This window comes from Scleromatobacter humisilvae, from assembly GCF_023231945.1.
GTDB classification, from domain to species: domain Bacteria; phylum Pseudomonadota; class Gammaproteobacteria; order Burkholderiales; family Burkholderiaceae_C; genus Scleromatobacter; species Scleromatobacter humisilvae.
In genome coordinates this window covers 677,497-734,872 of sequence record NZ_JAJLJH010000002.1, presented here as the reverse complement: position 1 = coordinate 734,872, position 57,376 = coordinate 677,497, and the positions used below count along the sequence as shown (strand labels likewise).

The following is a 57,376-nucleotide window of genomic DNA, read 5'->3' as shown; positions in this document are numbered from 1 at the left end:
TCGTAGGCCTCCTTGGCCTCCTTGAACTTCTCCTCGGACGCCTTTGCGCCGTCACCCTGGTTGCGGTCCGGGTGGTGCTTCATCGCGAGCTTGCGATAGGCCTTCTTGATGTCGTCGTCGGACGCACCCTTCTTCAGGCCGAGGACTTCGTAGTAATCGCGTTTGCTCATGGGGCAATTATCTTTTCAGGGCGCGGATAAACCGGGCAGGGCGTGCGCCGGAAGCGTGGAGGAACGCATCCGGATCGCGCTTATCTAGCGAGAAAGGCCGGCGGCCTGGCCGTGTCGAACACGGACAAGTCACCGGCCAGTTGGCGAAGCGGAGCTTCAGCCCTTCTTGACTTCCTTGAAGTCGGCGTCGACCACGTTGTCGTCGGCCGCGTGGGCCGCCTGCGGTTCGGCCTGGGCGTGCTCGCCCGCGCCGGCCGCCGCACCCGCTGCCGCCTGTTGCGCGGCCTGCTGGTCGGCGTAGACCTTCTCGCCCAGCTTCTGGCTGGCGGTCATCAGCGCCTCGGTCTTGGCCTCGATCGCGGCCTTGTCGTCGCCCTTGATCGCTTCCTCGACATCCTTCAGCGCGGACTCGATGGCTTCCTTCTCGGACGCTTCCAGCTTCTCGCCGTGCTCGGACAGGCTCTTGCGCACCGAGTGCACCATCGCGTCGCCCTGGTTGCGCGCCGACACGAGCTCGACCTTCTTCGAATCCTCGGCGGCGTTGACCTCGGCGTCGCGCACCATCTTCTGGATTTCGTCCTCGGTCAGGCCCGAGTTCGCCTTGATGGTGATCTTGTTTTCCTTGCCGGTGGCCTTGTCCTTGGCGCCGACGTGCAGGATGCCGTTGGCGTCGATGTCGAAGGTCACCTCGATCTGCGGCGTGCCGCGCGCGGCCGGCGGGATGCCCTCGAGGTTGAACTCGCCCAGGCTCTTGTTGCCCGTGGCCAGCTCGCGCTCGCCCTGGTAGACCTTGATCGTGACGGCCGGCTGATTGTCGTCGGCGGTCGAGAACACCTGGCTGAACTTGGTCGGGATCGTGGTGTTCTTCTTGATCATCTTGGTCATCACGCCGCCGAGGGTCTCGATGCCGAGCGACAGCGGGGTGACGTCCAGCAGCAGCACGTCCTTGCGGTCGCCCGAGAGCACCTGGCCCTGGATGGCGGCGCCGACGGCCACGGCCTCGTCAGGATTGACGTCCTTGCGCGGCTCCTTGCCGAACACTTCCTTGACCTTGTCCTGCACCTTGGGCATGCGGGTCATGCCGCCCACGAGGATGACGTCGTTGATGTCGGAGATCTTGACGCCGGCGTCCTTGATGGCCGTCTGGCAGGGCGCGATCGTGCGTTCGATCAGCTCCTCGACCAGCGACTCGAGCTTGGCGCGCGTCAGCTTGACGTTCAGGTGCTTCGGGCCCGACGCGTCGGCCGTGATGTAGGGCAGGTTGACGTCGGTCTGGGTCTGGCTGGACAGCTCGATCTTGGCCTTTTCCGCGGCTTCCTTCAGGCGTTGCAGCGCGAGGACGTCCTTGGTCAGGTCGACGCCCTGGTCCTTCTTGAACTCGGCGACGATGTAATCGATGATGCGCTGGTCGAAGTCCTCGCCGCCCAGGAACGTGTCGCCGTTGGTGGACAGCACTTCGAACTGCATCTCGCCGTCGACGTCGGCGATCTCGATGATCGAGATGTCGAACGTGCCGCCGCCCAGGTCATAGACGGCGATCTTGCGGTCGCCCTTGCCGTGCTTGTCGAGGCCGAACGCGAGCGCCGCGGCCGTCGGTTCGTTGATGATGCGCTTGACGTCCAGGCCCGCGATGCGGCCGGCGTCCTTGGTGGCCTGGCGCTGGCTGTCGTTGAAGTAGGCCGGCACCGTGATGACGGCCTCGGTCACTTCCTCGCCGAGATAGTCCTCGGCGGTCTTCTTCATCTTGCGCAGGACCTCGGCGCTGACCTGCTGCGGCGCGAGCTTCTTGCCGCGCACGCCCACCCAGGCGTCGCCGTTGTCGGCGGCCAGGATCTGGTAGGGCATCAGGTTGATGTCCTTCTGCACTTCCTTCTCGGTGAACTTGCGACCGATCAGGCGCTTGACCGCGTACAGGGTGTTCTTCGGATTGGTGACGGCCTGGCGCTTGGCGGACGCGCCGACCAGCACCTCGCCGTCTTCCTGGTAGGCGATGATCGACGGCGTGGTGCGCGCACCTTCCGAGTTCTCGATCACCTTGGTGGTGTTGCCTTCCATGATGGACACGCACGAGTTCGTGGTGCCCAGGTCAATACCGATGATTCGTCCCATTTGGTTTCTCCTGCGAAGCTTGTTGAAGCTGAATTTGGTGTTGTGATCGAGATGCGGCTGGCGCTGTCTTATTCAAGGCCGAAACGCGTTTTTTGCCGCGTTTCGTCCACGATTGAAGGCGTCGCGAGCCGCTTTTCGGCTTACTTCGGCGCCGAGACCGTGACGAGCGCCGGACGCAGCACGCGGTCGGCGATCAGGTAGCCCTTCTGCAGGACGGTCACCACGGTGTTGGCTTCCTGGTCGGCCGGCACCATCGAGATCGCCTGGTGCTGGTGCGGGTCGAACCTGGTGCCCGACTGCGGGTTGATCTGGCTGACCTTGTTGCGCTCCAGCGCGGCGACGAGCTGGCGCAGCGTGGCGTGAACGCCCTCGAGCACCTGTTCCACGGCGGCGCCCGGGGTGGCGATCGCGGCCTCGAGGCTGTCCTTGACGGGCAGCAGGCTCTCGGCGAAGCCTTCGACGGCGTACTTGCGGGCCTTGGCGACTTCCTCGTCCGCGCGGCGGCGCGCGTTCTCGACCTCGGCCTTGGCGCGCAGGTGCGCATCGGTCAGCTCGGCGACCTTGGCCTCGAGTTCGGCGATGCGGCCGGCGTCGCCGCCGGGATTGGCCTCGGGGGCGGCGGCGCCGTTCTCGACCGGCGATTGCAGCGGAGCTTGCGGGGTTTGTTCTTCCGGATTCATGGTCTTGTAGAGGTTAAACGGTCGCGTTGCGCGGGGACGTGGAGGCGGCACTCCGCATTTCAAGAGGCCACACGAAACTTTTTTTGCCGGCGCGACTCTCCGGCGCCGGCCAGGACTACTCGTCGTCGACCGATGCGCTCCAGCGCTGCCAATCGACCAGGTCGCGGCGGTCGCGCTTGGTCGGCCGGCCGAGTTCCTGCGCATTGGCCGGTTCGACGCCGAACTTGCGCGCCTCCGCGGCCTGCTGCTGGGCCCGGATGCTGGCTTCGGTCTCCTGGTACAGCGTTCGGGCCACCGTCGCCGGCCCCCGCATCGCGCCCAGGCCGAGGACCAGCAATTCCCGGACCGAGCCGGCCTGGCGGATCTCGATCCTGTCGTTGACACGCACCGAGCGCGCCGGCTTGGCGGCCTGGCCGTTGACGTGCACGCGGCCCTTGTCGATCTCCTCGGCCGCCAAGCCCCGCGTCTTGAAGAAGCGGGCGACCCACAGCCACTTGTCGAGCCGCATGTCGGCGGCGGCGGCGGGAGCAGCTGAGGCTTGGGCGTGACGGGTCATCGTTGCTCGGGGGCGCCGTGCGCGACGGCGCGGGCCTGGCGTTGCTGGAGGGCTTCCCTGGACATGGGGGTGGTGTCCCAGCCCTGCAAGTGCCGCAGCGCGACCCCGGTCATCGCCTTCATGCCTTCGGGGCTGTTGTTGAGGCAGGCGATGTAGTGGAAGGCCTTGCCGCCGGCCGACAGGAAGGCCGCGCGAGCCTCGATGGCGATCTCCTCGAGCGTCTCGAGGCAGTCGGCGGCGAAGCCCGGGCAGATGACGTCCACGCCCTCGACGCCGCCGCGGGCCATCGCCTTGAGCGTCGGCTCGGTGTAGGGCTGCAGCCACTCGGCACGGCCGAAGCGGCTCTGGAAGGTGACGCGCCAGTCGCCGTCCTCCAACTGCAGCTTCTCGGCCAGCAGGCGGCCGGTCTTCAGGCATTCGCAGTGGTACGGATCGCCCAGCAGCAGCGTGCGCTTGGGCATGCCGTGGAAGCTCATCACCAGCTTGCGGCCGCGGCCCTCGCGCGCCCAGTGCTTGCGCACCTGGGCGGCCAGTGCCTCGATGTAGCCGGGATCGTCGTGGTAGTGGTTGACGAAGCGCAGCTCGGGCACGCGGCGCGTGCGTTTCGCCCAGTCCGCGACGTCGTCGATCACGCTGGCGGTGGTCGCCGCCGAATACTGCGGATAGGCCGGGAACACGAGGATGCGCGTGGCGCCCTCGGCGCACAGCGCGTCGAGCGCGGTGGCGATCGCGGGCTGGCCGTAGCGCATCGCCCAGCGCACCTCGACCAGCGGCCCGCGCTCGCCGACGTAGCTGCGCAGCATGTTGGCCTGCCGCGCCGTCCACACGGCCAGCGGCGAGCCTTCGCGCAGCCAGACCTTCTTGTATTTGCGCGCCGATTGCGCCGGCCGAAGTCGCAGGATCACGCCATGCAGGATCAGCCACCACAGCGCGCGCGGGATCTCGACGACGCGCGGATCCGACAGGAACTGCGCGAGATAGCGCCGCAGCGCCGGCGTGGTCGGCGCGTCGGGCGTGCCCAGGTTGACGAGCAGCACGCCGACCTTCTCGGCGCGGTCGTGCGCGTGGTCGCGCGGAGCGTCGGTCATCAGGAACCCTTCGTGCTTCGCACTTCGGGGCGAGCGCCTTCGGGCGGCCGGGCGTCGCTCATCGCCGCGACGGAAGCGGGGCGGGATTCAGCAGGTCGTACTCGTCGTCGCGCCGGATGGGCGCGTGCAGCACCTCGAACTGCATCGCTGCGACGCCCGGATCCTCCGGCGACCCGCTGAGGCCGACCTCGCCGCTGCCGTGCAGCGTGCAGCTGCCGCGGCGCAGGCTCACGACCTCGTCCTCGCTGGAGAAGCGCACGAACGTGCCGTTGATGCTGAGGTCGGACAGCTGGAACGTGGCGCCGATCCAGTCGATGCGGCAGTGCGCGCGCGACACGCGCGCGTCGTCGACCTGCATGTCGGACGCGGCCGCGCGGCCGATCACCACCGGCATGTTGAACGCCGTGAAGCGCTTGACCTTGTTGCCCCACGTGAGGACGACGGACTCGGGACCGATGAGGCCCATGCCGGGACCGCCGCCCACGAGCGTGGGCGCGGTGTCCATGCCGCGGCGCGACAGCAGGTGCACCTCGACCGGCTCGACGCGCCCGCGCAGGCGCACGAGGTCGAGGCTGCGGAACATGTCGCGCGAATCGAGGGGCAGGGCGCGCAGCACCTCGACCGTGACCAGCGTCTCGTTGTCGCCCGCGTGGTCGAGCAGCCGCGCGGCGACGTTGACGGCGTCGCCGAAGTAGTCGCCGCTGACCTCCACCGTCTCGCCCAGCGCGATGCAGACCTGCAGTTGGAGACGCGCCTCCGTGAAGCCGGTCAGCGCGTCGCGCCGCCGCATCACGATGTCGATCTCCTCGTGCATCTGGTCGGCTGCCTCGACCGCCTGCGCGGCGGTCGGGAAGACGGCCATCAGGCCGTCGCCCAGCGTCTTGACGACCAGGCCGCCGGTGGCCGGCACGCGCCGCGAGATCGCGTCCACCGTCTCGGTGACGATCTGGGACGCGTCGGTGTTGCCGAGCAGTTCGTACAGCGCGGTGCTGCCACGAAGGTCGGCGAAGACGACGGCACGACGCTGGATGGCGGACATGCGGGCGGCGCCTTTACCGAACGATTAGAGATTGTCCAGGTAGGTGCGCAGCTTGTCCGACCGGCTCGGGTGCTTGAGCTTGCGGATCGCCTTCGCCTCGATCTGGCGGATGCGCTCGCGCGTGACGTCGAACTGCTTGCCCACTTCTTCCAGCGTGTGGTCGGTGGACATCTCGATGCCGAAGCGCATGCGCAGCACCTTGGCCTCGCGCGGCGTCAGGCTGTCGAGGATGTCCTTGACCACGTCGCGCAGGCCGGCGTGCATCGCGGCCTCCACCGGCGCGAGGTTGTTGGTGTCCTCGATGAAGTCGCCCAGGTGGGAGTCGTCGTCGTCCCCGATCGGCGTTTCCATGGAGATCGGCTCTTTCGCGATCTTCATGATCTTGCGGATCTTGTCTTCCGGCATCTCCATCTTCTCGGCGAGCGTCGGCGCGTCCGGCTCGAAGCCGAACTCCTGCAGATGCTGGCGCGAGATGCGGTTCATCTTGTTGATCGTCTCGATCATGTGGACCGGGATGCGGATCGTGCGGGCCTGGTCGGCGATCGAGCGCGTGATGGCCTGGCGGATCCACCACGTCGCGTACGTCGAGAACTTGTAGCCGCGACGATATTCGAACTTGTCGACCGCCTTCATCAGGCCGATGTTGCCTTCCTGGATCAGGTCGAGGAACTGCAGGCCGCGGTTGGTGTACTTCTTGGCGATGGAGATCACGAGGCGCAGGTTGGCCTCGATCATTTCCTTCTTCGCATCGCGCGAGGCCTTCTCGCCCTCGTTCATCTTGCGGTTGATTTCCTTCAGGTGCTCGATCGGCACCACGGCGCGCGCCTGCAGGTCGATCAGCTTCTGCTGCAGCTCCTGGATCGCGGGCAGGTTGCGTCCCATCACCACGCTGTAGCCGCGGTTGCCGGCGATTTCCTTCTCGGCCCAGTGCAGGTTGAGCGAGTTCGTCGGGAACGTCTTGATGAAGTGGTCCTGCGGCATGCCGCACTTGTCGACGACGATCTTGCGGATCTCGCGCTCGTAGCGGCGCACGTCGTCCACCTGGCCGCGCAGGATCTGGCACAGGCGCTCGATGGTCTTGACCGTGAAGCGGATCTTCATCAGGTCGTCGGTGAGCGCGGCCTGGGCCTTGTCGTACGAGGGCGAGCGGTAGCCGTCCTTCTCGAACGCCTTGCGCATCTTGTCGAAGTGCGTGCTGAGCTCGCCGAACTTGACCAGGGCCTGCGCCTTCAGCTCCTCGAGCTTCTTGGTCAGCGCCTTGGAGCCGCCGGCGCCGTCGTCGTCGTCTTCCTCGTCGAACTCGTCGAAGTCTTCTTCGGCGACGTAGTCGTCCGCCTCATTGGTGGACACGAAGCCGTCGACGGCCTCGGAGATCTGCATCTCGCCCTTCTGGATGCGGTCGGCCACGGCCAGGATCTCGGCGATCGTGGTGGGCGAGGCCGAGATGGCCTGCATCATCGACTGCAGGCCGCCTTCGATGCGCTTGGCGATCTCGATCTCGCCTTCGCGCGTCAGCAGCTCGACCGAGCCCATCTCGCGCATGTACATGCGCACGGGGTCGGTGGTGCGGCCGAACTCGGAGTCGACCGTCGACAGCGCGGCCTCGGCCGCTTCCTCGGCTTCCTCTTCCGTCGCGCCGGACTGGGTCTGGCCCGAGATCAGCAGCGTGGCGGCGTCGGGCGCCTGCTCGTACACGGCGATGCCCATGTCGTTGAGCATCGACACGATGGCTTCGAGGATTTCGTTGTCGACCAGCTTCTCGGGCAAGTGGTCGTTGATTTCCTGGTGCGTCAGGAAGCCGCGCGTCTTGCCCATCTTGATGAGCGTCTTCAGCTCATGGCGGCGCTTGGCGACTTCCTCTTCGGTCAGCTGCGTCTCGTCCAGGCCGAACTCGCGCATCAGCGCGCGTTCCTTGGCCCGCGACACCTTCATGCGCAGCGGCTTGACCTTGGCCTTGACCTCGCCGACTTCCTCGACGGCTTCTTCGACGCCCTCGGCCTCGACTTCGCCCTCGAGATCGGCCTCGACGTCCGCGTCTTCCTCGAACGCCGGCGCCTTCGCGACTTCTTCCTTCTTGCCCTTCTTGCCCTTGGCCTCGGGCGCGGCGGTCTTGGCGGCGGTCTTCGTCGCGGCCTTGGCCGGCGTCTTCACGGCAGCGGAAGCCTTCTCGGCGGTCTTCGCCGCAGGCGCCTTCGCGGCAACCTTGGTCGCAGCAGCGGACACCGCCTTCTTCTCGACGACGGGCTTGTCGGCGGCCGTCTTCGCGGCGGCGGTCGTCGTCTTGGCAGTATCAGCGCTCTTCTTGGCAGTCATGCGTTTCCTTGAATGAATGTCGACCCAGGTCGCCCGGCATATCAGCCCGCGTCAATCTCGACTCGCCCCGGGAATATGCGGGCCAGCATCGAAAAAGAAAGTCAGGCAATGAATTTCCCCTCGCGTTTCGACGCGAAGGACACCGGCAGGCAAGTTGGCGTGAACGTGGTTTGAATGAGCAGCTCTTGCGGGAGAAGGTGGCCGGTGGTGATGCCCTTGACGAGGGTGGCCGGGGCCCGGAGTTAGCTGCTCTCACTGCACGTCACAAGTTGCCGCTGAGTGGGATATCGGATTATACCTCATTCTCCAATGAAAACCACCGGTTCGCGGCGGGCGCGATGCCGTGGAAAGGCCGCGTCGCGCGGCCGTCAGTCACTCTTCGGCACGCTGCGCGGACATTCGAGCCTTGACCTCTTCCCAGTGCCGGAAGACCTCGCGGTAGCGCGCCAGGGCCGCGGGATCCGTCGCGGCCTGCGCGAGCAGGGCCTGGGTGCGCAGGCGCAGTTCCCGATCGAGGATCTTGTCGACGTTGGCCCGGAACTCGGCAAAGGTCGCGTTCGGCTCGGCGTCGCCGTCGGCGATCGCCAGCGCCTCGGCGCCCAGGCCGGGATCTTCCCGCAGCGCGTGGCTCAGCACGGCCCAGGAGCGGGGGCCGTGTTCAGCGTGGTCGCGCTCCAGCCACGCGACCAGCGGTCCGTACGGCGCGGGCAGCGAGTGCATCAGCTCGTGGTCGTCGGGGGACAGCTGTTCCCAGTATTCGGCGTGGCCGAACAGCATCTGGATCGCGCGGCTCTCGGCGGTCATGGGCGCCGAGCGCGGCTGGCGCCGCTGGGCGTCGAGCTCGGCTTCCTCGCGCGCGCGCGCCGCCCATTTCGGGTTCATCGGCCGGGTGCTGCGGAAGCCGCCCTTGCCGGCCTGGAAATCGCGGCCCGGGCTGCGCGGTCGCGCCTCGCCGGGCGCGAGGAAGGTATCGGCGCCGGACAGGGCGGCATTCGCGTCGTCGAGGTCCGGCGGCGCGTCGTGCCAGGGTGCGCCGTCCTCGGAGGCGCGCCCGCCCCGACGCGGCGCGCTGCCGGTTCGCCACAGCGACTGCAGGTCGGCCAGCGGCAGGTTGCCCTTGAGCGCCAGCTCGCCCAGCAGCTGTTTCTGCAGCGCACCCTCGGGCAGGGCGCTCCACAAGGGCTTGGCCTGCGCGAGCATGCGGGCGCGGCCCTCCGCGGTCGTCATGTCGCAGTCGTGCTGCGCGACCTCGATCAGCTGCTGCGACAAGGGCAGGGCGTCCTGCACATACTGCTCGAACGCCTTCGTTCCATGTTCGCGCACGTAGCTGTCCGGATCGTGCTCCTTGGGCAGGAACAGGAAGCGGAAGCTGCGCGTGTCGGTGGCGTGCGGCAGCGCGGCCTCGAGCGCGCGCCCGGCGGCGCGGCGCCCGGCCGCGTCGCCGTCGAAGCTGAAGATGACCTTCTCCGTGAAGCGCAGCAGCTTGTGCACGTGTTCGGCGGTGCAGGCGGTGCCCAACGTCGCCACGGCGTTCGGAAAACCCAGCTGCGCCAGCGCGACCACGTCCATGTAGCCCTCGGTGACCAGCACATAGCCCTTGTCGCGCAGGCCCTGGCGCGCCTCGAACAGTCCGTACAGCTCGCGGCCCTTGCTGAAGACGGGCGTCTCGGGCGAGTTGAGGTACTTCGGCTCGCCCTTGTCCAGCACCCGGCCGCCGAAGGCGATCACCTCGCCCTTGACGTTGCGGATCGGGAACATGATGCGCTCGCGGAAGCGGTCGTAGCGCTTCTGCGTGGCCGGATCGTCGCCCGAGACGATCACCATCCCCGACTCGACCAGCAACGGGTCGTCATAGCGCGGGAAGCAGCTCGCCAGCGTGCGCCAGCCCTCGGGGGACCAGCCGAGCGCGAAGCGCGCCGCGATCTCGCCGCTGAGGCCGCGGCCCTTCAGGTACTCGATGGCCCGCGGCGAGGCCTTCAGCTGCTGCTTGTAGTGGTCGGCGGCCTTGGCCAGGATGTCCGACAGCGTCGTGCTCTGCGCCTTCTTGCGCGCGGCCTCGGCGCGCTCCTCGGGCGTCGCGTCGTCCTCCGGCACCGGCATGCCCACCTGCTGGGCGAGGTCCGTCACGGCGTCGACGAAGCCCATGCCGTGGTGCTCGCACAGGAAGCGGATCGCGTCGCCGTGCACGCCGCAGCCGAAGCAGTGGTAGGTCTGGCGGGTCGGGCTGACGATGAAGCTGGGCGACTTCTCGCCGTGGAACGGGCACAGGCCCTTGTAGTTGATGCCCGCCTTCTTCAGCGTGACGGTGCGCCCGACCAGCTCGACGATGTCGACGCGGGAAAGCAGGTCTTGGACGAATTGGCCGGGGATCACGAATGCAGTGTAGAAGGAAGCCGAGCCGGAAACGAAACGAGCGCCCTGGGGCGCTCGAAACTCGGAAGAGGGCGTTCAGCCCCGGGGTGGAAACCCGTTCAGACGGCGAAATCGGTCAGTTGCTTGCCCGATTCCAGCGCGGCCGAGAGCCACTTCGGCTTCAGGCCGCGGCCCGTCCAGGTCTGGCCGCTGGCGGGATCGCGGTATTTCGCCGCGACCTTGCGGCCGCTGGTGCTGGCGCGCGGGCCGGCGGCTTTGGTGACGAGGTCGGCCGCGGTCAAACCATGCTCGGCCATCAGTGCACGAACCTTGGAAATGGCCTCGTTGCGCTCTTGACGGCGCGCGTCCGAAATCTGGCGGTCGATTTCGGCCTTTTGGGCCAGAAGATCCTGCAGGGAAGACATGTCTCAAATCCTCGTGTCAATTCGACAATTGAAACATCTTATCGCGAAATACGCAAAAAGAAACTCAATGGGGAAGTTGCATGTGACACTTTGCACGTGTCTGGCAGCTTCGACGCGAATATACACCGCCGCCGCAGAAAAATATTGCCCTCACGTGAAGTGAAAGCCGGCGGAGGATGAGAAAAGTCTCGTTCAGGGCGCCGGCGGAACGTAGCCGGCGGGTTGTTCGGCGCCGCCGCCGAAGAAGAAGCTTTCCATTTGGCGCGCCAGATATTGACGCGCGCGCAGGTCGGCGAGGTTCAGGCGATTCTCGTTGACGAGCATCGTCTGGTGCTTCTTCCACGCCTCGAAGGCTTCCTTGCTGACGTTGTCGTAGATTCGCTTGCCGAGCTCGCCCGGATAGGGCGCGAAGGCCAGGCCCTCGGCTTCGCGCTTGAGATAGACGCATTGGACGTTGCGTGTCATGGGAACTCCTGCTGTTCGTGAGAGGGCCGGCGGCGGGCGCCGCGGCCGCTGATGTGTTGCGATTGATCGGCTTCTAGGGCAGTTTTTTGACGAGTACCTGCGAACGCCGATCCCAGTTGTATTTCTTCTTGCGCGCCTCGGGCAACCATTCGGGGTCGACCTGTTCGAAGCCGCGTTTGATGAACCAGTGCATCGTGCGCGTCGTCAGCACGAATATCGACTTGACGCCGAGCGCCTTTGCACGGTGTTCGATTCGCTTGAGAATCCGGTCGCCATCGCCCTGGCCCTGAACCTGCGGCGATACCGTGAGCGCCGCCAATTCGGCGGTGCCGGCCTCGGGATACGGATACAGCGCGGCGCAACCGAAAATGATTCCGTCGTGTTCGATGACGGTATAGGTGGCGACGTCGCGTTCGATTTCCGTGCGGCTGCGCTTGACGAGCGTTCCGTCGCGCTCGAAAGGCTCGATCAATTGCAGGATACCCCCGACGTCGTCGGAAGTGGCCTCGCGCAGGCTCTCGAGTTTCTCGTCGACGACCATGGTGCCGATGCCGTCGTGGGTGAAGACCTCCATCAGCAGCGCGCCGTCGACCGAGAACGGCAGGATGTGCGAACGCTCCACGCCGCCCTGGCAGGCCTTGACGCAGTGCTGCAGGTAGAACGCGGTGTCGAACGGGGTCAGTGGCGCGGGCAGCGAGGCGACCAGGCGCTCGGCGTCGGCCAGCGCGAGCTCGGTGTCGATCGGCGTCTCCGGGTCGGCCGGATCCTCGTGGACGCCCGGCACCTCGGTGAGGAACAGCAGCTTGTCGGCCTGCAGCGCGACCGCGGTGGACGTGGCCACCTCTTCCATGGTGAGGTTGAACGCCTCGCCGGTGGGCGAGAAGCCAAACGGCGACAGCAGCACCACCGCGCCGATGTCGATCGCGCGGCGGATCGCCACGCCGTCGACCTTGCGCACCACGCCGCTGTGCATGAAGTCGACGCCGTCGACGATGCCCACGGGCCGCGCCGTCAGGAAGTTGCCCGAGACGACGCGCACCGTCGCGTTGGCCATGGGCGTGTTGGGCAGGCCTTGCGAGAACGCGGCCTCGATCTCGAAGCGCAGCTGGCCGGCGGCCTCCTGCGCGCAGTCGAGCGCCACCTCGTCGGTGATGCGGATGCCGTGGCTGTAGCGCGCCGGGTGGTTCTTGGCCTTGAGCTGGTCGTTGACCTGCGGCCGGAAGCCGTGCACCAGCACCAGCTTCATGCCCATCGCGTGAAGGATGGCGAGATCCTGCACCAGCGCGTTGAGCTTGCCCGCCGCAATCATCTCGCCGGCGATGGCGACGACGAAGGTCTTGCCGTGATAGGCGTGGATGTGCGGCGCCACGGCGCGGAACCAGGGCACGAACGTGTGGGGAAAGACCAGGTCGAGGCTCATCGGCAGCGGCTCATTTCGTCAGCCCGGCATTGTGCCGCACGGGGTCAAACCCATATGGGATGCAGTCCCCGTTTGTCCAGATATTGCGCAGATAATCGCCGGCTCGTGAATTCGCCTACCCGTCCCCCCGCACCGCGTCCGCCCGCCGCGCCTCGTCCGGCGTTCGCGCCGCGTTCCGAACGTCCGCAGCGCCCGCCGCGCGCCGCACCGGCCCCCGCCAACCCGGTGCCGCCCATCACCTTCCCCGAGTCGCTGCCGGTCTCCAGCCGGCGCGAGGACATTGCGCGCGCCATCCGCGACCACCAGGTGGTCATCGTCTGCGGCGAGACGGGCTCCGGCAAGACGACGCAGTTGCCCAAGATCGTGCTCGAACTCGGCCGCGGGCGCGCCAACGGCGGCGGGCTGATCGGCCACACGCAGCCGCGGCGGATCGCGGCGTCCAGCGTCGCCAGGCGCATCGCCTTCGAGCTGAACTCGCCGCTGGGCGAGGTGGTCGGCTACCGCGTCCGCTTCCAGGATCGCTTCCAGCCGGGCGCGTCGGTCAAGCTGATGACGGACGGCATCCTGCTGGCCGAGACGCAGTCGGATCCACTGCTCAAGGCCTACGACACGCTGATCATCGACGAGGCGCACGAGCGCAGCCTCAACATCGACTTCCTGCTCGGCTACCTGCGCCAGATCCTGCCGCGCCGGCCCGACCTCAAGGTGATCGTGACCTCGGCCACGATCGACGCCGACCGCTTCGCGAAGCACTTCGAGTCGGCCAAGGGCCCGGCGCCGGTGATCATGGTCAGCGGGCGGCTGTTCCCGGTCGAGCAGCGCTGGCGGCCGTTCGAGGAGTCGCGCGAGTACGGGCTGAACGAGGCCATCGTCGACGCGGTCGACGAGCTGTGGCGCAGCGGGCCGGGCGACGTGCTGGTCTTCCTGCCGGGCGAGCGCGAGATCCGCGAGGCCGCCGAGAAGCTGCGCGGGCACCATCCGCCGGGCGTCGAGATCCTGCCGCTGTTCGCGCGGCTGTCGCAGGCCGAGCAGGATCGCGTGTTCGAGACTGGCGCCGCGCCGCGCATCGTGCTGACCACCAACGTGGCCGAGACCTCGCTGACCGTGCCGGGCATCCGCTACGTGATCGACTCGGGGCTGGCGCGCGTCAAGCGCTACAGCTACCGCAACAAGGTCGAGCAGCTGCAGATCGAGCCCATCAGCCAGGCCGCGTGCAACCAGCGCGCCGGCCGTTGCGGACGCGTCGCCAACGGCACCTGCATCCGCCTGTTCGACGAGAAGGACTTCGCCGGCCGGCCGAAATTCACCGACCCCGAGATCCTGCGCTCGTCGCTGGCCGGCGTCATCCTGCGCATGAAGAGCCTGCGCTTCGGCGCCGTCGAGGACTTCCCGTTCCTCGAGGAACCGCCGCGCAAGGCCATCGCCGACGGCTACGCGCTGCTGGGCGAGCTCAACGCGGTCGACGACTTCAACGAGCTGACGCCCATCGGCACAGAACTCGCGAAGCTGCCGCTGGATCCGCGCGTCGGCCGCATGATCCTCGAGGCGCGCGAGCGCCACTGTCTCAACGAGGTGCTGGTGATCGCCTCGGCGCTGTCGGGCCAGGACGTGCGCGACCGTCCGCTCGAGCAGCAGCAGGCCGCCGACGAGAAGCACAAGAAGTTCGACGACGAGCGCTCGGAGTTCATGGGCTACGTCAAGCTGTGGAAATGGCTGGACGTGTCGCGCGGCGGGCAGGCCGACGCCGATCTCGACGCGGTCCAGCTCGCGCCGCGGCCGCCGCGCGGCGCGTCCGCGCACGCGCGTCACGGGGGCGCGCAGGCGAACGCGCCCGCGCCCGCGCCGACCCACAAGCTCAGCAACCGCCGCTACGAGCAACTGCTGCGCGAGAACTTCGTCAGCGTGCGCCGCGTGCGCGAATGGCGCGACATCCACTCGCAGCTGCTGACGGTCGTCGCCGACCACGGCTGGCAGCTCAACACGGCGCCCGCCAACTACGACCAGGTGCACCTGGCGATGCTGGCCGGCCTGCTGGGCAACCTCGGCCAGAAGAGCGACGACGAGGAGTGGTATCTCGGCGCGCGCGGCATCAAGTTCTGGCGCCATCCGGGCGCGCACCTGTCGAAGAAGCCGGGGCGCTGGATCGTCACTGCCGAACTGGTGGAGACGACGCGCCTGTACGGCCGCGGCATCGCCGCGATCGACCCGCAGTGGATCCCCGGCATCGCCGGCCACCTGCTGAAGACGCAGCTGCTCGAGCCGCACTGGGAGAAGAAGGCCGCCGAGGTGATCGCGCTGGAACGTGCGACGCTCTACGGCATCGTCATCTACCAGAACCGGCGCGTGAACTTCGGGCTCGTCGATCCCGTGGTCGCGCGCGAGATCTTCATTCGCGAGGGCCTGGTGCAGGGCGAGTGGGACACGCGGCTGCCGTTCCTCGCGCACAACCGCAAGATGATCGCGCAGGTGCAGGAGCTGGAGCACAAGTCGCGCCGGCAGGACGTGCTGGTCGACGACGAGCTGATCCACGCGTTCTACGACCAGCAGGTGCCCGCCGGCGTGGTCAGCGGCGCGACCTTCGAGAAGTGGTATCGCGACGAATCCGGCAAGCAGCCCAGGCTGCTGATGCTCACGCGCGACGAGCTGATGCGCCACGAGGCCGCCGGCATCACGACGGCCGCGTTCCCGAAGACGATCCGGCTCGGCGGCGTCGACTGCGCGGCCGTCTACCTGCACGAGCCCGGCGACGCCAAGGACGGCCTGACGGTGACGGTGCCCATCTACGCGCTCAACCAGGTCAACGCGGAGCGCGTCGACTGGCTGGTGCCGGGCATGTTGGAGGCCAAGGTGCTGGGGCTGGTCAAGAGCCTGCACCAGCGTCCGCGCTCGCGCCTGGTGCCGCTGCCGGAGTTCGTCGCCGAGTTCGTCGCCACGCACGACTTCGCGCAGGGCGAGCTGCTGGAGGTGCTGCTCAAGGCCGTCAAGGAGCGCACGCAGATCGCGGTGCAGCGCAACGACTTCAAGCTGGAGACGCTGTCGCCGCACCACTTCATGAACTTCCGGGTGGTCGACGAGCACGGCCGCCAGCTGGGCACGGGGCGCAACCTCGCGACGCTGAAGTCGGAGCTGGGCGGCCAGGCGCGCTCGGCGTTCCAGGCGCTGGCGGCGCTGAAGCTGCCGGCGTCGACGCCGTCCGCGCCGGCGCCCATCGCGTTGCCGGCGGGCAGCAAGGGCGTCGTCGCGCGCGTCGAGCCGCCGCCGCCGCCCGCCATGCAGGCGGCCGCGAAGTACACGGCGTGGACGTTCGGCCAGCTGCCCGAGCTGATGGAGATCGCCAAGGGCGGCCAGACGCTGATCGGCTTCCCGGCGCTCATCGACAAGGGCGCGCACGTCGAGATCGAGGTGTTCGACGAGCCCGACGTCGCCGCCGCGAAGCATCGTGCCGGCCTGCGCCGGCTGCTGGCGCTGCAGTTGAAGGAGCCGATCAAGTTCCTCGAGCGCAACATCCCCGACCTGACGAAGATGTCCGTCTTCTTCATGCCGCTGGGCACCGCCGAGGAGTTGCGCGAGCAGATCATCGACGTCGCGATCGACCGCGCGTTCCTCGAGGATCCATTGCCCGCCGACGAGGCCGAGTTCAAGCGCCGGCTGGAGCAGGGCCGCAGCCGCCTGAACCTGATCGCGCAGGAGGTCGCGCGCCAGGCGCACGCGGTGCTGGTGGAATTCGCCGCGGCCACGCGCAAGCTGAAGGACGCGCGGCCGCCGAAGGAGGTCGTCGACGACGTCCAGGCACAGCTGCAACGCCTGGTCGGCAAGCGCTTCGTCGCCACGACGCCCTGGGCGCAGTTGCAGCACCTGCCGCGCTACCTGAAGGGCATCACGCTGCGCCTGGACAAGTTGCGCGCCGACCCCGCGCGCGACGCGCAGCGCCTGGCCGAACTGCGGCCAGCCGAACAACGCTGGCTGCGCACGCTGGCCGACCGCAAGGGCGCCGTCGATGCGCGCCTGACCGAGTACCGCTGGCTGCTGGAGGAACTGCGCGTGAGCTTCTTCGCGCAGGAACTGCGCACGCCGCAGCCGGTCAGCATCAAGCGCCTCGACAAGGCCTGGGAGCAGTTGAGCCGCTGACGCCGCGTCGACGCTGTATCAAGCTGTTTCGCAGGCCGGCGATCCGGTTGCTTTTCGCATCATTGCCTGCGGGGCGGTGGTCTACATTGCCGCATGACTTCGGAGCTGACGACGCCGGATGGGCGCTATCTCGTGATCCAGGGACGCCTGTGGCGCGCCCCGAATCCATCGCTGTCGGCCGAGGCCAAGGTGAGATACATGCGCGAGCTGCTCAATGGCCGGCGCGCGCTGAAGGCCGCCAAGACCTCGGGCGACGACGACGCGATCACCGCGGCGCGCAAGATGGTGGCGCGGGCCCAGGTCGGCCTCGGCGAGCGCGGCCCGGCCTGGTGGACGGACGGCGCGCCCGACTTCAATCGCACGCAGGTCAAGCATTCGCCGTACGCGGACTGGTTCGCCCGCGTCGAGTCGCAGCAACAGACCGCTCGCGCGGCCTGACGGTCACCCGAAGACGGCCAGCGCGTCGTCCATGCCGCCTTCGTTGATCGCCAGCATCGCCTGCGCGCGCACCGCCGGCTTGGCGTGAAACGCGATCGACAGGCCGGCCGCCTCCATCATCGGCAGGTCGTTCGAGCCGTCGCCCACGGCGATCGCCCGGGCGGGCGCGATGCCGAGCTCCGCGCAGGTCTGCAGCAGCATGCGCCGCTTCTCGGCGCCGTCGCAGATGTCGCCCCAGGGCTGCATCACCAGGCCGCCGGTGAGCGCGCCGTCGACGATCTCGAGCCTGTTGGCGCGCGTGTAGTCGATGGCCAGGCGGCGTGCCACGCGGTCGCTGAAGAAGGTGAAGCCGCCGGAGACGAGCAGCGTCTTCAGGCCGGCGTCGCGCAGCGCGCCCAGGAAGGTCTCGACGCCCGGATTGAGATGGAGCCGGTGCTCCCATACCTCGTGCAGCCACTTCTCGTCGACGCCCTTGAGCAGCGCGAGCCGCCGGCGCAGGCTCTCCCGGAAGTCGGCAATCTCGCCGCGCATCGTGGCCTCGGTGATGGCCGCGACCTCGGCCTTCAGGCCCACGGCGGCGGCGATCTCGTCGATGCACTCGATGTCGATCAGCGTCGAATCCATGTCGAAGGCCGCGAGGCGGAAGTCGGCGAGCCGCAGCGGAGGGGTGAAGCCGCGGACGACGAGGCCGCTCGGGAGATCGAGGCGCATGGGGGACGGGCGTTGGGGACAGGTCGATTTTAAGTCGGCGCGCCGCGCCAGCCTTCGGTTCCGCGCGCGGCAGGCTTCGCGACGCGCCCGATCCGCGCGCGAATGATGGCCGCCGGCGTGAAATACGCGGGACAATTCGAACGCTCCGGCGCGGGCGTTGGCCCCACACTTGCGCGTCGGCCCCTTGAAAGTCCTTGAGCGTGCTGTCCCGCAAATCCCGTCGCGAACTGATCCTGATGCTGGGCGTCACGCTGCTGTTCTGGCTCGCGGCGCGGCTCGGCTTCGTCTTCAACGACAACGGTTACCTGACGCCCGTGTGGCCGCCGGCGGCGGTCGCGTGCGTCGCCGGCATCCTCTACGGCCCGCGCAGCCTGCTGGGCGCGGCGATCTACATCGCCTACGACTTCATCGTCGACGGCAGCAGCCACGACTGGGCGCACGACCGCTGGGCCTTCGTCGAGCCGCTGGCCATGCTGGCCTCGGGCGCGGTGGTGCACTGGACGGCGCGCCGCGCCGGCTTCACCGGCCGCCTCGACACGGTGCGCGCCGTGCTGATCATGATGGCCTTCGGCGTGTTGTTCGCCTTCGTCAACGGCGCCGGCGCGACCTTGGGCTACTGCGGCCTGGCCGGCACCCGGCGCTGCATCGCCTACGGCTGGTCCGGCTACTGGATCCAGTCGATGATCGGCGACGTGTTCGGCTGCCTGATCTGCATGCCGGCGCTGCTGTCCTGGGCACGCTGGATCGATGCGCGGCTGCATCCCGGCGGCCGCCGCGCGGCGCAGGACGCCTTCGCGGCCGAGCGCCGGCGGGCGCCGCGCGCACCTCGGCCGGCGATCGCGCCCGCGCCCGCGCCAGCGGCGTCGCGGGTGCCGGCGGTGTTCCGGTTCTCGCGCGAGCAGTGGCTGTTCGTGCTGTGCAGCTTCGGGGCGAGCGTCCTGGGCTGGGCCATCACGCGCGGCTGGAACGTGCCGGTGCACGTGGTCGGTTTCCTCGCGCTGCCGCTGCTGGTGTGGGCCGCGATCAAGTTCCCGCCGCTGTTCGTGCATTCGGCGGTGATGGCCTGCGGGCTGATCACGATCACGCTGCAGCTCACCGCGCCGGGCAGCGCCAGCGCCGACCCGGCCACGCACACGGCGTCGCTGTTCCTGTTCCTGCTGAGCGTGTCGTCGCTGACGCTGATCGTCAACGTCGTCGTGCAGCAGCAGCGCCGCCTGGCCGGCGAGCTGGCGTTCCGCGCGCAGCAGGAGCGCGTCGAGCTGATGCTGCAGGCCGCCACCGACGCTGTCATCAGCTTCGACGAAGGCGGGGCGCTGTCGTACTGGAACCCGGCGGCCGAGCGACTGTTCGGCCGCGCCGCCGCACACGCGCTGGGCCGGCCGGTGCAGGAGATCCTGCCGCTGCCCAAGCTGGTCGCCGCCACCGACGGCATCGCCGCGCTGTGCGACGCCGGCGACGACCTGTTCTCGGGCGAGGTGCTCGAGTTCGACGCGGTCGACGCCGCGGGGCGGCCGGTGGCGGTCGAGCTGTCGCTGACGGCCTATCGCAACGACCGCGGCTGGGCCGCCACGGCGTTCATGCGCGACGCCCGCGCCCACAAGCGCCAGGAAGAGGCGCTGCGCCTGGCCCGCGACAAGGCCGAGGAGGCGACGCGCGCGAAGTCGCTGTTCCTGGCGACGATGAGCCACGAGCTGCGCACGCCGCTGTCGGGCATCATCGGCATGCTGCAGCTGGGCCTGCGCGAGGCGATGCCGCCGCAGTCGCGCTCGCGCGTCTCGCTGGCACTCGGCAACGCCGAGGCGCTGCTGGCCATCATCAACGACATCCTCGACTTCTCCAAGATCGAGGCCGGCAAGATGGGCTTCGAGGCTATGGACTTCGACCTGCGCGAGATGGTGCAGTCCCTCGTCGAGCTGCTCGACCTGCGCGCGCAGGAGGAGGGCCTGTCGCTGCTCAGCCACGTCGACCCGAACGTGCCGCAATGGCTGCGCGGCGACCCGATGCGGCTGCGCCAGATCCTGCTGAACCTGATCGGCAACGCGCTCAAGTTCACCGAGGCCGGCACCGTGGAACTGCGCGTGGGCTGCGGCTCCACCGAGACGGGCCGGCTGCTGCTGGAGATCGAGGTCGAGGATACCGGCATTGGTATCTCGCAGGAGGCGCAGCAGCGGCTGTTCAGCAGCTTCGAGCAGGCCGACGTCACCACCACGCGCAAGTACGGCGGCACCGGGCTCGGGCTGACGATCACGCGGGCGCTGGTGCAGGGCATGGAAGGCGAGATCTCGCTGACCAGCGCGCCGGGCGTGGGCAGCACCTTCCGCGTGCGGCTGCCGGTGGCGATCGGCTCGCCGGTGCAGTCGGTGCCGGAAGAGGCCCTGCCGCCGTTCGACTGCCGCCTCAACGTGCTGTGCGCGGAGGACGGCCACACCAACCGCGTGATCGTGCAGGCCTTCGTGCAGGGCCTGGGCCACGACGTCAGCTTCGTCGAGAACGGCCTGCAGGCCGTGCAGCGCTGCGCGGAGGAGAACTTCGACGTCATCCTGATGGACGGCCGCATGCCGGTCATGGACGGCCTCGCGGCCGCGCGCGCGATCCGGGCCGGCGGCATCGCCGACACGTGGGTGCTCGATCCGGACATCCGCATGATCGCGCTCACCGCCAACGCGACCGGCAACGACCGCGAGCTGAGCCTGGCCGCGGGCATGGACGACTTCCTGTCCAAGCCGGTGGACGAGCGCCTGCTCGCGCAGTCGCTGCATCGCGCGGTCGCCGCGCTGCGCAAGCGCGGGCGCGAGCTGCGTCCGGTGCTGGACACGATGGCGATGGCCGGCGGCTCGGTGGCGGCGCTCGACGCGCTGTTCCTCGACAACGAGCCCGATGCCGCGTCGGTCGACGCCGCCGGAGCCGCGCTGGCCGATGCCGCCGCCAGGCCGGCGCCCGCCGCCGCGCCGGGCGTGCGCTCGCTGTCCGAACGCCTCGCGGAGGCCTTCCGCACCGAGACGCCGCGCCTGCTGGCCGATATCGGCGAGGCGATCGCGCAACGCGACTTCGCGCGCGCCGCGCGCATCGCCCACAACATCAAGGGCAGCGCGTTCTACATCCACAGCGAGCAGATGGCCGACGACGCGGGCGGCCTGGAGAACGCCTGCGACGCGGCCGACGCCGATGCCGTCGAACGCCAGTGGGCGGCCCTCCAGGAAAGCATCGACGACTGGATGACGGCGCACTGATACGCTTGCGGAAAACGAGCGAAGAAAAAGGGAGCCGGACATGCGTATCCTGGTCGCCGACGACGACCTCGTCTCACGCCTCGCGATGGAGGATGTGCTGCGCCAGTGCGGCGCGCCCGAGATCGTGCTGGCCGAGGACGGCGCCTCCGCGTGGCGCGCGCTGACGGGCGAGGCCTGCTTCGACCTGATCTGCCTGGACGTGCGCATGCCGCCGCCCGACGGCCTCGAGCTCGTCGCGCGCCTGCGTGCCGCGCCGGCGTTGAAGCGCGTGCCCGCGATGCTGATCACGTCCACCGCCGACCGCAACACCGTGCTGAGCGCCACGCGCTCCGACCTGCAGGGCTTCATCGTCAAGCCGGTCGGGCCAGATACGGTCACCCGTATCCTTCGCGTGCTCGCGCAGCTCGACGCCAGCATCCTCGAGCCGGCCGACGCCGCCATCGCGCGGCTGCGCGTCGACACCGAGCGGCATGCCCGTTACGTTGGCGCCTTCATCCAGCAGATCCAGGCGCTGGCCGGGCTGGCGGAGGAGCTGGCGACGGCCACCGGCGGCTCGCAGACGCGCACGGCGTTCGTGCAGAAGGCCGATGCCTGCCGCACCGCGGCGCTGACGCTGGGCTCGACGCGCATCGAGCAGCTGATCTCGGACGCGCTGGCGCTGCTGGTCGAAGGCAAGCCAGGCGCGTCGCGCGCGATGGCGCAGGCGGTGTACTGGCTGGGGCGCGTGTCGCGTTGAGCGGCGGCCTCAAGCCTGCGGCAGCTCGCCTTCGAGGCCATCGAACAGCGAAGGCGCCGGCGCCTCGCCGGCGCTCGCGATCGCGGGCAGGCCCTCGCCGTCCTGCGCGGCGTCCACCAGCGCGTTGGGCAGCGCCTTGGTGGTCTTCACGCCGAGTCCCTTGAGCATCTCGGCCTGGCGGATCACGTTGCCCTTGCCGGTGGACAGCCGCTTCTCGGCCTCGTCGTAGGCCGACTGCGCGTCCTTGAGCTTGCTGCCGACCTTCTGCAGGTCGGCGACGAACGCGGCGAGCTTGTCGTACAGCTCCGCGCCACGGCGGGCGATGTCCTGCGCGTTGCGCGTCTGCGCCTCCTGGCGCCACAGGTGCGCGATGGTGCGCACCACGAACAGCAGCGTCGACGGGCTGACCAGCAGCACGTTGCGCTGCCAGGCGTCCATGAACAGCGCGTCGTCGTGCGTCACGGACAGCATGAAGGCCGGCTCGATGGGCACGAACATCACGACCATGTCGAGCGACTTCACGTCGTAGAGCGCCTGGTAGTTCTTGCTGGAGAGCCCCTTGATGTGCGCACGCACCGAGTCCAGGTGCTGGCGCGCGGCGAGCGTGCGCTCGTCGTCGGATTCGGCCGAGGCGTAGCGGTCGTAGGCAAGCAGCGAGACCTTGGCGTCGACCACCAGCTTGCGCTCCTGCGGCAGGTCGATGACGACGTCGGGCTGCTGCAGGTTGCCCTCGGCATCGCGCTGGCTCACCTGGACGTGGTACTCGTGCCCCTTGCGCAGGCCCGAGGCCTCCAGCACGCGCTCCAGGATCAGCTCGCCCCAGTTGCCCTGCGTCTTGGCCGAGCCCTTGAGCGCGTTGGTGAGGTTGGTGGCATCGCGGCTGAGCGTCTTGTTCAGCTCCATCAGCTGCTTGACCTGCTCGGTCAGCGCGAAGCGCTCCTGGCCTTCCTTGACGTAGACCTCCTCGACCTTGCCCTTGAACTCGCTCAGCTGCGTGCGCAGCGGGTCGAGCAGCGTTCCGAGGTTCTGCTGGTTCTGCTCGGCGAAGCGTTTCGACTTCTCCTCCAGGATCTCGCTGGCCAGCGTCTTGAACTGGTTGGACAGCTCGGTCTTCGCCTCGGTGAGCAGTTGCAGCTTCTCCTGCGCGCTCGCGCGCTCCGCGTCGGCGCGGGTGCGCGCGTGCGCGAGCTCGGCGTGCGCCGTCTGCAGCGCGACGTTGCGGGCGTCGAGCTGGCTCGCGGCCTCGCGCGCCCGGGCCTCGAGCTGGCTCGCGGCCTCGCGCGCCCGGGCCTCGAGATCGGCCACGCGCTCGGCGAGCGACGCGGCGTGCTGGTGCTTCTGCGCCTCGCTGGCGGAGACGCGCAGCACGTCGTCGCGCGCGGCCTGGGCGTCGCCGCGGGCGCGTTCCAGCTCGGCCTGCAGCGCGGCGGCCGCGCGTTCGTGGGCGCGCAGCCGCTCCTGCGCCTGCGCGAGTTCCAGCTGTCCGGCATGGCCGGCCTGGGCGAGCGCGGCGTCGACCGCGGCGCGCGTGCGCGCGCGCGCCAGCACGAGGCCGATGGCCAGGCCGGCGACGAGCGCGGCCACCACGGCGATGACGATGACGACGAGGGAGGAAGCGGAGTCCGGATTCATGGGGCCCATTGTCGCCCGGCCACCGGCTCACCTGGTGCGCCAGATGGCCCCGGAATCAGGCCTCCTGCGCGCGCGGCGGCCCCAGCGAGCGCAGCAGGTCGCGCACGAACTGCGCTCGCTCGTGCGGCTCGGCCAGTTCGCGGTCGATGCGCAGCCGGTCGTTGCCGGCCAGCTTCACGCTCTTGTTCTTCTGCACCAGCTCGATGATGCGCATCGGGTCGATCGGCGGGTTGGGCCGGAAGGTGACGTTCATCACCTTCGGGTTCGCGTCGACCTTCAGCACGCCGTAGGTCTTCGCCAGCACGCGCAGGCGATGCGTGTCGAACAGCGTCTGGCCCTGCGGCGGCAGCTTGCCGAAGCGGTCGGTGATCTCCTCGAGCAGGTTGTCCAGCGTCTCGGGGCGGTCGGCCGTGGCCAGGCGCTTGTAGAGCGACAGCCGCGTCTGCACGTCGCCGCAGTAGGCGTCGGGCAGCAGGGCGGGGGCGTGCAGCTTGATGTCGATGCCGCCGCCGAACGCGCCGGTGGGCGACAGCAGGTCGGGCTCCTTGCCGGACTTGAGCGCGCGCACGGCCTCCGCCAGCATGTCGTTGTAAAGCTGGAAGCCGACCTCCATCATGTTGCCGCTCTGGTTCTCGCCCAGCACCTCGCCGGCGCCGCGGATCTCGAGGTCGTGCATCGCGAGGTAGAAGCCCGAGCCGAGCTCCTCCATCGCCTGGATCGCGTCGAGGCGCTGCGCGGCCTGCTTGGTCAGGCCCTCGACATCCGGCACCATCAGGTAGGCATACGCCTGGTGGTGCGAGCGGCCGACGCGCCCGCGCAACTGGTGCAGCTGCGCCAGGCCGAACTTGTCGGCACGGCTGATGACGATGGTGTTGGCGGTGGGCACGTCGATGCCCGTCTCGATGATGGTGGAGCACAGCAGCACGTTGATGCGCTGGGCGACGAAGTCGCGCATCACCGCCTCCAGCTCGCGCTCGGGCATCTGGCCGTGGGCGATGGCGATGCGCGCCTCGGGGATCAGCTGCTGCAGCTTCTCGAGCCGGTTCTGGATCGTCTCGACCTCGTTGTGCAGGAAGTAGCACTGGCCGCCGCGCTTCAACTCGCGCAGGATGGCCTCGCGGATCGTGCCCTGCGTCTCGCTGCGCACGAAGGTCTTGATGGCCAGGCGGCGCTGCGGCGCGGTGGCGATCACCGACAGGTCGCGCAGCCCCTCGAGCGCCATGCCCAGCGTGCGCGGGATCGGCGTGGCCGTCAGCGTGAGCACGTCGACCTCGGCGCGCAGCGCCTTCATCGCCTCCTTGTGGCGCACGCCGAAGCGGTGCTCCTCGTCGACGATCAGCAGCCCCAGCCGCTTGAACTTGACGTCGCCCGACAGCAGCTTGTGCGTGCCGACGATGATGTCGATGGTGCCGTCGGCCAGGCCGTCCATCGCCAGCTTGATCTCCTTGGCGGTGCGGAAGCGCGACATCTCCGCCACCTTCACCGGCCACTGGCCGAAGCGGCTCGAGATCGTCTGGAAGTGCTGTTCGGCCAGCAGCGTCGTCGGGGCGAGCAGGGCGACCTGCTTGCCGCCGTGCACCGCGACGAACGCGGCGCGCAGCGCGACCTCGGTCTTGCCGAAGCCGACGTCGCCGCAGACCAGGCGGTCCATCGGCTTGGGGCTGACGAGATCCTGGATCACCGCGTGGATCGCGGCGCGCTGGTCGGGCGTCTCCTCGAAGCCGAAGCTCGTCGCGAAGGCCTCGTAGTCGTGCGGCGAGAAGCGGTGCGAGTAGCCGTCGCGCGCGGCGCGGCGCGCGTAGAGGTTCAGCAGCTCGGCGGCGGCGTCGCGCACCTGCTCGGCGGCCTTGCGGCGTGCCTTGTCCCATTGGCCCGAGCCCAGCTTGTGCAGCGGCGCCTCTTCCGCCGACACGCCCGTGTAGCGGCTGATCAGCGCGAGCTGCGCGACCGGCACGTACAGCGTCGCCTTGTCGGCGTACTCGAGGTGCAGGAACTCGCTCGGGCCCTCGCCGAGGTCGATGTTGATCAGGCCCATGTAGCGCCCGATGCCGTGCGACGCGTGCACCACGGGGTCGCCGAGCTTGAGCTCCGACAGGTCCTTGATGAGCGCGTCGACGCTGCTGGTCTGCTCCTGCCCGCGACGCCGGCGCCTCGGCGTCGTGCCCGTCGCGAACAGCTCGTTCTCGGTGATGAACTGGATCGTGCGCGGCGCCTCGCCTTCCGGCTCGAACCAGAAGAAGCCCTCGCTGATCGGCGCGGCCGTGATCGCGATCTTCTCGTCGCTGGACTCGAACTCGGCCAGCGTGCCGACGCTGATCGGCTCGATGGCGTGGTCGCGCAGCATGTCCAGCACGGTCTCGCGGCGGCCTTCGCTGTCGGCCACGAGCAGGATGCGGTACGGGGTGGCGTCGATGTGCCTCTGAAGGCGCGCCATCGGCGCCGTCGCGCCGCGTTCGACGCTGACATCGGGCAGCGGCCGCGCCCAGGCCACCGCGTCGTCCGCGCCGGCCTGCGGACGCAGAGACAGCGTGCCGAACGCGCGCGTCGCCTCGAAGAACTGCGCGTCCTTCAGGAAGAGGTCCTCGGGCGGCAGGATCGGACGATCCGGATCGGCCTTGAGGAAGCGATACCGCTCCCGGGTATCCGTCCAGAAGCGCTGCAGCGCGTCGTCGACGGCGCCGTGCAGCACCAGCGTGGCGGATGCGGGCAGGTAGTCGAACAGGGTCGCGGTCTCGTCGAAGAACAGCGGCAGGTAGTACTCGATGCCGCCGCCGGCGATGCCGTTGCCCATGTCCTTGTACAGCCGCGCCTTGGTCGGATCGCCCTCGATGCGCTCGCGCCAGCGCACGCGGAACGCCTTGCGCGAGGCCTCGTCGAGCGCAAACTCGCGGCCGGGCAGCAGGCGCACCTGCGGCACCGGGTAGAGGCTGCGCTGCGAGTCGGGGTCGAAGGTGCGGATCGAGTCGACCTCGTTGTCGAACAGGTCGACGCGGTAGGGCACCGGCGAGCCCATCGGGAACAGGTCGATCAGCCCGCCGCGCACCGCGTACTCGCCGGGCGACACCACCGAGCTGACGTGCGAGTAGCCCGCCAGCGTCAGTTGCGCGCGCAGCGCGGCCTCGTCGAGGCGCGACTTCTGCTTGAAGTTGAAGGTGGTGGCCGCAAGGAATGACGGCGGCGCGAGACGCGTCAGCGCGGTACTGGCCGGCAGGATCACGACGTCGACGCCTTCGTCGTCCTCCTTGTTCGCCTCGACGCTCTTGGTCGGATCCGGCGCGGCCTTGCCCCTGGCCGCCGCGACCGCCACGCCGGTGTTGGCGCTGCCCAGGCCCTGGCTCTTGCGATACAGCCGCCACAGCGTGGCCAGGCGCTCGGAGACGAGATCCTGGTGCGGCGAGAACTGGTCGTAGGGCAGCGTCTCCCAGTCGGGGAACACGGCGATGCGCAGGTGCGGCGCGAAGAAGGGCAGCTCGTCGGCCAGGCGCTGGCTGTCGGCCGGCTCGGCGCACACCACCAGCGTCAACTGGCCTTGCGCGGCGCGTGCGGACGCCAGGTGGGCGATCAGCAGCGCGTCGGCCGCGCCGGGCGGGCGGGGCAGCGTGTAGCGTTGTCCGGGAACGAGCGTGGGCAGTTGCATGGCGGGGTGGAAATGAGGACACGCCTTGGGCGCATCGGTGGGCATCCGCAGATGGGGCAACCGGTGCGCCGGCAAGGCGTGGCACTCGTTCGATTCGAGTCGGGAACGCATCGATTCTAGAATCCCGTCCATGACGAGCCCCCAGCGAGGTGATTCCTTCACCCATCCCGACGGCCGCCAGCGCTTCTTCGCGCTGGTGCCCTGCGCGGGCAGCGGCTCGCGCTCCGGCGCGGCCGGCCCCAAGCAGTACGAGTCGCTCGCGGGGCGGGCGCTGGTGCTGTGGACGCTGGAGGCGCTCGCGCGCGTGAGCGAGCTCGATGGCACGCTGGTCGTGCTGTCGCCCGGCGACGACCAGTTCGCCGCGCTCGCCGCCGAGGGCGACGCCGAGGCCGCGAGCGCGTGCTGGCGCGCCAACGTGGGCGGCGGCACCCGTGCCGAGAGCGTCTACGCCGGCCTGCACGACCTGCTTGCGCGCGGCGCGCTGCCCAGCGACTGGGTGCTGGTGCACGACGCGGCACGCTGCCTCGTGCATCCCGATTCCATCCGACGCCTGATCGCTGCGTGCCGCGACGACGCCGTCGGCGGCCTGCTGGCGATGCCCGTGCCCGACACCCTCAAGCGCTCCGACGCCCAGGCGCGCGTCGCCGAGACCGTCCCGCGCGAGCGCATCTGGGCCGCGCAGACGCCGCAGATGTTCCGCATCGGCGTGCTGCGCGACGCGATCGCCGCCGGCTTCGCGCGGCGCGACCTGCTGATCACCGACGAGGCCAGCGCCATCGAGGCCGCGGGCCTCGCGCCGCGCCTCGTGCGCGGCGACTTCGACAACCTGAAGGTCACCTGGCCCGAGGACTTCGCGCTCGCCGAGCGCCTGCTGCTGGGCCGGGCCCAGACATCGAAAGCCCACGCATGACCGCACCGTTTCGCATCGGCGAAGGCTGGGACACCCACCAGCTCCACGCCGGCCGCCCGCTGATCCTCGGCGGCGTCACCATTCCCCACATCGCCGGCCTGATGGGCCACTCCGACGCCGACGCGCTGTGCCATGCGATCACCGACGCGCTGTTCGGCGCCGCCGCGCTCGGCGACATCGGCCGCCACTTTCCCGACACCGACGAGGCGTTCAAGGGCGCCAACTCGATCGTGCTGCTGGCCGAGGCCGCCAGGCGCGTGCGCGCCGCGGGCTGGGAGCCGGTCAACGTCGACGCGACGATCGTCGCGCAGGCGCCCAGGATGGCGCCGCACATCGCCGCCATGTGCGCGAAGATCGCCGAGGCACTGAGCCTCGATGTCGGCGCCGTCAACGTGAAGGCGAAGACGGCCGAGAAGATGGGGCCGGTGGGCGAGGGCCGGGCGATCGAGACGCGGGCGGTGTGCCTGGTGCAGCGGGTCGGGGTGGCATGACCCAGACGCGCTATTCGGCCGTTCCGCCTTACGCGCGAGACGTCGTTCCCGCGGTCGGACTGGCGCTGTTCGCGTATCGCGCCGCATCGCCCGCGTTGAGCGGCTCGCACCCGATGACGATCACGGGGTGGATCCTGACGGCGCTGTTCTGCGCGGGATCGCTCTTGATGCTGTCACTCGCGGCGCGGGCGCAGTGGGTGCGCGTCGAGGGGGACGACCTGACAAGTTGGACCGGGCTGCGCCCGTGGCACAAGGAGCGGCGCCCGCTGTCGACGGTGTGGGTGGCAGCGCCGGTGGCACACGGCACCGCGATCCGCTTCGCCGATGGCGTCACCTGGCGCGTGCCCGGGTCGTATCGCGGTGGCGAGGCGCTCGGGCGCTGGGTGATCGGCAACGGCATCCGATCGGAAACCGGGCCCGCCGTGTAGCCCTGTCCGAGCGGATGAGCCCGCCGGCCAGGGCCTGGCCGATCAGCCTTCGGACTTGTCGTCCAGGCGCAGCATCGCGGTCCCGGTGCCCGAGCCCAGCAAGCCGCTCTTCGCGTAGGTCATCAGCTTGTCGCGCGTGTCCTGGATGTCCAGGTTGCGCATCGTCAGCTGGCCGATGCGGTCGGCCGGCGTGAAGCTCAGCTCGCCCTTTTCCATCGTCAGGCGCTCGGGCTTGTACGTGAGGTTGGGCGACTGGGTGTTCAGGATCGAGTAGTCGTTGCCGCGGCGCAGCTCCAGCGTCACCTCGCCGGTGATCGCGCTGGCCACCCAGCGTTGCGCGGTCTCGCGCAGCATCAGCGCCTGCGAGTCGAACCAGCGGCCTTGATACAGCAGCCGGCCCAGGTGGCGGCCGTTGTCGCGGTACTGCTCGATGGTGTCCTCGTTGTGGATGCCGGTGACCAGGCGCTCGTAGGCGATGAACAGCAGCGCCAGGCCCGGGGCCTCGTAGATGCCGCGGCTCTTGGCCTCGATGATGCGGTTCTCGATCTGGTCGCTCATCCCCAGGCCGTGGCGGCCGCCGATGCGGTTGGCTTCCATCATCAGCGCGACCGGATCGCTGAAGACCTGGCCGTTCAGCGCGACGGGCATGCCCTGCTCGAAGCGCACCGAGACCTCCTCGGCCTTGACGGCCACGTCGTCGCGCCAGAACGCGACGCCCATGATCGGCTGCACGATCTTCATGCCGGAGTTCAGGTGCTCGAGATCCTTGGCCTCGTGCGTCGCGCCCAGCATGTTGGAGTCGGTAGAGTACGCCTTCTCCGTCGACATCTTGTAGCCGAAGCCCGCCTTGTTCAGGAACTCCGACATCTCGGCGCGGCCGCCCAGTTCGTCGATGAACAGCTGGTCCAGCCACGGCTTGTAGATCTTCAGCGAGGGGTTGGCGAGCAGGCCGTAGCGGTAGAAGCGCTCGATGTCGTTGCCCTTGAACGTGCTGCCGTCGCCCCAGATGTGGACGTCGTCCTCCTTCATCGCCGCCACCAGCATCGTGCCGGTGACCGCGCGGCCCAGCGGCGTCGTGTTGAAGTAGGTGACGCCCGCGGTGGTGATGTGGAACGCGCCGCTCTGCAGCGCCGCGATGCCCTCGGCCACCAGTTGCGCGCGGCAGTCGATCAGGCGCGCCTTCTCGGCGCCGTACTGCATCGCCTTGCGCGGGATCTCGTCGTAGTCCGGCTCGTCGGGCTGGCCCAGGTTCGCGGTGTACGCGTAGGGGATCGCGCCCTTCAGGCGCATCCAGTGCAGCGCGGCGCTGGTGTCGAGGCCGCCGGAGAAGGCGATGCCGACCTTTTGCTGGGCGGGCAGGTGCTGGAGGATGGTGGTCATGTCGAGGCCGGGAAGGGGCGTGAGCTGCGGGAAATCCCTCTATTCTCGACTGAAATCGGGCAGTTTCCCAGACGGCCGGTTGTCTAGACGAGAGCGCAGGGCCTTGGCGATTCGCGACCGACGCGCATTCGCCGTCGCGGGGATACTCGCCGCGTGACCGCTCCGACGCCGACGCCTCCCCGCACGCCGCTGCTGCTCGCCTTCGCGCTCGCGCTGGCCGCGGCCGTCTCGCTGGGGCTGGCGCGCTTCTCGTATGCGCTGCTGCTGCCGCCCATGCGCGCCGAGCTGCACTGGAGCTATTTCACCGCCGGCGCAATGAACACGGCCAACGCCGCCGGCTACCTGCTGGGCGCGCTGCTGGCGCCGCGCTGGTTCGCGCGTTTCGACGCGCTGCGCGTGCTGGCGGCCGGGGGACTCGCCACCGCCGCGATCCTCGCCGCGCACGCCTTCGCCGGAGGCGATGCGCCGCTGGTTGCCTTGCGAACGCTGGCCGGCGTCGCCAGCGCGGCGAGCTTCGTCGGCGGCGGACTGCTGGCGACGCGCCTGTCGGCGCGCGCGCCGCACCCGGGCGTGGTCATCGGGATCTACTACGGCGGCGCCGGGCTGGGCATCCTCGCGTCGACCGCGATCGTCCCGCCGCTGCCTTGGCGCGAGGCGTGGATCGCCCTCGGGGCGCTGTCGCTCGCGTGCACGCTGGCCACCTGGGGAGTGACGCGCGCGTCGCGCGATCTCGTGCAGACCGCGCCGGACGCCGTCGTCGCGAAACGGCTCGGCGTTCCCTGGATGCCGATGGCCATGCTGCTGGCCGGCTACCTGCTGTTCGGCGTCGGCTACATCGGCTACATGACCTTCATCGTGACCCTCCTGCGCGAGCAAGGCATCGCGCCGGCGTGGGTCGCCGCGTTCTACGGGCTGCTCGGCGCAGGGGCGGTGGCGTCGTCGTGGATCTGGGCCGGCGTGCTGCAGCGCTTTCGGGGCGGCCAGTCGCTCGCGCTGCTGAATGCGATCCTCGCGCTGGCGACGCTGCTGCCGGTGATCAGCGCGCAGGCCGTCGTCGTTGCGCTGTCTTGCCTGCTGTTCGGCTGCACCTTCCTGTCGGTGGTCGCGTCGACGACTGCATTCGTGCGCCACAACCTGCCGCCGGCGACGTGGGCGGCGGGCATCGGCGCGTTCACGATCGTGTTCGCGCTGGGGCAGATCCTCGGCCCCAGCCTGATCGGACGCCTCGCCGACGGCCCCGGCGGCCTGCAGCGCGGGTTCGTCTGCTCGGCGATCGTGCTCGCGCTGGGGGCGCTGTGCGCGTCGCGGCAGCGGCCGTTGAAGGCCGGCTGAGACGAAAGACGGCGACCGAAGCCGCCGTCGTCTTCAGGCCGATGGCCCGATCACATGCGCGGCTCGCCGAAGCGATTCACCGTGATCGTCGCGCCCGCGGGCGCCGTGGTCTGCACGTGGTGCTCGACGCCCTGGAACGTGTAGACCGTGTCCCAGTACTGCGGCGGGCCCGAGGCGGGCACGTCGCGGCAGCGTTGCACGTCCTCGACGCGGGTGCCGCTGTTGGCGTTGCCGATTGCGCCGCCCACCACGGCCCCGCCGATGGCGCCGGCCGCGACCGCGCCGTTGCCGCGCGCGACCTGGTGGCCGAGGATGCCGCCGAGGATGCCGCCGACCACCGCGCCGCCGACCTGGTTGCGGTTGTCGCGCACCTCGGTCTGTTCGACCCAGCAGTGCTGCGTCGGCGTGCCGTAGACCGCGTGCGTCGCGACCACCTGGGCCTGGAACAGCTGCTCCTGCGGACGCGGACGCGCGTCGTACGCCGGCGGCGGCACCGGCGCCCAGCCGCTGTCGGCCACCGGCGCGCCGGGCTGCACCATGCGCACCGACGAGATGCTGTCATTCATGCCCATCGCGGACAGGCTCGGGTAGTTGCCCGGACGCAGGTAGACGCAATGGCCCGAGTAGCCCGCGTTGTCGCAGACCTCCCAGCGTTCGCCCACGACGACCACCGACGAGGCGCGATCGTTGAAGCCGGTGCTGCGGAAGTCGCCGATGTCGTTGGTGGTGCTGAACGAGCGGCCGCGGAAGCCGTCGCGCTCGTAGAACGTGACCTGGCCCGGCAGCGGCGGCGGGCCCCAGCGGTTGTCGGCCACGTCATGGCCGGCCTCGCGGGCCGACGAGACGCGGTTGTCGAGGCCCATCGCGCTCAGCGACGGATAGCTGCCGGGGCGCAGCACGAAGCAGTGCCCACGGAAGCCGGCGTCGTCGCAGACCTCCCACGGCCGGCCGCTGACCACGACCGACGAGGCCCGGTCGTTGAAGCCGATCTGGTGGAAGTCTCCGATGGGGTCGTGCACGGTGAACGCGCGCCCGCCGTAGTTGTCGTACTCGTAGAAGGTGACGTCCGCCATGGCCAGGCCAGAGCAGGCGAGGGCGGCCGCGCCCAACGTTGTCTTCAGGATCATCGTGTTCATCGGTCCACTCCGTTGTCGTTCGAGCTACTCGACAGGCAAACGGGAGGCCCGGCCAGCACCGGCAAGCCATGCGCATGGATGACCAGCGCCTGCAGCGGAACGGCTCAGGTCGCCTCGACGCGGCGCAGCCGCACGTGCGCGACCAGGCCGCCTTCGGCGCCATTGGTCATCTCGATCGAGCCGCCCATGCGCTGGATCGACTTCTTCACCACCGCGAGTCCGAGCCCCGCGCCCGTGGCCGACGTGCGCGCGGTGTCGCCGCGGAAGAACGGCGTCGTCAGCTGCGTGAGCTTCTCGGCTGGCACGCCGGGGCCGCGGTCGCGCACGGTGACGATGATCCACGGGCCGGCCTGCAGCTGGCCGACCTGCACCTCGGCAGGCGTGGTCTCCGACGCGCGGCCGTAGCGGCGCGCGTTCTCGAACAGGTTGGCGAACACGCGGCCCAGCTCGATCGGGTCGCCCAGCACGCGCGACACCGGCGACAGCTGGATCGCGATGCGGATCTGGCTCGCGTCGCGGAAGGCCATCGCCTCGCGCTCGACGACGGCCGCCAGAGGCACCGGCTCCAGCCGCGTGACGCCCGGGCGCGCGTAGTCCATGAACTTGTCGATGATGGCGTCGAGCTGGTCGATGTCGTCGGCGATGTGGCTGCGCGCCTCCTCGTCCGGAATGCTGATCTCGGCCTCGAGGCGGATGCGCGCCAGTGGCGTGCGCAGGTCGTGCGAGATGCCCGCCAGCATCACGGTGCGGTCCTGCTCCACCTTCGCGAGCTCGCGCGCCATCCGATTGAAGCCGACGTTGACGGCGCGCACCTCGGTCGTGCTCGTTCGTTCGTCGAGCCGCGTGTCGTATTCGCCGTCGCGGATGCGCGCCGCGGCGGTCGACAGCTCCTTCAGCGGCCGGTTGATCAGGCCCGCGATCATCGCCGAGCCGATGATGGTGGCCAGGATCGCGATGCCCACCCAGACGAACCACGTGCTCGAGGTGAGCGGCGTGACCCGAGCGGACTCGGCCTGCAGCCAGTAGCGGTCGTCATCGATCGTGAAGCCGACCCACAGCGCGTCCTGCCCGTTGACCGAGCGCGCCACCACCGTGCCTTCGCCCAGGCGCACGCGCAGTTCGGCCGCGATGCGGCGCGTGAACGCGTCGACTTCGTAGGGCTCCCAGCGGTCGCTCGGTTCGCGCGGCAGCACGCGCACGGCCTCCTGGTCGGTCATCGACTTCATCAGCGCGATGCGCGTGATGCCGTCGACGTTCTTCATCGCGCCGCGCGAGAGGTTCACGAGGCTGGCGATCTGCTGCGCGGCCACGACCGCGCGCGGCTCGAACTCGAGCTGGCGCAACGTCTGCACCCACGCCACGACGCCGCCGGTCAGCAGCAGCGACAGCAGGAAGAACGTGCGCCAGAACAGACTCAGCGACAGGAGCTTGCGATCCATCCCCGGGTCGCAGCGTTAAGTCGTTTCGCTGGGCACGAACACGTAGCCCACGCCCCACACGGTCTGGATGTAGCGCGGGTTGGACGGGTCGGGCTCGATCATCTTGCGCAGGCGCGAGATCTGCACGTCGAGGCTGCGGTCGAACGGCTCGAAGTCGCGGCCGCGCGCGAGCTGGGCGAGCTTGTCGCGCGACAGCGGCTGGCGCGGATGGCGAACCAGCGCCTTGAGCATCGAGAACTCGCCGGTGGTCAGCGCGATCGGCTCGCCTTCCTTGGTCAGGCGGCGCAGCGACAGGTCGAACTCGAAGTCGCCGAACTGCACGACCTGCGCATCCTTGGCTGGCGCGCCGGGCGCCTCCTGCGGCGGGCGGCGGCGCAGCACCGCGTGCACGCGCGCCAGCAGCTCGCGCGGGTTGAAGGGCTTGGGCAGGTAGTCGTCGGCACCGACCTCGAGGCCGACGATGCGGTCGACGTCCTCCACCTTGGCGGTGAGCATGATGATGGGCGTGCGGTCGCCGGCGGCGCGCAGGCGGCGGCAGATCGACAGGCCGTCCTCGCCCGGCAGCATCAGGTCGAGGACGATCAGGTCGATGTTCTCGCGCGTCATCAGCCGGTTGAGGGCCTTGCCGTCCTCGGCCAGGAGGACATCGAAGCCTTCCTGGCTCAGGTAGCGGCGCAGCAGGTCGCGGATGCGGGCGTCGTCATCGAGGACGACGATACGGTCTTGGCGGGTGCCTGGAACTGCCGACATGATGGCTCCAAATATGTAACAGGCTCGATTCTGCGGGGTGAAAACCGCGAAATCACGTTTTCCGGCCCGACCTTTTGCTTCTGTTACAAATTCGTGGCCGGCCCGATAGTCCTGTTCTCGTCACCCTTTTTCGGACTTCGCTTCGTTCAATGGGCATCATCCACCCATGACCAATTCCATGAACAAGAAAGTGCTGGCCCTCGTCCTCGCGGCATCGCTGCCGATGCTCGCCGCTGCCCAGGCGCCCATCGTGCAGACCGTGCAGAAGGATCCCGAAGGCGTCGTCTCGCTCAGCAGCAGCGCCACCGTGCAGGTGCCCAACGACTGGATCACCGTCCAGTTCAGCACGAGCAAGGAAGGCGTCGACGCCAACGCCGTCCAGGCCGCGCTGAAGGACGCGCTGGCCACCGCGCTCGCGCAGTCGCGCCAGGTCGCCAAGCCCGACGGCCATGTCGAGGTGCAGGGCGGGGGCTTCTCGCTGCAGCCGCGCTTCAACAACAAGGGCGTCGTCAACGGCTGGTCGGGCACGACCTCGCTGACCGTGCAGGGCCGCGACATGGGCACGATCGCCGAGCTCGCGGGCCGCATCCAGTCGATGACGGTGGGCAACCTCGACTACAGCGTCTCGCGCGAGGCACGCGAGAAGGTCGAGGGCGACGTCGCCGCGCAGGCGATCGCGCGCTTCCGCGCCAAGGCCGCGGACTACGCCAAGGCCTTCGGCTTCGCGACCTTCGTCGTGCGCGAGGCCAACGTCGGCATCGACAACGGCCAGCCGACGCCGCGGCCGTTCCGCGCCAAGATCGCGATGGCGGCGAACGTCGGCGACGCGCTGCCAGTCGAGGCGGGCAGCGGCACGGTGACGGCCAACGTCAACGGCAGTGTCCAACTGAAGTAGCCGCTCGGCGCGCGGTTTTCATGAGCATGCGCGCTGCGCGATGCTCGTGCTTGCTACGATCCAGGCATGACCGCCGCCACGACCGCCGAACCGCGCCTCCACCACGTCCAATGCCTCGCGCCCGAAGGGCTGCACCGCATGGCGTACTGGGAATGGGGCGACGCCGCGAATCCGAAGGTGCTGGTGTGCGTGCACGGCCTGTCGCGCCAGGGCCGCGACTTCGACACCTTCGCGCGGGCCATGTGCGGCGAGTACCGCGTCGTCTGCCCGGACGTCGTCGGCCGCGGCCAGTCGGACTGGCTGAAGAACCCGGCGTCGTACGCGATTCCCGTCTACGTGGCGGACATGGTCACGCTGCTCGCGCGGCTGGACGCGGCCGAGGTGCACTGGGTCGGCACGTCGATGGGCGGGCTGATCGGCCTCGGCCTGGCGGCGCTGGCCGAATCGCCGATCCGCAAGCTTGTTCTCAATGACGTCGGCCCGGCGATCGAGTACGCCGCGCTGGCGCGCATCGGCACCTACCTCGGCGCGCCGGCGCACTGGAAGACCGTCGACGAGGCGGCCGACGCGCTGCTGGCCATCTCGCGCGGCTTCGGCCCGCACTCGCGCGAGGCGTGGCTCGCGCTGACGCGTCCGCAGCTCAAAGCCGAGGGCGACGGCTTCAAGCCGCACTACGACCCGGCCATCGCCGTGCCCTTCCGCGCGGTCACGCCCGAGCTGGCCGCGGCCGGCGAGGGCATGCTGTGGCACGCGTGGGACTCGCTGAACTGCCCGACGCTGGTGCTGCGTGGCGCCGAGTCCGACCTGCTGTCGCGCGCGACTGCCGATGCGATGGCACAGCGCGGCCCGCGGGCGCGCATTCACGAGGTCGACGGCGTGGGCCACGCGCCGACGCTGGTGCACGCCGACCAGATCGCTGTCGTGCGCGACTTCCTGCTTGGCCGCTCGCCATGAAGACGCAGGCGTCGAACGCCGCCGTCGTCGACGCGCCGGCCATCCTGCGCGTGGCCGATGCCGACATGGCGCTGGCCGCGACCGAGCCGCACGCCGGCAGCGAGCACGAGGGTGGCGACGCCGACGCGCTCGGCGCCGACGCGCTGGTGCGCGCGCGCGCGTTCGCGCAGCCGCTGCTGGTCGGACGCCTGCTCGACACCGGCGAGGAGGCCTGGACGCATGCCGCGGGCGTCGCGCAGATCCTGGCCGACCTCGGCGCGACGCCCGCGATGCAGGCCGCGGCGTGGCTCGTCTACGCGGGCGACGGCCTGCAGCGGCCGATCGAGGTGGTGACGAAGGCGTTCGGGCCGTCGTACGCGAGCCTGGTCGATCTCACGCGCAAGCTGGTCAAGATCCAGCGCGCCGCACGCGAGGCGCAGATCGGCAAGGAACAGCGCGCGCTGCAGACCGAGCGCGTGCGCAAGATGCTGCTGGCGTTCTCGCGCGACCTGCGCGTCGTGCTGCTGCGTCTCGCGTCGCGCCTGCAGACGCTGCGCTGGCACGCAGCCAGCCGCACGCCGTGTCCGCCGGAGCTGGCGCGCGAGTCGCAGCAGGTCTTCGCGCCGCTGGCCAACCGGCTGGGCATCTGGCAGATCAAGTGGGAGCTCGAGGATCTCTCGTTCCGCTTCCTCGAGCCCGCCGAGTACAAGCGCATCGCGAAGCTGCTGGACGAGCGCCGCGTCGAGCGCGAGGCCGGCATCGACGTGTTCCGCGCGCAGCTGGAGCAGATGCTGGCCGCCGCCGGCATCCGCGCCGACATCCAGGGCCGGCCCAAGCACATCTACAGCATCTGGAAGAAGATGCGCGGCAAGGAGCTGGACTTCGAGCACGTGTTCGACATCCGCGCGGTGCGCGTGATCGTCGACGACGTCGCCGCCTGCTACGCGGTGCTGGGCCGCGTCAACGAGCGCTATCGCGCGGTCGACGGCGAGTTCGACGACTACATCGCCCGGCCCAAGGGCAACGGCTACCAGTCGCTGCACACGGTGGTCAAGGACGACGCGGGCCGCGCCTTCGAGGTGCAGATCCGCACGCGCGAGATGCACGAGCACGCCGAGCACGGCGTGGCCGCGCACTGGGCCTACAAGGAGGCCGGCAGCAAGGGCTACGGCGGCACCAGTTCCGCGGGCGCGGCCGGCGACCAGGTCGCGGCCGCGCGCAAGGCAGTGCTGCGCCAGCTGCTCGCGTGGGAGCGCGACTTCGTCGCCGAACCCGAACTCGGCGCCGAGGCGCCGGCCGAAGCGGCCGCCTTCGAAGACCGCATCTACGTCTTCACGCCGCAGGCCAGCGTCATCGAGCTGCCCGCGGGCGGCACGCCGGTGGACTTCGCGTATTCGCTGCACACGGACGTCGGCCACCGCTGCCGCGGCGCGCGCGTCGACGGCCAGATGGTGCCGCTGCAGACGCCGCTGCAGAACGGCCAGACGGTGGAGATCATCACCGTGCGCGAGGGCGGCCCGTCGATGGACTGGCTCAACCCCGAGCTGCACTTCCTGCAGAGCCACCGCGCGCGCGCCAAGGTGCGCGCCTGGTTCAACGCGCTGCAGCACGCGCAGACGGTGGCCAAGGGCCGCGAGCTGGTCGAGAAGCTGCTGCAGCGCGAAGGGCGCACCGCCACCAGCCTCGAGGAGCTCGCGGGCAAGCTCGGCTTCGACGATGCCCAGGCGCTGTTCGAGGTGGTCGGCAAGGACGAGTACTCGCTGCGCAACATCGAGAACCTGCTGCGCCCGGCCGAGCCGCCGCCGCCCGACGAGGTCATCCAGCTCAAGCGCCCGCGCACCGGCGGCGCGGCGGGCGGCGTGCTGGTGGTGGGCATCGACTCGCTGCTGACGACGCTGGCGAGCTGCTGCCGGCCCGCGCCGCCCGACGCCATCGGCGGCTACGTGACGCGCGGCAAGGGCGTCGCGGTGCACCGCACCGATTGCACCAATTTCCGCCACATGGCGTCGACGACGCCCGAGCGCGTCATCCCGGTCGAATGGGGCCTGCCGGCCAGCGAAGGGCGGCCCGATCGCAGCGTCTACGCGGTCGACGTCGTCGTCGAGGCCCAGGATCGCCAGGGCCTGCTGCGCGACATCTCCGATGTGCTCGCCAAGCAGAAGGTCAACGTCATCGGCGTCAGCTCGCAGTCGACCAAGGGCATCGGCGACCGGCGCGCGTTCATGACGTTCACGGTCGAGATCGACAGCGCGGAGCGGCTCGGCCAGGTGCTGGGGCTCGTCGCGAAGGTGCCCGGCGTCGACTCGGCCCGGCGCCGCTGAGCCCGGGCACTGCCGAAAGGCCGGGGATTTTCCATGAGGAAAGCCTCATGTCTGACTGGATTTTTTCTGTCACGCTAGGATGGTTTTCAACGGCCCCGCAAGGCCACGACCGTCGCCCACGACTTGTCGACCGTTCAGGCGCCTGTCCGACTCCATTGCAGTTCCGCGTTCACATCAGTCGACCGGAGGATCCATGGCTCGCTCAACGTCCTCGACGCTTTCCACGTCCAGCGTCGACCCCGGCCTCACCGAGGCCGCGACCCGCATCATCCAGAAGCTGCTAGGCCACTTCGACGGCTCGGTCGCGCTCCGGCTGTGGAACGACGCCACGCATTCGTTCGGCAAGTGCGCAGACCGCGTCGCGCCGAGCTTCACGCTGGTGCTGCGCGACCCGTCGGTGCTGCGCGACCTCGTGCTCAAGCGCGGTCCGATCCCGCTGGCCGACGCGTACTTCCACGGGCGCCTCGACGTCGAAGGCGATATCTACGCGGCGCTCGGGCTGAAGCACCACTTCCAGAACCTGACGCTCACCGGCCGCGAGCGTGTCGGCCTGCTGATGGACGCGCTGCGCCTCGCGTTCAAGCCGGCCCGCAAGATCGCGCCGGCGGGCTATGTGCCCACGACCCGCCAGTTCACGCACGACCATTCGCTGGAGAGCGACCGCGCCGCGATCTCGCACCACTACGACGTCTCCAACGACTTCTACAAGCTGTTTCTCGACGAGCGCATGGTGTACTCGTGCGCGTACTTCCACTCGCCCGACGACACGCTGGAGACCGCGCAGGCGCAGAAGCTCGACCACATCTGCCGCAAGCTGCGCCTGCAGCCCGGCGAGCGCTTCCTCGACATCGGCTGCGGCTGGGGCGCGATGGTGATCTGGGCCGCGAAGCACTACGGCGTGCACGCGCACGGCATCACGCTGAGCAAGGAGCAACTGGCCGAGGCGACCGCGCGCATCGCGGCCGAGGGCCTGCAGGATCGCGTCAAGGTGGAGCTGCGCGACTACCGCGCGCTCGAAGGCGAGGGCGTGTACGACAAGGTGTCCAGCGTGGGCATGTTCGAGCACGTGGGCCTGGCCAACCTCGCGCAGTACAACGCCACGGTGCACCGCGTGCTCAAGCCCAACGGACTGTTCCTGAACCACGGCATCACGCACGAGGAGGACGGCTGGCAGAAGACGGTGGACACCGAGTTCATCAACCGCTACGTGTTCCCGGACGGCGAGCTCGATCGGGTCAGCAACGTCCAGTCCGGCATGGAGGCCGCGCGTTTCGAGATCCAGGACGTCGAGAACCTGCGCATCCACTACGCCCGCACGCTGCGCCACTGGGTGAGCCGCCTCGAATCGCATCACGACGAGGCCACGACGCACGTGAGCGAGGCGACCTACCGCGTGTGGCGGCTCTACATGGCGGCCAGCGCGCTGGAGTTCGAATCCGGCGGCACGGCCATCTATCAGATCCTCGCGTCGCGCCGTCCCGACGCGCGTCCGTACAGCCAGCCTGTGCCACTGACGCGACAGGACTTGTATGTCTAAAAAGATTCATGCCATAATAGCGGTCTTGCAGGCGCGTAGCTCAGCTGGTTAGAGCACCACCTTGACATGGTGGGGGTCGTTGGTTCGAGTCCAATCGCGCCTACCAAATCCATGTCGCATTTGCCTGATGGCAGATGTAGGCAAGGCCCCACGGGAAACCACGCAAGAGGGTGTACCGGTACAAGAGGCCAGGTAAGAATTTGGCGGCTGCCTGCGAAGAGGCCGCTTCATTCAAAAGTCAGCCCCGAACGACGGAAGTTGTTCGGGGCTTTTTCTTTGGCCGCGGCCGAGGCTCATGTACCCGAGGCCGCCTGCCCCGCGCTCGCCGCCGCGCTGGCCGCCGGCGCGGCGCGTCCTGCCTGCGCGGTGCCGTTGTCGCGGCTGTCGGTGTCGGGCAGCCCCAGCGTGTTCGGGCCCGGCCTGGTCAGCGGCGTCGCCGCCGCGTGGCCGTTGGCGTGGGCATCGAAGGCGAGCCTGCCGCGAAGCTTCGCGACCTGGTCGGCACTCACCGCCGGCCCCGCGTTGCCCCACTCGTTGCGGATGTAGGTCGCGACGGCCGCCACCTGCTTGTCGTCGAGTTTCCAGGCGAACGCGGGCATCGTGAACGGCGTCGGCGCTGCGCGCGTGGGCGACGCCTGCGCGCCCGCGAGGATGATGTGCAGCGCGGTCGTCGGGTCGGCCTGCTGCACGTTGGCCGAGCGCGCGAGCGGCGGGAACGCGAGCGTCTGGCCCTGGGCGTGCATCAGGTGGCAGGCGGAGCACTCGTCGACGAAGATCGCCTCGCCCGTCTTCATCTGCGCGGTGTCGGGCGGCGTCATCGAGATCGACGGCGACGCCACGCGGTCGGCGAGGTAGGCCGCGATGGCCTGCAGGTCGTCGTCGGCCAGCATCGAGGTGGAGTCCTGCACCACCAGGCCCATCTCGCCGGACGCCGACGCGTGCGGGTTGCGCCCGGTCTTGAGGAAGGCGACGGTCTCGTCGCGCGTCCAGCCGCCGAGGCCCGTGCGGCCGTTGGGCGTCAGGTCGGGCGCGAACCAGGTGCCGAACGCGCCGCCCTGGAAGTCGTGGCCCTTCTGCGGCCCGCCGAGGATGGTCTTGGGCGTGTGGCACGCGGCGCAGTGGCCCGGGCCCTCGACGAGGTAGGCGCCGCGGTTCCAGCGCTCGTCGTGCGCGGGGTCGGGCGCGAAGGTGGTACTGTCCAGGTAGAGCAGGTTCCACACCGAGACCAGCGCGCGGATGTTGAACGGGAACGGCAACTGGTTGCGCTCGAGCTTGTTGGCCACCGGCGGCAGCGACTGCAGGTACGCGAACAGCGCGTCCGTGTCGGCGCGCGGCATCTTCGCGAAATAGTTGTACGGGAACGCCGGGTACAGGTGGTCGCCGTTAGCCGAGAGTCCTTCCGTCATCGCGCGATGGAACTGGTCGGCGCTCCAGCCCTTGAGGCCGCTCGCGTCGGGCGTGAGGTTGGCCGACAGCACCGTGCCGAACGGCGTCTCCAGCGGACGCCCGCCCGCGTACGGCGCGCCGCCGGTCGTCGTGTGGCAGCCCTGGCAGTCGCCAGCCGCGGCGAGGTAGCGTCCGCGCTCGAGGGACGACGCGGTCGCGGCGGGGCGCTGGATGTCCGCGCTCGATGCCGCGGACGCCGGCGCCGAGGCCGCCGCCGGCGCGGACGCGACGAGCCAGGCCGGCACCGCCGTCGACGCCGCCGGCTTCGCGGCATGCGCATCGAGCGAGGCATCCGCGTGGTGCGGCTTCCTCGCGGTCGGCGAAACGGGCACCGACTGCCCGAACACGGCGACGGTAGTGATGGCCGCGGCGGCGACGGCCAGCGCGATCACGGGATGGGTTCGCATGGGCAGTCCTCCTCAGGCCAGCGCGCCCGGCGCCTTGAGGTAGCGCTGGGTGATCGCGGCGGCCGAGTGGTACGCGAGCGCGGCGACGGTGCCGGTCGGGTTGTAGCCCGGGTTCTGCGGGAACGCGCTGGCGCCCATCACGAACAGGTTGGACACGTCCCATGACTGCAGGTAGCGGTTGACCGCGCTGGTCGTGGGATCGCTGCCCATGATCGCGCCGCCGGTGTTGTGCGTGGTCTGGTACGGCACGACGTCCCAGCTGCCCTTGCGCTTGTTGACCTTGATCTCGCGCGCCTTCATGGCCTTGGCGATGTCGGTCGCGCGGTCGGTGAGGTAGTCCGACATGCGGTGCTCGTTGTCGGTGTAGTCGAAGGTCATGCGCAGCAGCGGGCGGCCGTAGACGTCGCGGTAGGTCGGGTCGAGGTCGAGGTAGTTGCCGCGATGGCTCATCACCGCGCCGTGCGTGGCGATGCTCATCGACTTCAGGTAGTTGGCCGCGACGGCCTTCTTGAACGCGCCGCCCCAGGCGGGCGTGCCATCGGGCACCGGATGCGTCTCGATCGGGCGCGCACCCGTCTGCACCACGCCGACGAAGCCGCCGCCGATGAAGCCCAGGCCCGTGTGGTCGAAGTTGTCGCCGTTCCACTCGTCCACGAGCATGCCGTGCGCGCCGGCGCCGATGAACGGGTTGAGGATCTTGTCGTCGAAGAACAGGTTCACCGACGACGTGATCTGGTACGCGTAGTTCCTGCCGATGACGCCCTGGCCGGTCTGCGGATCGTAGGGCGCGCCGATGCCCGAGAGCAGCATCAGGCGCACGTTGTTGAGGATGTACGAGCACAGCACGATCAGGTCGGCCGGCTGCTCGTATTCCTCGCCCTGCGCGTCGACGTAGGTGACGCTGACCGCGCGCTTGCCGCTGGAGTCGAGGTTGATCTTCGTGACCTCGCACTCGGTGCGCAGCTTGAAGTTGTGCTTCTTCATCAGCACCGGCAGGATCGTCGTCTGCGCGCTGGCCTTCGAGTAGTTGCCGCAGGCGAACTTCTCGCAGAAGCCGCAGTACGTGCAGGCCTCCAGCCGCACGCCCAGCGGGTTGGTGTAGGCCTGCGACATGTTGGCCGACGGCTGCGGGAACGGATGGAAGCCGAGCCCGGCCGCGGCCTCGGCGAACAGCGTGGGCGGATAGCTCATCGCCATCGGCGGGTTCGGATACTCGTTCGCGCGCGGGCCCTCGAACGGATTGCCGCCCGGCTGGATCTGGCCCTTCAGGTTGCCGGCCTTGCCGCTGATGCCGCACAGGCGCTCGAAGCGGTCGTAGTGCGGCTCGAGGTCGTCGTAGGTGATGCTCCAGTCCTGGATCGTCATCGTGTCGGGCAGGGCGTCGGCGCCGTAGCGCTGCAGGTTGTGGCTGCGCGCGAGGAAGTCCGACGGCAGGAAGCGCCAGGTCTGGCCGTTCCAGTGCACGCCCGCGCCGCCGACGTTGGTGCCGGGCAGGTACGAGCCGAGCTTGCGCATCGGCAACGCGACCTGGCTCGCGTCGTTGCGGATCGTCTGGGTGTCGTGCGCGGTCGTCTGGAACAGGTCGTGGCGCCAGAAGTAGCGCAGCTCGTCCTGCGCGAAGGTCGTCGCGAACTCGCGCGAGGTGTCGGCCCAGGCGCCGCGTTCGAGCGCCAGCACGTTGAGGCCGGCGTCGGTGAGCTCCTGCGCCATGATCGCGCCGGTCCAGCCGAAGCCGATCATCAACGCGTCGACCGAGGGAAGTTTCTTCGCCATCTCAGCTCCTGATCCACTCGACGCGGCCGTTGATGCCCACCGGCGGCAACGGGTACTTGTCGCCGTGCTTCGCGACGAACTCGGTGTTGTCGTAGCGCGCGCCGGGAAAGCCGATCAGCTTCCAGCCGGCCATGTCCTTGTTGCCGCCGTAGATCGGGTCGCTCCAGAAGCCCTCCATCGTGTTCTGCAGCAACTGCGCGAAGAAGGCCTTGGCGTCGAGGCCGTCGAGGGCGACGTCGCCCTTCTCGAGGCGCTGCAGGAAGGCATCCTGGTCGGCCACGGCGAGCTTGGCGAAGCTGCCGCCGCGCGACTCGCGCACCACCGCGGCGTCGATCGCCTTGATCGCCGCGCGATACAGGCCGGCGGGCGTGAGCCGCGTCTGGTAGCCCTGCGTGGGCAGGCCCGGGCTCCACGGTCCCTGCATGTACCAGCGCTCGCCACGGCCGTAGGGGCCGGCGAGCTGGCGGTCGATGAAGGTGGGCACGCCGGCCTCCACCGCGCCCGGGCCGAGGTCGTCGGCTGGGATCAGCCGGGCGACGGCGGCCATGATGAAGGCGGCCTCGGCGTCGGTGAACCACGTCCAGCTGGAGCCGGCGTCGACGGCCAGCGGCGCGTTGGCCTGGCCCTCATTGAACGGGACATCGCTGCCTCCGAGCGTCGCGGCGGCGGCCGTGACGACGGGCACGGCGCCGATGACGGCGCCCGCGGTCAGGAGCCGGCGGCGGCTCAGTCGCTGTTCGTCCATGCGGTGTCTCCGGTCGAGCTTGGGCGACACCGTTGGGCAATCGGCGTGCGAGGGCAGGGCGATCCCCCAGCCGCCAGCAAGGCCGCGCGCTCGCGCGCGAGTGGACGCTCAGGGTCGCGGCGCGACCCTGCCGTCACGATTGCCGATCAGCCCGGACGCACCATGTCCTCGGCCCGCACCCACGCGTCGAACTGCTCGCCGGTCAGCTTGCCCGACGCGATCGCCGCGTCGCGCAGCTTGAGGCCCTTCGCGTGCGCTGTACGCGCGATCTGCGCCGCGGCGTCATAGCCGATGTGCGGGTTGAGCGCGGTCACCAGCATCAGCGAGTTCTGCAGCAGTTCGGCGATGCGGTCGCGGCGCGGCTCGATGCCTTGCGCGCAGTGCTTGTCGAAGCCGCGCATGCCGTCGTCCAGCAGCCGCACGCTCTGCAGCAGGTTGTGGATCATCACCGGCTTGTAGACGTTCAGCTCGAAGTTGCCGCTGGCGCCGGCCATGCTCACCGCGACGTCGTTGCCGATCACCTGGCAGCAAAGCATCGTCATCGCCTCGCACTGCGTCGGGTTGACCTTGCCCGGCATGATGGAGCTGCCCGGCTCGTTCTCCGGGATCTGCAGCTCGCCGAGACCGCTGCGCGGGCCGCTCGCGAGCCAGCGCACGTCGTTGGCGATCTTGGTCAGCGCCACGGCCAGCGCCTTCAGCGCGCCGTGCGCGCGCACGATGGCATCGTGCGCGGCGAGCGCGGCGAACTTGTTCGGCGCGGTGACGAAGCCCAGGCCCGTCATGCGATCGAGTTCGGCGGCGACGTCCGCGCCGAACGTCGCCGGCGTGTTCAGGCCGGTGCCCACCGCGGTACCGCCGAGGGCGAGCTCGCGAAGCTCGGGCAGCGCCGCGTGCAGTCCGCGCTCGGCGTGATCGAGCTGCGCGACCCAGCCGGAGATCTCCTGGCCCAGCGTCAGCGGCGTCGCGTCCTGCAGGTGGGTGCGGCCGATCTTGACGATGTCGTCGAACGCCTTCGCCTTCGCGTCGAGCGTCGCGCGCAGGCCCTGCAGCGACGGGATCACGTGCTGCGCGATGCCCTGCACAGCCGCGACGTGCATCGCCGTCGGGAACACGTCGTTCGACGACTGGCCCATGTTGACCTCGTCGTTCGGATGCACGACGCGCTTGAGCCCGAGCGGGCCGCCGAGGATCTGCGACGCGCGGTTGGCCAGCACCTCGTTCATGTTCATGTTGCTCTGCGTGCCCGAGCCGGTCTGCCAGACGGCCAGGGGGAACTCGTCCTCCCAGCGTTCCTCGATCACCTCGGCCGCGGCCTGCGCGATCGCGTCGGCCTTCTCCCTGGCCAGCTTGCCGGTGCGTTCGTTGACGCGCGCGGCCGCGCTCTTGACCAGCGCCAGCGCGTGCAGCAACTCGGGCGGCATGCGTTCGGTGGAGATCGCGAAGTGCTCGATGGAGCGCTGGGTCTGCGCGCCCCACAGGTGGTCGCCGGGGACGGGGATGTCGCCCCAGGCGTCGTGCTCGATGCGTTGTTCGGTGCTCATGAAGCGGTCTCGTCGGAAAAAAGGAAGGAGTGACGACCGCGAGCGTACAAGCCTCGTGAAGACCCTGATGGACGGCCGGTGCAACCGCCTGCTTCGGCACCGTCGCAACGAAACGGGGTTTCCCTTGCTGCGGTGCAGCGCGGCGCCTCTAGAATCGAAACGCAAATCGTCTACATCTCTCACGGGGACAATCTCATGGTCACGACGCGTCGCACCACCAAGGCCAGTGCCGATCCGGCGGCGCCCGCGGGCATCCGCATCCTCAAGAAGTACCCCAACCGCCGGCTCTACGACACGCTCACGAGTTCGTACATCACGCTGGCCGACGTCAAGAAGATGGTGCTCGAGGGCGCGCCGTTCGAGGTGCGCGACGCCAAGTCCGGCGACGACCTGACGCGCGCGATCCTGCTGCAGATCATCCTCGAGGAAGAGACCGGCGGCGTGCCGATGTTCAACACGCAGATGCTGGCGCAGATCATCCGCTTCTACGGCCACGCGATGCAGGGCGTGATGGGCTCCTACCTCGAGAAGAACCTGCAGGCGCTGGCCGAGATGCAGTCGCGCTTCGCCGAGCCGGGCAAGGGCCTGTACGACGCCTCCGCGCTGACGCCCGAGGGCTGGACCAAGTTCATCAGCGGCCAGGCGCCGATGATGCAGAACCTGATGGGCAGCTATCTCGAGCAGTCCAAGAAGCTGTTCGAGCAGATGCAGGAACAGATGACCAAGCCGGGCGAGGCGATCTTCCCGATTCCGGGCTTCCCGCCGGCCAAGCGTTGAGCCGTCGCCTGTCGCAGGAGCGCGCATGGCACGCGTCCTGATCGCCTGGGAGTTCGGCCGCAACCTCGGCCACATCGCGCGCGACCTGCCGCTCGCGCGCGCCTGCCGCGACGCGGGCCACGAGGTCGTGTGGGCGGTGCGCGACCTGCGCGGCGCCTCGCGCGAGCTCGTGGGCGAGGGCTTCGCGCTGCTGCAGGGGCCGCTGCTGCGCTCGGGACAGGTCAACGCGCCGCCCGTCAACTTCGCGGACATGCTGCTGCGCGAGGGCTACGAGGACGCCGCCGGCCTGCTCGGCGTGCTGCAGGGCTGGCATGCGCTGATGCGGCTCGCGTCGGTGTCGGCCGTCGTCTACGACTACGCGCCCACCGCGCTGCTGGCCGCGCGCGCGCTGGGCCTGCCGACGATGATCCTGGGCTCGGGCTTCATGCTGCCGGCGCCCGTGGTGCCGAGTCCCGGCTTCTTCCCGGACGCGCCGGCTGGCGCGCTGCAGGCCGCCGAGGATCGCTTCGTCGCCAACGTCAACACCGCGTTGCAGTCGCTCGGCAGCGCGCCGATCGCGTCGCTGCGCGATCTCTATGCCTGCGGCGAGCAGGTGCTGACGACCTTCGAGGAGCTCGACCCCTTCGCGCCGCGCGGCCAGGGTCGCTACGTGGGCCCGATGTACGCGCTCGGCCGCCAGACGCGCGTCGAATGGCAGGGCGGCGGCACGCGGCGCATCTTCGCGTACCTGCGCCCGGAGGTGCCCAGCTGCGAGAACCTGCTGGCTGCCCTGCAGGCCGGCCAGGCCGAGGTGGTGTGCGCGATGCCCGGGCTGCCGGAGGCGTGGCCGGCGCGCTTCCCGCGCATCCGCTTCGTGGCGGGGGCGGTCGACATGGAGGCCCTGCTGCCGGTTGCCGATCTCGCGATCACCAACGGCTCCGGCACCATCCCCAACTGCCTGCTCGCGGGCGTGCCGGTGCTCGTGCTGCCGCACTTCAACGAGCAATACCTGGCCGGCCTTCGGCTGCAGCAATACGGCGCCGGCATCGTGGTGCCGGGTCGGGCGTCGACCGCGGAGTACGCCGGCCTGCTGGAGCGCCTGCTGTCCGAGCCGCGCTTCAAGCAGCAGGCGCTGGCGTTCGCGCGGCGCTACGCCGGGCATCACCGCGACACGACGGCGCGCGCGGTGTTCGCGTTGCTCGAGGACATGCTGCAGCGCGCGGCCTGACGCGCCGCCTACGTGGGGCGAGCGGCGTCGAGGGGCGGTCCGCCGGACGACCGGCGCTTGAGCCAGAGGTGGACGCGACGTTGCACCGGACGTTCGACGCCGAAGGTGAGTGCCGCCGCCGCCGCCAGCGACACGCCGAAGGCGATCGCGACCGCCCACCCGTACTCGAAGCCGTGGTCGCGCAGGCGGTTGATGATCACGTATCCGATGTTCTGGTGAAGCAGGTAGAGCGGATACGAGACCGTGCCCAGGAACACGAGCAGCGGCGTGTTCAGCAGCGCCGCCCTGCGCAAGACGATCAGCGAGAACAGCAGCACCATCGCCGCGGCGACGAGCAGTCCCTGGAGACCCGCGCTGAGCCACGCCGCCGCCAGGGCCAGCGCAAACAGCGCCCACGTGGTGCGATCGATGCGCATGGCGCGGAAATCGAGGTAGGCCGCCGCGCCGATGCTGAAGTAGGCGCTGTATTCGACGAGCAGGTAGCGGTCGGCGAGCGTCGGCACCGAGCGGTGCAACAGCCTGGCCGCCACGAGGATGCCGATCGACAGCGCGAGCCAGAGCACGATCCACCATCGCACGTTCCGCATCCACCCCGTGGCGAAGATCGCCAGCATCCAGGCATAGAAGACGAGTTCGACCTCGAGACTCCAGTACGCTCCGTCGATGTGCGGCACGTTCACGAATGCCTGCAGCATCGTGAGGTTGACGGCGCCCTGCCACCAGCCGGGCGTGCGGCCGGGCAGCGGGAACACCAGCAGGACGACGAACGTGATGAGCAGCGCTGTCCAGTAGGCCGGATATAGCCGAAGCGCCCGCGCGCGCACGAAGTCCAACGGGGTCCGGCAGCGCTCCAGCGTCATCAGGATCACGAAGCCGCTGACGCCGAAGAAGACCTGCACGCCGAGGAAGCCATAGGTCGCATGGAACGGGGCGGCCAGGTCGCCGAACAGGTCGCCGTAGCGCACCGTGTAGTGGAAAAAGACCACCAGCATTGCCGCGATCCCGCGCACGGCGTCGAGCTCGCGGCAGCGCTGCGCGGCACTGCGCACGGCGCGAGGCGGCAGCGTGGCGCCCATGCCTCCGTCAACAACCAGAGGAAGCGTTTTCATGTCGGATCCAGAGCGTCGAGGGGTTACGTCGCGCGATCGCGCGGCAGCGCGCGCAGAGTCGGGCGACGTTGAGGGGCTTGGCTTCGACAGCCACGGCCGCGGTGTTGACCGCAAGCGTCCGCGCGCGAGCACGTGCGGAATTCTAGGGTGCGGGGGTATGCGCCGGGCGGCACGCCCCTAGTCTGCAGGAGCCGGGCGGCTCAGCCGAAGCGGGCAGCGGAACGTGCGCGCGCCTTGGCCGCCTCGACCTCGCGGTTGTGCGGCGGCGCGGTCGTGACCAGCGAGGCGATCAGCGTGCGCGCCGACGCGGCGACCGCCTCGACCGCGCGCTCGAACGCCTCCTCGTTGGCCTTCGAGGGCACGCTGAAGCCGCTGAGCTTGCGCACGAACTGCAGCGAGGCGTCGCGGATCTCGATCTCGGTGGCCGGAGGCTCGAAGTTGAACAGGGTCTTGATGTTGCGGCACATGGCGGATTCCTGGGCGATCGGTGTGCATGGTAAGGGCTGGCCGCCAGCTCGCGGCCGGGCGGCCGTGCCGGTTCACACCGCTTGTGTCGGAACGCGCATCGAGGCCGTCACGGGCGCCTGCTCCAGGTCGCGCGCGATCTGTCCCCGTTCGAGCACGACGACGCGTTGCGCGGTCGCGATCGTCTCCGGCCGGTGCGCGACGAGGATCCGGGTCAGCTCGACGCGGCGGATGGCGGCATTCACCAGCTGCTCGTTGGCCATGTCGAGGTGGCTGGTCGCTTCGTCCAGGCACAGCAGGCGCGGCTTCTTGTACAGCGCGCGCGCGAGCAGGATGCGCTGCTTCTGGCCGCCGGAGAGCCCCGTGCCGATGTCGCCGACGAGCGTGTTGTAGCCCATGGGCATGGCGCCGATCTCGTCGTCGATCGCCGCCAGCCGCGCGCAGGCTTCGACGTGCTCCTGCGACGGCGCCGGGTCGAAGAACGCGATGTTGTCGGCGATGGATCCCGCGAACAGCTGGTCGTCCTGCATCACGGTGCCGATCAGCCGGCGGAAGTTCGCCAGGCCGATCCGCCGCATCGGCACGCCGCCGACACGGATCTCGCCCTCCGTGGGCTCGAGCAGGCCCAGCAGCAGCTTGACCAGGGTTGTCTTGCCGCAGCCCGACGCGCCGGTGATCGCGATGCACTGGCCCGCCGGGATCGACAGGTTCAGGCCCTGGAGCACCCAGGGTTCGCCGTCCGCGTAGCGGAACGACACGTCGCGCAGCTCGATGGAGGCGTCGAGCTCGCGGCCGTCGCCTGGCGGCTCGAGCCTGTCCTCCTCGGGCTCGGCCAGCACGATGTCGGCGACGCGCTCGCCGTGCAGGCGAAGCATGCGGAACTCGAACAGCTTGTCGATCAGCGCCGAGATGCGCTGGCTGAACTGGTCCTTGTAGCTCAGGAACGCGAACAGCATGCCGACCGAGAAGCGGTGGTCGAGCACGGCCAGCGCGGCCATCCAGATCACGACGACGCGCTCGGCGTTGAACAGCAGGGCGTTGGCGGTCTGGTGCGAGATCGTCAGGCGCGCAATGCGCACGTCGGCGTTGAACTGGTCGGCCAGCAGGTTCATCCAGCCGCCTCGGCGTTCCTCGGCGCGGTCGAACAGGCGGATGCTCTGCGCGCCGCGGGCCGATTCCATGAAGTAGGTCTGCTGCCTGGCGGCGAAGATGATCTGCTCGGACGTGGCAGTGCGAAGGCGGTGGAACAGGCTCCAGCGAAGCAGCGCGTAGAGGATGACCGCGATGGCCGACACCATCGTCAGGCGGGGGCTGTAGGCCAGCATCACGATGGCCGTGCCGCCGACGAGCAGGCCGTCGATCACGGCCTCGACGAACTGGGTCGTGAGAAGGTGCTGGATCGTCTGGATCGAGCCGAATCGCGACACGATGTCGCCCAGGTGCCGCTTCTCGAAGAAGGACAGCGGCAGCCGCATCAGGTGGGCGAACGCGTTGCCGAACCACTGGAAGTTCATGTCCGTCGACAGCATGGTGGTCATCCACGAACGCACCGCGCCGATGAGCGTCTGCATCACGACCAGCAGCAGGAAGCCGATGCCCAGCACGGTGATCAGGTCGCGATCGTCGGCGACGAGCGCCTCGTCGACGAGCCACTGCAGGTAGAACGGCGCCACGAGCGCGCAGACCTGCAGCGCCACGCCGACCAGCAGGAGTTGCGCGAGGCCTCGCTTGAGACCGGTGACGTGCCCCACCAGCGAGCGCAGCGAGAACCGTTGCACTTCGGACTGCGGCTGGAAGCCGGGGCCCGGCGTCAGTTCGAGCGCGATGCCCGTGAAGTGCCTGGAGACCTCGTCCATCGGGATGCGGCGCACGCCCACGGCCGGATCGTGGATCACGATGCTGCCGTTGCGCGCTTCCTTCAGCACGACGAAGTGGGCCATGTCCCAATGCAGCACGCAGGGCGTCTTGAGCTTGTCCAGCTGCGCCAGTTCGAGGCGCAGCGTGCGGCTGTGCAGGCCCAGCGCCCGCGCCATGTGCACGACGACTTCCAGCGTCGCGCCCTTGAGCGAGATCGGGAAACGGCGGCGCAGTTGGGTGAGGTCGATGCGATGGCGCCAGTGGCTGGCCACCATCGCCAGGCAGGCCAGGCCGCACTCGGACGCCTCGGTCTGCAGGACGAGCGGCAGGTCGGCGGCGCCCCAGAAGCGCGGGTTGAGAAAGGCGGGTGCGGGCATCAGAGGCGGCCGGTGACGGTGTAGAGCGGTTCCAGCACCCACTCCCAGAGCCGGCGACGGTCGATGACGACGCTGCCGTCGAGCAGGTCGCCGGCGCGCAGCGGCTGATTCTCCCCGTAGGCCATGACCGTCTGGCGATCGAGTCGCACCCGCACGCGGTAGAGCGGTTCCGTGTCGGCGACGAGGCCGGCGATCTCCAGGTCGGCCGGGCGCAGCGCGGTGCGCGAGACCTCGCGCACGACGCCGTGAGACTGCCCGAACTTCTGGTACGAATACGCCTGGTAGCGCAGCGAGACCGGCATCCCCGCGTGCAGGAATCCCGCCGAACGCGAGGGCGCATAGAGTTCGGCTTCCATCTCGGAGCCCGCCGGCGTGATCGCGGCCAGCACGTTGGCCGGCGTGACGGATTGCCCGGCGACGGCCGCGACCGCCGAGACGATGCCGGCCCTCGGCGCGCGCACGATGATCTCGCGCCGGGTGTCGTTCTCCGCGAGCTCCAGTTCGCTGCTGGCGATGCTGCGCTCGGCCGCCTGCTCGTCGCGTCGGCCCTGCACCTCGAGATCGCGCACGTCGGCCTGCGCCGTCGCGAGATCGCGCGCGCTCGCGGCGCGCGCGCGCTGCAGGTCGGCGAGGCGCTGCTGCTGGTCCAGCAATTCGGCCTGCTTGTCCTGCACCTGCACCGGCGAGACGAAATTGTCCTTCTGCAGGTCTTCGTAGCGCTTGAGGGCGACCTCGGCGAGCTGCGTGCGATGGACCTGCAGGCCGATCTGGGCGGCGATGCGGCTGCCGTCGGCGGCGAGGTCTTCCACGCGCTTGCCCAGCGCCTCACGGCGCAGGCGCGATTGCAGCCGCTCCTGCGACTGCTCGCTGAGCAGGCTGTCGCGCCGGGTCTCGAGCAGCTTCTCCACCGTCTGCCCGGCGCTGCCCTGCGCGGGCGCCGCATGCTCGGGCGACAGCACGAACAGCACCTGACCGGCCTGCACGCTCTGGCCTTCGTGCACGCGCGCCTCGACGACCTGGCCCGCCTGCGCCGGCACCACGCGGATCAGCCCCTGCGTGGGCAGCAGGACGCCGGGCAGGCTGGTCTTGCGGGTGTAGCTGAAGCAGGCCAGGAACAGCACGATGGCGACCGCCAGCGCGACGAACAGGGTGGTCAGTAGCGAGAAGCTCAACGGGTGGGCGAGCACCACGGCGCCGTAGCGACGGGAGCCGGCGTGTGCCAGCGCCTCGGGGCGGAACAGCTCGAAACGGGAATTCGGGGACATGCACTTCCAGGAGCGGCGACGGTCGCACGTGCGACCGCCGAGGGCGCGAAGGCGCCAGAACTTAATTCATCTTCCAGCCGCAGCCGTCGTTGTGGCCGATGAGGCCGCCGAAGCCGTCGCCACCGCTGACCAGCTTGCGCAGTTCCGGATCGTTCACGACGACCATGCCGTTGTCGTCCAGCTCGATGGCCGGCAGTTGCGGCGCTTGCTCGGTGTCGAGCTTGTCGAATTCGTTCATTGCCAATTCCTTGAAGTGTTTCGGATTCGCCTTGGCGAACGCCTGGAGACCGCCGTGTCCGGCCGCCTCCAGGCGCGCTCGCTCAGCGAGTTACTCCATCTTCCAGCCGCAGTGCCAGTTCTGGCCGACCAGGAGGTTCGGGCTCAGCATGCCGGCGCCGGCAACGACCTTCAGCAGTTCCGGATCGTTCACGACGACCATGCCGTTGTCGTCCAGTTCGATCGCCAGTTGCTCGACCTGGCCTTGCGTGTTGATTTCGTTCAAAACATCTCTCCTGAGTTTGAGATAAAAGGTAACCCGCCACGTGGATAACATGGCTGGCGGCTGGACGATATCTGCGCCGCCAATCGAAGGGGAGCGTGAAAACCCGTGCAGTGGATACGATGACCTCCCATTTTGATGGGCTAGTTGTGGGGTTTCGTTTCTGATGTGTAACCCTCGCCTGCGGGCTTACCACATGTTTTTCGGCGGCCCTGTTGGTATTTCCTCTTCCCCATGAGTTAGGGGGTTTCGCAGGGTTATCTGCGGCGACTATGCTGCGATCCGTCGAGCCGGGCCGGCCTATTCCGCCGAGCCGCCGAGGCCGTGCCATCCCCTGGTCGCCCCACGAGGCGCGGCCGCATCTTCGTCAGGATTTCATGAGCAATCTTGCTGCCGCCACCGAGGCGCCCGGCTCGCTGGACCCCGCCTCGCTGGCCATCGCGCACGCCCTGGCGCCCAACACCCTCTCGCTGATCCTGCTTCCGACCGAGAAGTGCAATCTGCGTTGCAGTTATTGCTACGAGACATTCGAACACGGCAGAATGTCGGACGAGACGATCCAGGCCGTCAAGAATCTGATCGACCTTCGTTTGCCGAAACTGGATTATCTGACGCTGGGCTGGTTTGGCGGCGAGCCGCTGGTGGCGTCGGATATTCTCCTGGATATTGCCGGATATGCCCTCAGGCGATGCCGGGAAGAAGGCGTTCAATACTTCGGCGGTGAAATCACGACGAATGCCGCGCTGCTGACGAGCGACCTGCTGGAGAAACTCGTCGCGGTGGAGCAGAAGAAATTCCAGATATCCCTGGACGGCTGGCGTGAAGGTCACGACCGGACGCGTCGGAACGGGGCCGGCGCCGGCACTTTCGACACGGTGTGGAACGTGCTGAAGATGCTGCGCGAGTCGCCGTATCCGGACCTCGACGTCATCCTGCGCATCCACCTGATGCCCGAGAACCGCGATTCCATCCGCGAACTGGCCAGGAACATCAAGGCCGAATTCGGCGCCGATCCGCGTTTCGGCATCTACCTGAAGGCGATCGAGAATCTCGGCGGTCCGCAGTCCGGGGCGATCACCTCGCTCGAGCATGCCGAGCGCGGCGCGATCGTCACCGAGATGGCCGGCCTGCTGTCGGGCATGCGCGGCCTGCCCGATGCCAAGCCAGCCTCGGACAAGGCCCCCAAGGTCTGCTACGCGGCCAAGCCGAACAACCTGATCGTGCGGGCCAACGGCCGCATCGCCAAATGCACGGTGGCGTTCGAGGATGCGAAAAACGACATCGGCCAGCTGCGCCTGGATGGCACGCTCCAGATCGACAACGCGAAGCTCGTGCACTGGTTCCGCGGGCTCCACAGCCGCGACTTCGGCATCCTGGCGTGTCCCGTCTGGATCCGTCCCTACGAGGCGAATTCGGCCAAGCGCGTGATTCCAATCGCGGCGGAAGTGGCCTGAGCGGCCGGCGCGCGGGACGGCCGGGCGAAAGTCACGCCAGCGCCCGACGCAAGGCCTTGCAGTCCCTTTCGCGCGCGGGATGCGGGACAATCGGAGGATGAACGCCCTCACCGACGCCACGCTCGCCCCCGCGCCAGCCAAGGCCGAACCGACCATCGCCTTCGTTTCCCTCGGCTGCCCCAAGGCCCTGACCGACTCCGAGCTCATCCTCACGCAGCTGCGCGCCGAGGGCTACGGCACCAGCAAGAGCTATTCGGGCGCCGACCTCGTGGTGGTCAACACCTGCGGATTCATCGACGATGCCGTCAAGGAGAGCCTGGACGCGATCGGCGAGGCGCTGGCCGAGAACGGCAAGGTGATCGTCACGGGATGCCTGGGCGCCAAGCCCGGCAAGGCGGGCGGCGACAACCTGATCCAGGAGATCCATCCGAAGGTGCTGGCCGTGACCGGCCCGCATGCGACGCAGGAGGTGATGGACGCCGTGCACCGGCACGTGCCCAAGCCGCACGACCCGTTCGTCGACCTCGTGCCGCCGCAGGGCATCAAGCTGACGCCGCGGCACTACGCGTACCTCAAGATCAGCGAGGGCTGCAACCATCGCTGCACCTTCTGCATCATCCCGAGCATGCGCGGCGACCTGGTGTCGCGGCCGATCGGCGACGTGCTGGGCGAGGCGCAGCGGCTGTTCGAGGCGGGCGTCAAGGAGCTGCTGGTGGTGAGCCAGGACACCTCGGCCTACGGCGTCGACGTGCAGTACCGCACCGGCTTCTGGGACGGCAAGCCCGTCAAGACGCGCATGCTGGACCTGTGCGAGCGCCTGGGCGACCTCGCCGCGACGTACGGCGCGTGGGTGCGGCTGCATTACGTGTACCCGTATCCGCATGTCGACAACGTGATCGACCTGATGGCCAGCGGCAGGATCCTGCCGTACCTCGACATCCCGTTCCAGCACGCGCACCCGGCCGTGCTCAAGCGCATGAAGCGGCCCGGCACGGGCGAACGCACGCTGGAGCGCCTGCAGATGTGGCGCGAGAAGTGCCCGGAGCTGGTGGTCCGCAGCACGTTCATCGCCGGCTTCCCGGGCGAGACGGAAGCGGAGTTCGACACGCTGCTCGACTTCGTGCGCGAGGCGCAGATCGACCGCGCCGGCTGCTTCGCCTATTCGCCGGTCGAAGGCGCGACGGCCAACGAGATCGAGGGCCAGCTGCCGCAGGAAGTGCGCGAGGAGCGCCGCGCGCGCTTCATGGCGGTGGCCGAGGAGGTCTCGGCCGCGAAGCTGCAGCGCCGCGTCGGCGCGACGATGCAGATCCTCGTCGACAAGGCGCCGATGCTGGGCAGGAAGGGCGGCGTCGGCCGCTCGTACGCCGATGCGCCCGAGATCGACGGCATCGTGCGCCTGCTGCCGCCGGAGAAGCTGTCCAAGCAGCTGAAGGTGGGCGAGTTCACGCGCGCCCGCATCGTCGCCACCGAGGGCCACGACCTGGTCGCGCTGCCGATCTGAGCATGTCGGACAACAGGGACGCGGACGCGAAGTCCACGCAGCAGATCCATCACGAGTACGTGCCGCCCCCCGGCTTCGCCGCGGTGGCGCCGGCGTTGCATCGCGCGTCGACGGTGCTGTTCGAGGACGTCGCCGCGATGCGTGCCAGCCACTGGCTGGACAAGAACACGTACACCTACGGACTGCACGGCACGCCGACGTCGTTCACGCTGGAGGCGCGGCTCGCCACGCTCGAAGGCGGCACGCATGCGATGCTGGTGCCCAGCGGGCTG

The 57,376-nt window shown here is 69.2% G+C and carries 45 protein-coding genes and 1 tRNA gene (2 of these 46 running past the window's edge); 18 read left to right on the top strand and 28 right to left on the bottom strand.

The genetic code is table 11. The features are described 5' to 3' along the window. From dnaJ to argA, 11 genes are all read right to left on the bottom strand, one after another. Positions 1-170, bottom strand: partial view of a molecular chaperone DnaJ gene (dnaJ, locus tag LPC04_RS12560; protein WP_275682565.1) — the 5' portion only. It extends 970 nt beyond the left edge of the window; the window shows 170 of its 1,140 coding nt (coding positions 1-170); it begins with the start codon at positions 168-170; its stop codon lies off the left edge, out of view. Between the two features lie 156 nt (positions 171-326). After that, positions 327-2,279: a molecular chaperone DnaK gene (gene dnaK / locus LPC04_RS12555; RefSeq protein WP_275682564.1), complete on the bottom strand. Its 1,953-nt coding sequence runs from the start codon at positions 2,277-2,279 to the stop codon at positions 327-329. Between the two features lie 140 nt (positions 2,280-2,419). Further along, positions 2,420-2,959 carry a nucleotide exchange factor GrpE gene (gene grpE, locus LPC04_RS12550; protein WP_275682563.1) on the bottom strand — a complete coding sequence of 180 codons (540 nt, stop codon included), beginning with the start codon at positions 2,957-2,959 and terminating at the stop codon, positions 2,420-2,422. 115 nt (positions 2,960-3,074) lie between these two features. Beyond that, positions 3,075-3,515: an RNA-binding S4 domain-containing protein gene (locus LPC04_RS12545; protein ID WP_275682562.1), complete on the bottom strand. Its 441-nt coding sequence runs from the start codon at positions 3,513-3,515 to the stop codon at positions 3,075-3,077. Further along, positions 3,512-4,603 (bottom strand): ferrochelatase, encoded by a 1,092-nt coding sequence (gene hemH, locus LPC04_RS12540; RefSeq protein ID WP_275682561.1) that lies wholly within the window; start codon positions 4,601-4,603, stop codon positions 3,512-3,514. The genes LPC04_RS12545 and hemH overlap by 4 nt, the downstream gene beginning before the upstream one ends. A gap of 58 nt (positions 4,604-4,661) precedes the next feature. After that, complete coding sequence (locus LPC04_RS12535; protein WP_275682560.1) at positions 4,662-5,642, bottom strand: adenylate/guanylate cyclase domain-containing protein; 981 nt, start codon at positions 5,640-5,642, stop codon at positions 4,662-4,664. Positions 5,643-5,666: 24 nt separating this feature from the next. Further along, positions 5,667-7,955 (bottom strand): RNA polymerase sigma factor RpoD, encoded by a 2,289-nt coding sequence (rpoD, locus tag LPC04_RS12530; protein ID WP_275682559.1) that lies wholly within the window; start codon positions 7,953-7,955, stop codon positions 5,667-5,669. 372 nt (positions 7,956-8,327) lie between these two features. After that, a complete protein-coding gene (dnaG, locus tag LPC04_RS12525; RefSeq protein ID WP_275682558.1) occupies positions 8,328-10,328 on the bottom strand; it encodes a DNA primase in 2,001 nt (666 codons plus the stop codon). Positions 10,329-10,426: 98 nt separating this feature from the next. Further along, on the bottom strand, positions 10,427-10,732 hold the full coding sequence (locus tag LPC04_RS12520) for an H-NS histone family protein (RefSeq protein ID WP_275682557.1): 306 nt from the start codon (positions 10,730-10,732) through the stop codon (positions 10,427-10,429). A 192-nt stretch (positions 10,733-10,924) separates the two neighbouring features. Further along, positions 10,925-11,197 (bottom strand): oxidative damage protection protein, encoded by a 273-nt coding sequence (locus tag LPC04_RS12515; protein WP_275682556.1) that lies wholly within the window; start codon positions 11,195-11,197, stop codon positions 10,925-10,927. 73 nt (positions 11,198-11,270) lie between these two features. Beyond that, positions 11,271-12,617, bottom strand: coding sequence for an amino-acid N-acetyltransferase (argA, locus tag LPC04_RS12510; protein ID WP_275682555.1), 1,347 nt, complete (start codon positions 12,615-12,617; stop codon positions 11,271-11,273). Between the two features lie 54 nt (positions 12,618-12,671). On the opposite strand from argA, the gene hrpA reads away from it, so the two are divergent. After that, positions 12,672-16,745 carry an ATP-dependent RNA helicase HrpA gene (gene hrpA, locus LPC04_RS12505; protein ID WP_275682554.1) on the top strand — a complete coding sequence of 1,358 codons (4,074 nt, stop codon included), beginning with the start codon at positions 12,672-12,674 and terminating at the stop codon, positions 16,743-16,745. A 93-nt stretch (positions 16,746-16,838) separates the two neighbouring features. Then, on the top strand, positions 16,839-17,183 hold the full coding sequence (locus LPC04_RS12500) for a hypothetical protein (protein WP_275682553.1): 345 nt from the start codon (positions 16,839-16,841) through the stop codon (positions 17,181-17,183). Between the two features lie 3 nt (positions 17,184-17,186). Here LPC04_RS12500 and serB read toward each other — a convergent pair whose 3' ends face one another. Continuing rightward, on the bottom strand, positions 17,187-17,894 hold the full coding sequence (serB, locus tag LPC04_RS12495) for a phosphoserine phosphatase SerB (RefSeq protein ID WP_275682552.1): 708 nt from the start codon (positions 17,892-17,894) through the stop codon (positions 17,187-17,189). A gap of 200 nt (positions 17,895-18,094) precedes the next feature. Here serB and LPC04_RS12490 point away from each other — a divergent pair, with 200 nt between their 5' ends. Together LPC04_RS12490 and LPC04_RS12485 are read left to right on the top strand one after the other, a co-directional pair. Further along, complete coding sequence (locus LPC04_RS12490) at positions 18,095-21,124, top strand: ATP-binding protein (RefSeq protein ID WP_275682551.1); 3,030 nt, start codon at positions 18,095-18,097, stop codon at positions 21,122-21,124. Between the two features lie 40 nt (positions 21,125-21,164). After that, positions 21,165-21,860, top strand: a complete 696-nt coding sequence (locus tag LPC04_RS12485) for a response regulator (protein ID WP_275682550.1) — start codon at positions 21,165-21,167, stop codon at positions 21,858-21,860. Between the two features lie 9 nt (positions 21,861-21,869). Here LPC04_RS12485 and LPC04_RS12480 read toward each other — a convergent pair whose 3' ends face one another. Together LPC04_RS12480 and mfd are read right to left on the bottom strand one after the other, a co-directional pair. Continuing rightward, entirely contained in the window at positions 21,870-23,492 is a 1,623-nt protein-coding gene (locus LPC04_RS12480) for a DNA recombination protein RmuC (RefSeq protein WP_275682549.1), read from the bottom strand. 55 nt (positions 23,493-23,547) lie between these two features. Continuing rightward, entirely contained in the window at positions 23,548-27,129 is a 3,582-nt protein-coding gene (mfd, locus tag LPC04_RS12475) for a transcription-repair coupling factor (RefSeq protein WP_275682548.1), read from the bottom strand. A gap of 130 nt (positions 27,130-27,259) precedes the next feature. On the opposite strand from mfd, the gene ispD reads away from it, so the two are divergent. From ispD to LPC04_RS12460, 3 genes are read left to right on the top strand one after another with little or no spacing between them, the layout of a single operon-like run. Then, a complete protein-coding gene (gene ispD / locus LPC04_RS12470) occupies positions 27,260-28,039 on the top strand; it encodes a 2-C-methyl-D-erythritol 4-phosphate cytidylyltransferase (RefSeq protein WP_275682547.1) in 780 nt (259 codons plus the stop codon). Continuing rightward, positions 28,036-28,530, top strand: coding sequence for a 2-C-methyl-D-erythritol 2,4-cyclodiphosphate synthase (gene ispF / locus LPC04_RS12465; RefSeq protein WP_275682546.1), 495 nt, complete (start codon positions 28,036-28,038; stop codon positions 28,528-28,530). The genes ispD and ispF overlap by 4 nt, the downstream gene beginning before the upstream one ends. Continuing rightward, on the top strand, positions 28,527-28,958 hold the full coding sequence (locus LPC04_RS12460) for a hypothetical protein (RefSeq protein WP_275682545.1): 432 nt from the start codon (positions 28,527-28,529) through the stop codon (positions 28,956-28,958). The genes ispF and LPC04_RS12460 overlap by 4 nt, the downstream gene beginning before the upstream one ends. Positions 28,959-29,000: 42 nt before the next feature. Here LPC04_RS12460 and argG read toward each other — a convergent pair whose 3' ends face one another. Continuing rightward, complete coding sequence (gene argG, locus LPC04_RS12455) at positions 29,001-30,338, bottom strand: argininosuccinate synthase (protein ID WP_275682544.1); 1,338 nt, start codon at positions 30,336-30,338, stop codon at positions 29,001-29,003. 153 nt (positions 30,339-30,491) lie between these two features. On the opposite strand from argG, the gene LPC04_RS12450 reads away from it, so the two are divergent. After that, positions 30,492-31,670 carry a YbfB/YjiJ family MFS transporter gene (locus LPC04_RS12450; RefSeq protein ID WP_275682543.1) on the top strand — a complete coding sequence of 393 codons (1,179 nt, stop codon included), beginning with the start codon at positions 30,492-30,494 and terminating at the stop codon, positions 31,668-31,670. 50 nt (positions 31,671-31,720) lie between these two features. On the opposite strand, the gene LPC04_RS12445 is transcribed toward LPC04_RS12450, so the two are convergent. The 3 genes from LPC04_RS12445 to ompR form a co-directional block, all read right to left on the bottom strand. Then, positions 31,721-32,806: a beta/gamma crystallin family protein gene (locus LPC04_RS12445; protein ID WP_275682542.1), complete on the bottom strand. Its 1,086-nt coding sequence runs from the start codon at positions 32,804-32,806 to the stop codon at positions 31,721-31,723. A 104-nt stretch (positions 32,807-32,910) separates the two neighbouring features. Further along, on the bottom strand, positions 32,911-34,245 hold the full coding sequence (locus LPC04_RS12440; protein WP_275682541.1) for a sensor histidine kinase: 1,335 nt from the start codon (positions 34,243-34,245) through the stop codon (positions 32,911-32,913). Positions 34,246-34,260: 15 nt separating this feature from the next. Continuing rightward, positions 34,261-34,995, bottom strand: coding sequence for an osmolarity response regulator transcription factor OmpR (gene ompR / locus LPC04_RS12435; RefSeq protein WP_275682540.1), 735 nt, complete (start codon positions 34,993-34,995; stop codon positions 34,261-34,263). A 166-nt stretch (positions 34,996-35,161) separates the two neighbouring features. On the opposite strand from ompR, the gene LPC04_RS12430 reads away from it, so the two are divergent. The 5 genes from LPC04_RS12430 (at position 35,162) to LPC04_RS12410 (ending at position 40,787) form a co-directional block, all read left to right on the top strand. After that, positions 35,162-35,890 (top strand): SIMPL domain-containing protein, encoded by a 729-nt coding sequence (locus tag LPC04_RS12430; protein WP_275682539.1) that lies wholly within the window; start codon positions 35,162-35,164, stop codon positions 35,888-35,890. 66 nt (positions 35,891-35,956) lie between these two features. Then, complete coding sequence (locus tag LPC04_RS12425) at positions 35,957-36,844, top strand: alpha/beta fold hydrolase (RefSeq protein WP_275682538.1); 888 nt, start codon at positions 35,957-35,959, stop codon at positions 36,842-36,844. After that, on the top strand, positions 36,841-39,144 hold the full coding sequence (locus LPC04_RS12420; protein WP_275682537.1) for a RelA/SpoT family protein: 2,304 nt from the start codon (positions 36,841-36,843) through the stop codon (positions 39,142-39,144). The genes LPC04_RS12425 and LPC04_RS12420 overlap by 4 nt, the downstream gene beginning before the upstream one ends. Before the next feature lie 193 nt (positions 39,145-39,337). Then, the gene (locus LPC04_RS12415) at positions 39,338-40,681 is read left to right on the top strand and encodes an SAM-dependent methyltransferase (protein WP_275682536.1); all 1,344 of its coding nucleotides are present in this window, start codon (positions 39,338-39,340) and stop codon (positions 40,679-40,681) included. 29 nt (positions 40,682-40,710) lie between these two features. Then, positions 40,711-40,787: transfer RNA gene (locus tag LPC04_RS12410), tRNA-Val, on the top strand. 187 nt (positions 40,788-40,974) lie between these two features. On the opposite strand, the gene LPC04_RS12405 is transcribed toward LPC04_RS12410, so the two are convergent. From LPC04_RS12405 to fumC, 4 genes are all read right to left on the bottom strand, one after another. Next, positions 40,975-42,534 (bottom strand): c-type cytochrome, encoded by a 1,560-nt coding sequence (locus LPC04_RS12405; RefSeq protein ID WP_275682535.1) that lies wholly within the window; start codon positions 42,532-42,534, stop codon positions 40,975-40,977. Positions 42,535-42,546: 12 nt separating this feature from the next. Continuing rightward, complete coding sequence (locus LPC04_RS12400; protein ID WP_275682534.1) at positions 42,547-44,307, bottom strand: GMC family oxidoreductase; 1,761 nt, start codon at positions 44,305-44,307, stop codon at positions 42,547-42,549. Position 44,308: 1 nt separating this feature from the next. Continuing rightward, positions 44,309-45,052 (bottom strand): gluconate 2-dehydrogenase subunit 3 family protein, encoded by a 744-nt coding sequence (locus tag LPC04_RS12395; protein ID WP_275682533.1) that lies wholly within the window; start codon positions 45,050-45,052, stop codon positions 44,309-44,311. A 146-nt stretch (positions 45,053-45,198) separates the two neighbouring features. Continuing rightward, positions 45,199-46,593 (bottom strand): class II fumarate hydratase, encoded by a 1,395-nt coding sequence (gene fumC, locus LPC04_RS12390; RefSeq protein ID WP_275682532.1) that lies wholly within the window; start codon positions 46,591-46,593, stop codon positions 45,199-45,201. 195 nt (positions 46,594-46,788) lie between these two features. Here fumC and phaR point away from each other — a divergent pair, with 195 nt between their 5' ends. Then, positions 46,789-47,370, top strand: coding sequence for a polyhydroxyalkanoate synthesis repressor PhaR (phaR, locus tag LPC04_RS12385; protein ID WP_275682531.1), 582 nt, complete (start codon positions 46,789-46,791; stop codon positions 47,368-47,370). A gap of 25 nt (positions 47,371-47,395) precedes the next feature. After that, entirely contained in the window at positions 47,396-48,577 is a 1,182-nt protein-coding gene (locus tag LPC04_RS12380; protein ID WP_275682530.1) for a glycosyltransferase, read from the top strand. Between the two features lie 8 nt (positions 48,578-48,585). Here the strand turns inward: LPC04_RS12380 and LPC04_RS12375 are convergent, their stop codons facing one another. The 6 genes from LPC04_RS12375 to LPC04_RS12350 form a co-directional block, all read right to left on the bottom strand. Further along, a complete protein-coding gene (locus LPC04_RS12375; RefSeq protein ID WP_275682529.1) occupies positions 48,586-49,686 on the bottom strand; it encodes an acyltransferase family protein in 1,101 nt (366 codons plus the stop codon). A 200-nt stretch (positions 49,687-49,886) separates the two neighbouring features. Next, positions 49,887-50,153, bottom strand: a complete 267-nt coding sequence (locus tag LPC04_RS12370) for a DUF2277 domain-containing protein (RefSeq protein ID WP_275682528.1) — start codon at positions 50,151-50,153, stop codon at positions 49,887-49,889. A gap of 72 nt (positions 50,154-50,225) precedes the next feature. Beyond that, on the bottom strand, positions 50,226-52,385 hold the full coding sequence (locus tag LPC04_RS12365; RefSeq protein WP_275682527.1) for a peptidase domain-containing ABC transporter: 2,160 nt from the start codon (positions 52,383-52,385) through the stop codon (positions 50,226-50,228). Further along, positions 52,385-53,650 (bottom strand): HlyD family secretion protein, encoded by a 1,266-nt coding sequence (locus tag LPC04_RS12360; RefSeq protein ID WP_275682526.1) that lies wholly within the window; start codon positions 53,648-53,650, stop codon positions 52,385-52,387. Before LPC04_RS12360 ends, LPC04_RS12365 begins: the two co-directional genes overlap by 1 nt. 61 nt (positions 53,651-53,711) lie before the next feature. Then, positions 53,712-53,888 (bottom strand): hypothetical protein, encoded by a 177-nt coding sequence (locus LPC04_RS12355; protein WP_275682525.1) that lies wholly within the window; start codon positions 53,886-53,888, stop codon positions 53,712-53,714. A gap of 90 nt (positions 53,889-53,978) precedes the next feature. Then, positions 53,979-54,152 (bottom strand): hypothetical protein, encoded by a 174-nt coding sequence (locus tag LPC04_RS12350; protein WP_275682524.1) that lies wholly within the window; start codon positions 54,150-54,152, stop codon positions 53,979-53,981. A gap of 374 nt (positions 54,153-54,526) precedes the next feature. On the opposite strand from LPC04_RS12350, the gene LPC04_RS12345 reads away from it, so the two are divergent. The 3 genes from LPC04_RS12345 to LPC04_RS12335 all read left to right on the top strand — a co-directional run. Next, positions 54,527-55,603, top strand: a complete 1,077-nt coding sequence (locus LPC04_RS12345) for a radical SAM protein (RefSeq protein WP_275682523.1) — start codon at positions 54,527-54,529, stop codon at positions 55,601-55,603. A 97-nt stretch (positions 55,604-55,700) separates the two neighbouring features. Then, positions 55,701-57,104: a 30S ribosomal protein S12 methylthiotransferase RimO gene (gene rimO, locus LPC04_RS12340; protein WP_275682522.1), complete on the top strand. Its 1,404-nt coding sequence runs from the start codon at positions 55,701-55,703 to the stop codon at positions 57,102-57,104. Positions 57,105-57,106: 2 nt separating this feature from the next. Beyond that, positions 57,107-57,376 carry the 5' end (the start) of a PLP-dependent transferase gene (locus tag LPC04_RS12335; RefSeq protein ID WP_275682521.1) on the top strand. 942 nt of this gene lie beyond the right edge of the window, so only the first 270 of its 1,212 coding nucleotides appear in the window; the start codon lies at positions 57,107-57,109; its stop codon lies off the right edge, out of view.

Bases quoted from the DNA above. Each gene is read 5' to 3' on its own strand.
- dnaK (WP_275682564.1), bottom strand. From the start codon at position 2,279: ATGGGACGAATCATCGGTATTGACCTGGGCACCACGAACTCGTGCGTG.
- grpE (WP_275682563.1), bottom strand. From the start codon at position 2,959: ATGAATCCGGAAGAACAAACCCCGCAAGCTCCGCTGCAATCGCCGGTC.
- LPC04_RS12545 (WP_275682562.1), bottom strand. From the start codon at position 3,515: ATGACCCGTCACGCCCAAGCCTCAGCTGCTCCCGCCGCCGCCGCCGAC.
- hemH (WP_275682561.1), bottom strand. From the start codon at position 4,603: ATGACCGACGCTCCGCGCGACCACGCGCACGACCGCGCCGAGAAGGTC.
- LPC04_RS12535 (WP_275682560.1), bottom strand. From the start codon at position 5,642: ATGTCCGCCATCCAGCGTCGTGCCGTCGTCTTCGCCGACCTTCGTGGC.
- rpoD (WP_275682559.1), bottom strand. From the start codon at position 7,955: ATGACTGCCAAGAAGAGCGCTGATACTGCCAAGACGACGACCGCCGCC.
- LPC04_RS12520 (WP_275682557.1), bottom strand. From the start codon at position 10,732: ATGTCTTCCCTGCAGGATCTTCTGGCCCAAAAGGCCGAAATCGACCGC.
- LPC04_RS12515 (WP_275682556.1), bottom strand. From the start codon at position 11,197: ATGACACGCAACGTCCAATGCGTCTATCTCAAGCGCGAAGCCGAGGGC.
- argA (WP_275682555.1), bottom strand. From the start codon at position 12,617: ATGAGCCTCGACCTGGTCTTTCCCCACACGTTCGTGCCCTGGTTCCGC.
- hrpA (WP_275682554.1), top strand. From the start codon at position 12,672: ATGGGATGCAGTCCCCGTTTGTCCAGATATTGCGCAGATAATCGCCGG.
- LPC04_RS12500 (WP_275682553.1), top strand. From the start codon at position 16,839: ATGACTTCGGAGCTGACGACGCCGGATGGGCGCTATCTCGTGATCCAG.
- serB (WP_275682552.1), bottom strand. From the start codon at position 17,894: ATGCGCCTCGATCTCCCGAGCGGCCTCGTCGTCCGCGGCTTCACCCCT.
- LPC04_RS12485 (WP_275682550.1), top strand. From the start codon at position 21,165: ATGCGTATCCTGGTCGCCGACGACGACCTCGTCTCACGCCTCGCGATG.
- LPC04_RS12480 (WP_275682549.1), bottom strand. From the start codon at position 23,492: ATGAATCCGGACTCCGCTTCCTCCCTCGTCGTCATCGTCATCGCCGTG.
- mfd (WP_275682548.1), bottom strand. From the start codon at position 27,129: ATGCAACTGCCCACGCTCGTTCCCGGACAACGCTACACGCTGCCCCGC.
- ispD (WP_275682547.1), top strand. From the start codon at position 27,260: ATGACGAGCCCCCAGCGAGGTGATTCCTTCACCCATCCCGACGGCCGC.
- ispF (WP_275682546.1), top strand. From the start codon at position 28,036: ATGACCGCACCGTTTCGCATCGGCGAAGGCTGGGACACCCACCAGCTC.
- LPC04_RS12460 (WP_275682545.1), top strand. From the start codon at position 28,527: ATGACCCAGACGCGCTATTCGGCCGTTCCGCCTTACGCGCGAGACGTC.
- argG (WP_275682544.1), bottom strand. From the start codon at position 30,338: ATGACCACCATCCTCCAGCACCTGCCCGCCCAGCAAAAGGTCGGCATC.
- LPC04_RS12445 (WP_275682542.1), bottom strand. From the start codon at position 32,806: ATGAACACGATGATCCTGAAGACAACGTTGGGCGCGGCCGCCCTCGCC.
- LPC04_RS12440 (WP_275682541.1), bottom strand. From the start codon at position 34,245: ATGGATCGCAAGCTCCTGTCGCTGAGTCTGTTCTGGCGCACGTTCTTC.
- ompR (WP_275682540.1), bottom strand. From the start codon at position 34,995: ATGTCGGCAGTTCCAGGCACCCGCCAAGACCGTATCGTCGTCCTCGAT.
- LPC04_RS12430 (WP_275682539.1), top strand. From the start codon at position 35,162: ATGACCAATTCCATGAACAAGAAAGTGCTGGCCCTCGTCCTCGCGGCA.
- LPC04_RS12425 (WP_275682538.1), top strand. From the start codon at position 35,957: ATGACCGCCGCCACGACCGCCGAACCGCGCCTCCACCACGTCCAATGC.
- LPC04_RS12420 (WP_275682537.1), top strand. From the start codon at position 36,841: ATGAAGACGCAGGCGTCGAACGCCGCCGTCGTCGACGCGCCGGCCATC.
- LPC04_RS12415 (WP_275682536.1), top strand. From the start codon at position 39,338: ATGGCTCGCTCAACGTCCTCGACGCTTTCCACGTCCAGCGTCGACCCC.
- LPC04_RS12405 (WP_275682535.1), bottom strand. From the start codon at position 42,534: ATGCGAACCCATCCCGTGATCGCGCTGGCCGTCGCCGCCGCGGCCATC.
- LPC04_RS12400 (WP_275682534.1), bottom strand. From the start codon at position 44,307: ATGGCGAAGAAACTTCCCTCGGTCGACGCGTTGATGATCGGCTTCGGC.
- LPC04_RS12395 (WP_275682533.1), bottom strand. From the start codon at position 45,052: ATGGACGAACAGCGACTGAGCCGCCGCCGGCTCCTGACCGCGGGCGCC.
- fumC (WP_275682532.1), bottom strand. From the start codon at position 46,593: ATGAGCACCGAACAACGCATCGAGCACGACGCCTGGGGCGACATCCCC.
- phaR (WP_275682531.1), top strand. From the start codon at position 46,789: ATGGTCACGACGCGTCGCACCACCAAGGCCAGTGCCGATCCGGCGGCG.
- LPC04_RS12380 (WP_275682530.1), top strand. From the start codon at position 47,396: ATGGCACGCGTCCTGATCGCCTGGGAGTTCGGCCGCAACCTCGGCCAC.
- LPC04_RS12375 (WP_275682529.1), bottom strand. From the start codon at position 49,686: ATGAAAACGCTTCCTCTGGTTGTTGACGGAGGCATGGGCGCCACGCTG.
- LPC04_RS12370 (WP_275682528.1), bottom strand. From the start codon at position 50,153: ATGTGCCGCAACATCAAGACCCTGTTCAACTTCGAGCCTCCGGCCACC.
- LPC04_RS12365 (WP_275682527.1), bottom strand. From the start codon at position 52,385: ATGCCCGCACCCGCCTTTCTCAACCCGCGCTTCTGGGGCGCCGCCGAC.
- LPC04_RS12360 (WP_275682526.1), bottom strand. From the start codon at position 53,650: ATGTCCCCGAATTCCCGTTTCGAGCTGTTCCGCCCCGAGGCGCTGGCA.
- LPC04_RS12355 (WP_275682525.1), bottom strand. From the start codon at position 53,888: ATGAACGAATTCGACAAGCTCGACACCGAGCAAGCGCCGCAACTGCCG.
- LPC04_RS12345 (WP_275682523.1), top strand. From the start codon at position 54,527: ATGAGCAATCTTGCTGCCGCCACCGAGGCGCCCGGCTCGCTGGACCCC.
- rimO (WP_275682522.1), top strand. From the start codon at position 55,701: ATGAACGCCCTCACCGACGCCACGCTCGCCCCCGCGCCAGCCAAGGCC.